Source organism: uncultured Roseibium sp. (genome assembly GCF_963675095.2).
Taxonomy (GTDB): Bacteria; Pseudomonadota; Alphaproteobacteria; order Rhizobiales; family Stappiaceae; genus Roseibium.
Genome location: NZ_CAXXSJ010000011.1, coordinates 1 through 44240 on the forward strand (window position 1 = coordinate 1; position 44240 = coordinate 44240).

Below are 44240 nucleotides of genomic sequence, written 5' to 3' on the forward strand. Positions count from 1 at the left end.
ATGGGTATCGGCGCCTTCAGGCTCAACTTGAGGCCCACCCGGTTCGGGTCGATATCCTTCGGCGCGTCATATCCGATCACCCCCGGATAGGTGGGCAGCTTGTCGATCTGCCATCCGGAGACCACCTTCACATCACGCAGAGCCTCTTGGTCCTCACCCGCAGCCATCCGGTCCTGCGATTTCCGCGCTTCTTCCGCGGCCACAGCCTCCGGTGCCCTCTCGTAGCGCGGTCCCACCACCATCGGGATCACCAGCTCATAGGCCCCGTCGATCTTGGGCACCGCCTGCACATAATCGATGGTGATATTCACCGTCTTGCCGGGCATCAGGTTGGCGATGTCTTGCGTGAACATGTTTGGCCGGTGCTGAGTCAGGAGTGAAGCCGCTTTGCCCTCCGCCTTGGCCTGTTCGAACTTGGCTTCGGCCTCCTCCTTGCGACGGATCTGCGCCACGATGGTCTCACCATCCAGCTCCATACGCATGCCGTGCACCGCCGCCTTCTGGTTCAGCGGAAACAGATAAGTGGCGTTGAGCGCGAACCTGGTCGGATTGATGAAACTCTGGGTCAGCGACACGTGAACCAGGTCCCCCTCGATGGAGACATCGTAGTCCGACTTTAAAAGCGGCAGGTTGATCTCCTTGCCTCCGGCCTCGGCTATCACCGTCCCGCCCAGATCGTCCTCCGTGGCTGCCCGGGCCAATGCCACACCGGCGAGGGCCAAGCCGAGAGCAAGTGCCGCAATCCCGGCTCCGTGGCCGATCCGCATCCACGAAATCGGCCATCTGCGATAGGGCCTTTCGGCAAAACGTCTTTCAACAAAGGTCATGTTGTTTCCTTTCAAGGCTTTGGAATTTCAGGATTTCGGCAGGTCGAGCGCGGCAGCGACGGAGGCTTCCAGGGCATTCCGCTCGTCGTCCGGCATCTGCCACGGGGTGATGCGCTGAATGCTGCTCCAGGCGGTCTTCGGCTCACGCAGCCACAGCCAGATCGCCTCGGCGATGTTGTTGGTGATGTGGCCTCTGTCGGAGATGAAGGAGACGGCTACGCGCCACTGGCGCCCTTCGGCGGAACTTGCCCGGTAAAGGGCGGTCGGCACCGGCGCCATCTGCGTGCCGAGGAACTCGACCCGGTAGCCGAGCCCGCGCAGACAGTCGTCCGGTGCATGCAGATGACGTAACGGCGAGCTGGTCTGCACCAGTGTCAACGCCAGCGGACCATAGCGGCGCTTTTCCGCATGTCCGCCATATTGGGTCAGATAGGCCTGCTCCACCGGCAAGAGCGGTTCTGCAACCCCGACCTCGCCGTCGATCACGGCCGGCAGCGTGCGGGTGGTCACTCGTGCAGAGACATCGAGTGCTTGTCGAGGCAGGTTGACGATAACCAGCGCCAGTCCCAGGAAGCCCAGCGCAGCAACCCCGCGCAGCCATCCGGACACCTGGAGATCGGATGCTCGGCAGTGGGGGCTTTGGGCCTTCCCCGCCAAGGTCTCTCCCGCCATCTCGGAAGCCGGCACGGCGGTCGGCCCGTAGAACAGGAACACCGGCACCAGCGACAGGCCAAGGGTCAGGTAGCCGATCAGGCTGTGGACCGGTTCCGCCATGACATTCAGGCCGAACATGCTGTCCGGATAACCGAGCCCCACCGCCAGCAGGGAAATGCGCAGGGCATTGGCCGCAATCGCGGAAGCGAGGGCAGCCAGGGTCCAGAGAACGGCCGTCGTCAGCCGGGGCCGGTAAAGCGCATGCAGGATCGTGACGAAGGCGAGCGACAGCGTCAGCCCGGTGGTTCCCGAACATGGCAGGTCCACCAGCACGTCCTGCCCGGCAAGCTGCAGCCGCACACCGGAACAGGAAAGGTTGTCGAAGAAAGTTCCGAGCAGCCCGCAGGAAAGATCGGCGGAAAGCGACTGCAACGGATAACCGGCGATCCTCTGGAAAATCCGCTCCACCGGCAGGGTGAATAGGAACAGCACCGCCAGCCACAGAGCCGACACCGGACGGGCGCTCTCACCGGTGCGCAGCAGCACTGCCAGGGCGAACACGTCGAGCCCCAGTGCCACCCCACCGACCACATTGACCGCCAGCACCTGCCCCGCCAGCCGGATCATGGCGGAAACCACCAGCAGTCCCACCGCCCCCCGCCGATGCCGATCCCCCGCCCCGGTCGCAACGACCGGGCTGATCAGCGACCACAGCAGCAGCCCGGACAGGGCAATCAGATAGACGGCACCGGACGTCGGATAGGACGGATCGAGCCACGTCCCGACAAGCCAGTGCAGCGGCTCGTAGGCCAGCACCCCCGATGCCACAGCGAACCCCATGGCAGCGGGCGAAAAGGCGGCCGGTAAACGGACCGCAAGAGATGAGAAGCACAAACGGGTCATGCCCCCGTTGTGCCGGACCCGTTTGCAGGGGCTTGCGAGCGTTTGTGCAGATTTTCAGGATTTCAGAAAAGGCAGTGCGCAACGACGTCTGGATTGCCTTCGTTCAGCACTTCCGGAACCATAACAACGGTCCCGACATGCTCTTCTACCCTTGCGCCAGACCACACGGCACGTATTCTCCCGCGTACAGAATACCCACCCCACCGGCCATTCTTCCCCGCACGCCGCCCGCTTCGAGGTTTCCATGCCCCACCTGCCCTGCCAAAGGCATCTGTTCGACATTCCCGACGATGTCGCCTACTTCAACTGCGCCTATAACGGCCCGCTTCTGAAGTCGGCCGCCGAAGCGCTGGTGGCCGGGTCGCAGGCAAAATGCAGGCCGTGGCAGCGCAAACCCGCCGATTTCTTCGAGGATCCGGAGCGGTTCCGGACACTCGCGGCGCAATGCTTCGGCGGCGCTGCGGACAATTACGCCGTGATCCCTTCCACGAGCTACGGCATCTCAACGGCCGCGCGCATACTGGAAGCCGAAGTCGGTGCGGGCGACGAGATCCTCGTGCTTGAGGAGATTTTTCCCAGCAACTACCTGCCCTGGCATCGTCTGACGCAGGTCACCGGTGCGACGCTCGCCACCGTGCCCACGCCCGTAGACCAAGACTGGACCGAGGCTGTCCTGTCCTCCTTTGGGGCCCGCACCCGGATCGTCGCCGTCCCGAACTGCCACTGGACCAACGGCGCCATGCTGGACCTGGGTCGGATCTCCGACGCCGCTCGTTCCGCAGGTGCCGTGCTCGTGCTCGACGTGACCCAGTCACTGGGGGCCTCTCCGCTCGACCTGGATCAGATCCGTCCGGATTTTCTCGTCGCCTCGGGCTATAAATGGCTGCTCATGCCTTACGGGCTAAGCCTTTTCTACGCCGATCCGAAATGGCACGACGCCCGCCCGCTTGAGGAAACCTGGCTCAACCGGGCCGGTGCGGAGGTGTTCGAAAACCTGGTGGACTACGCCCACGATTATCAGCCAGGCGCACGCCGGTTCGACATGGGCGAAAAAAGCATCCCCACCCTGCTGCCCGGTGGCCTCGTCGCATTGGAGCATCTGCGCGACTGGGGGGTGGCCGGTATCGCCTCCACGCTTGAATCCGTCAACGACCGGATCGCCGAGGTTCTGGTCCGGATCGGGCTGGAACCGGTCGAAAAGCCTTTCCGCGCGCCGCATATTCTCGGCGCCAGCGCGAAGGACGGACTCCCGGAGGGTCTGCTGCCCCGGCTCGCCGAACGGAATATCTTCATCAGCCGCCGCGGCAACTCCCTGCGCTTCGCCCCCCATCTGCATGTAAACGAAAACGATCTCGACAAGCTGTTCGACACGCTTGAAGCCGGTCTATGAGAGCATAAGACGGACACCGTCCAGCCCCGAAAACCACCACTGTGGTCAAGAAACCCAGGCGAAATGGATCTCAGGCGTCATGTTCCCTTCCCAAGGAGAAGCAGGAACTGAGGACTTCCTGAAAAATCCTGTTACAGCGGCCGTGGCTTCGGTAGTTCCCGTGCGATCTCGCGCAGCAGACTGCGGAACCAGATATGGGCCGGTGAGCGATGGGTTCGCCCGGTCCATCCCATATGGATCGAAAAACTGCAGTCAAAGGGCGCTCGAACGCAGACGATGCGTTTAGAATAGATCCGGCTGAATCCTTCCGTCGCGGTCAGAACCAGGTCGGTGCCTTCGATCACCTTGTCGATATCCCCGAAGGAACAGACTTCGACCTGCGGTGAGATCGAAACACCCAGCCGGTCCAGCGCCGTATGGAAATAGGGCCGCCAGTTGATCGACGGGCGCACGTGGATGTGCCTGGCATTCACATAGCTGTCGAGGTCCATCCGAGTGTGGCACCACGGACTGTCGTGCGACACGAAACAGGCGTACCGCTCCGCCACAATCCGTTCCGAGTAGGATCCCGAGCCATAGTCGCTGATCGGCGAAATCACCACATCGCACAGGTCCTGCTCGAGCTGCCTCGAGCCGTCGCCATCGGCGGAAATCGCCGTCAGCCGCACGTTGGGCGCAAACTGGCGTAGCCGCTGCACCAGCGGCGCCAGCAGGATGCCGCGTTCGTAGTAATTGCAGGACAGCACAAAGGTGTCGGTCGATAGTGCCGGTTCGAATTCGGCCGGAACGACCATCCTCTCATAGAGCTGCAGAAGCTCGCGCGCACCAACGGCCACGTCGTCGCAGCGGCGGGTTGGCCTTATCCGTCGCCCCTGCTTGACGAACAGCGGATCGGCAAAGACCCCGCGCAGCCGCTCGATCGTATAGCTGATAGTGGACTGGCTCATGTCCAGATGCTCGGCCGCGTCGCTGATGGAACCGTGCTCATACACCGCCGCAAGAATGCGCAGGGCATGAAAGTCGGTTTTCAGATGCTGCTCGCGGGACATGGACACCCTCCCTGATTTTCAATGGATTATGCACAACCCATCGAAAAGTTCGATACCAGATATCGGCGCCCTGCCGTTGTTGGAGCGCACGGACAGGCGCATGCTGAAGGAATGATCGTCCGGTTTGAGGAGGCCGTGGGCGGATCAGGAAAAGCCGCAGACAAGGATCCGGCGGTTCAAGGGAGGAAAGACATGACAGACGAAAAATCCAACTACGATCTGGGGCTCGAGCTGCGCCGCAAGATGTTCGGCCCGCAGGGCGCAGACGATCAGATCGACAATGCGACCGACTACATGGCGCCACTGCAGGACATCGTCACCCGCATCTGTTTCGGCGAAGGCTGGCAGCGCCCGGTCTTCGACAAGAAGACCCGTAGCCTGTTGACCCTGGCGATGCTGACCGCCATGGGCCGCACCCACGAGATCAAGATCCACACCCGCGGCGCGATCGCCAACGGCGCCACCCGTGAGGAACTGCGCGAGCTGTTCCTGCACTCCTACCTCTATTGCGGTATCCCGATGATGGTCGACGCCATGCGCGCCAGCGATGAGGTCCTGACCGAGCTGGAGGCTGGATGATGACGGAGCGTATCGGCTTTATCGGACTTGGAAACATGGGCGAGCCCATGACCCGCAACATCGCGCAGGCGGGCTTTGATCTGATGGTCTACGACGTGGATGGCGAGCGCACCGCCCGCATTGCCAGGGAAATCGGCGCGAAAGCAGCCGCAAGCCCGAAGGATCTGGGCAAGGCGTCCGACATCGTGGTCACGATGCTGCCGACGGGCGCGATCGTGCGCGAGGTGGTTCTGGAACAGGGTCTGGCAGAGGGCCTTGCGCACGGCAGCTTGATCGTGGACATGAGCTCTTCCTCGCCGACGACCACCGTGGAACTCGGCCGAAAGCTGGCCGAACGCGGTATCGGCCTGATCGACGCGCCCGTATCAGGCGCCGTGCCGCGGGCAAAGACCGGAACGCTGACCATCATGGCCGGCACCGACGATCCGGCTCAGCTGGAACGCGCGCGGCCGGTTCTCCAGGCAATGGGCGAAAAGATCTTCCCGACTGGGCCCCTCGGCACGGGCCATGCGATGAAGGCGCTGAACAACTTCTCCGCCGCCGCTGGCTTTGCCGCGGCCAGCGAGGCACTGATCCTCGGTGAACGCTTCGGCCTTGATCCAAAGACAGCGGTGGAGATCATGAACGTTTCCACCGGGCGTAATTTCTCCACCGAGATGACAATCCCCGGCGAGGTGCTGAGCGGACGGTTCGCCTCGGGCTTCGCGCTGGCGCTGCTTGCCAAGGACGTCGGCATTGCCGCGCAGCTGTCGCGCGATCTCGGCGCCGACCTGCCCCTGGTCGCCCAGACCGACAGCTGGTGGGATGCCGCCCTCAAGGCAGCGGACGGCCCGGCCGACCACACCACCGCCTACCGCCACTGGAAGGCCCAAGCTGATTCAGACTAGGGATCAGCTGCGGCGCGGGAGGCGCCCCCCACTCCCTCTCATGGAAAAGAAGAGGCCGGCACCCGCCGGCCTCCCCCTTTTTTTGGTCTTGCAGCGATTATTGCTTCATCGGCTGCATCAGTTCCGGCTTGGGCGTGGTGCTGGTGCTGATCGGAAGGATCGGGTACTCCACATCCGGCCGTTCTCCGGTCAAAGTGTGCAGGAAGGCCGTGATCGCTTCGACCTGGTCGTTGGACAGCTCCGCACCAAGCTGCGACGCAGCCATGATGCCGACGGCCTGCTTCAGCTCCCAAACCTTGCCCGAGTGGAAATAGGGAGCGGTCAGCGCGATGTTACGCAGCGGTGCTGCGCGGAAGACATACTCCTCATCCGCGGTTTTGGTCACAGCGAAGCGGCCCTTGTCCTCTGCCGGCAGGATTTCCGCACCGGGCTTTTCGACGACGCCGAAGGGATAATAGCCTTCGCCGCCCAGGTTCACACCGCCGTGGCAGCTTGAGCAGCCCGTATCCATGAACAGTGCCAGACCTTCCTTTTCCTGGTCGTTCAGGGCGGCTTCGTTGCCTTCCAGGAACAGGTCAAACTTGGAGGCCGGGGTGATCAGGGTCGCCTCGTAAGCCTCGATCGCTCTCGCCATCTTGTCGAAACTGACCGCTTCGCCATTGTCCGGAAAGGCCCGTTCGAAGCGGCCCACGTATTCCGGCATGCTTTTCAGTGTCTCTTCGACACGCGCAGGCGTATTCGCCATTTCCACGCCTGCCTGCACCGGCCCCTTGGCCTGTGCCTTCAGGTCCGCCGCGCGGCCATCCCAGAACTGGGCCGTATTGAAGATGGCGTTGAGCACGGTCGGTGCGTTACGCGGCCCCTTCTGCCAACCGTGGCCGATGGAAGTCTCAAGGTTATCGTCGCCCCCCATGCCCAGATTGTGACAGGTGTTGCATGACAACAGTCCCGAGCGCGATATGCGCGGATCGAAGAACAGCATACGGCCCAGTTCGATCTTTTCCTGTGTCACCGGATTATCGGGCAGGGAAGGCACCGCATGGGGGATCGGTTTGAAGGTGTCACGCGCTTCGCTCAGCAGGTCGGATTCGGCGTAGGCGGCCGAATGAGTGAGGGCGAAAACGGAAAGCGAGGCGAGGAGAATTCCAGCTTTCTTCATTTCAAAATCTCCTGTGTCTAGTGGCCCCGCCGGACCCGTCCCCTCCGGCGGACGGAACCCCGAGAGGCAGAAGCGGTCAGGCTCAGCCCCGTCGGAGTGCGGTTAGTTTAGAGGAGTTCTAAAAAGAAGGCCTTGAGAGACCTGATTGACAAATAGTTTTTGCAGTGCAGAAAACAGCCCCGGAAGAACCAACTAGAACAAGGCTATCGGATTCCTGAAAAAGGATGAACGCCAAAAAGTAAAAGCATTAAAATACGGATACTTGGCAGTCCTCGCTGCAGCTGCGAAGTGCAACCACCCACCGCCTATTGCAATATTTAACTATAGCCCGCGGGCCTGCTAAAGAATCAGCGTCGGCAGTGCAAAACCCTTCTCCTTTCCGCAGGGGTTCCGTCCTGCCCCGTTCGCTCCACGAAAATGAATGGGTGGAATAGACCCTCCCGCCGATGCGGCGGATCGTCCCGACAACCCGGCCGCGGCTGCGTTCTAGTGGCGCAGGCGTTTGGCGAGTCGGTTTTCCAATCCGATTGTCACGCTCAAGACATGAGAACGAGGGGCATTGCTTGCCCACATCCTTTGCCGGGAAGCATGTCGTCGCGTAGGTACGCCCCCTTGCGCCGCCGCAGCCGCCGGTTCAAAACTGGGATCATCTGTCCTCACGACTCTGCGGGAGCCCCATGTCCGAACCTCAAGATGCTGCCGCCCGCCGGGCGGTTCCGCCGGTCATCGCCTACCCGCCGGAAACGCTGCCGCAACCGGACCTGACCCTCTACGCTGCCGCACGCGAAACCGCGGTAAAGACCGGCGAAGTCATCGTACCCCCACGCGAGGCAGCCTCGATCGAGGTGCCGGCCGGCCATTTCCTGCGCATCGTCAGCGTGGAAGGCCCTCAGGTGGGGGATCTGAACCTGTTCAACAGCGCCGATCTGTCCGAGCGCTTTTATTCCGGCAAGACCCGCGCGCTCCATGGCACCCATGTCTCCACCGGAGACCGGCTCTGGTCCTGCTTTCCCTATCTGCGCCCCATGGCGACCGTGGTCACCGACACGCTCGACTGGTACGGCATCGACCAGTTCGGCGGCTCGGTCCATGACGTGATCGGCACGCGCTGCGACCCTTACACGGGGAAACTCCTCGCCGGCACCGACTATCACCACTGCTGCCATTCCAACCTGACCCGGGCGCTCGCAGACGCCCGCCACCTGCCGCTTGCCGAGGCCGAGCCCCATGTGCACGACGTACTCAACGTCTTCATGTGCACCGGCTTCACTCGCGACACGGGACAGTATTTCATGAAGGCCAGCCCGGTCCGCCCCGGTGATCACCTGGAATTCTTCGCCGAGATCGATCTGCTCGCCGTCATGAGCGCCTGTCCGGGCGGAGACTGCAGTTCCGAGCATTCCAGCGACACCGCCGCCTGCCATCCCATGGTGATGGAAGTCCACCGCCCGGCGGAAGGGACCCTCGCCGGCTGGACCTCGCCTGAACGCAACGCCTATGACCGCAGCCACGGGCGCACTCCGTGAAGTCGGCACCCCTTGGCGAGATCGCGGCGATGGAAGGACATGGCGGATAGGATCCCATTTGGATGGGCAATTCTCGCTCACCCCTCCTGGCCCAACGAGGAACTAAAATCCGAAAGAAAACCCTGCGGGCTCTCAGTGACACACAATTCCGGGTTCTGGCGAAGAACCCTGGGCGGACAGCCGAACCACTGGCGGACCGCACGCGAAAAAGTACTCACTTCCGAATAGCCGAGCAGGTAGCTGACTTCCTTTATCGGCAAAGTGGTTTCCCGCAGGTAACGCCGCGCCGCGGCCCGACGGACGTGGGCCGTCAGTTCCCGGAAAGACACGCCTTCATTTTCCATCGTTCTTTGCAAGGACCGTTCGGACATGCCGAGTGTAGCCGCAACGGTGGGTAGAGTGCAGGTGCCCGCCTTCATGGTCTCGGCGATAACCTCCGCGATGGCCGACAGCGGAGAGGTGTTCCTGGCACGCAGGTTCAGCTCACCGAGCGAGGCCCGTTCGATGATGGCATAAAGATTGTTGTCGTTGCGCACCGGTTGGGCATCCAGGTAACGCGCTTCGATGGAGATGATGTTTCGCGTCCCGTCGAACCTGATCCGGCTGCCGTAGCGCCTCAGGAAATCCGAAGTGCAAACTGGTGCACCCGTGGCAAGTTCGATTTCGATAGGCGCGGGTCGGGTGCCGAGCGCCGCCTCGAATCCTCGGGCTGCCCAGGCCATGCGGGCGAACATGTTCTGCCGCCAGGTGCCGTGCCTGTCCTGAAGTTTCCATTCCAGCACGCCCCGCCCTTCTTCCTCGGCGAAAGTGACCGTATAGGCGTTGGAGCGGATCTGCATAAAGCGCTGCCAGGCGTGGCATCCCTCCCGCAATGTCGGAGCACAAGTGAATAGATAGTCGAACAGGGAAAACTCTCCGACATCCGAGGCATTGAAGACATCGAAGATCCTGGCGTCATCGCCGGAGGCCTCGGCCGCCTCTTCGAAGACCGCATAGAGCGCGCTAATGGGAACAATGCCCTCCGGATCGTCCAGTTCGTCGAGATCGAAGCCGTGACGGCCGGCAAGGTCTTCCCAGTCCAACACATCCGCAGGCGTGCCGTCACGCAGCACGCGCAGGGCATCGGCCCGAGCCCAATCCTTTACCCCCGCCATTCAGACCCTCCCCGTCAGAATTAACTGGAAGGAACAGAATAGGGCAAAATTCCGAACACGTGGCGGAAAAAAACAAATTTCTGCTAGAAATTGTCAATTTTCCCTATAGCAACTGCGGTTGTCATCCGCCTCGCGGCGTCGAACGTTATGTTTTTTCCCAAATCGCCTTCATGAAGGGGCTTTACTGTTCCCGGCCTGAATCGGGCGAGCAACTCACTCCTCCTTCCTCAGCGCTTCGTCCCACGTGCCGGTGATCTCAAGCCCAGGCCAGGTTTCCAACAGGCGCCCACCGGCCGGAAAGATGTTCCGTGCGAGCAAGATCTCCTCCAGCGTCACATCGACAATCCGCCGGGCTCCCGCGAAGGTTCCGGAACGCTCCGGCGACCAGTCGATAATCGCACGCCCGGTAGCGAACACAGCCCCGCCGGTTTCGAAATCCGGCACGAACAACCCGACCCGGCCGTCCGCTTCGATATTGCCGAGCGTGTTGAAGAAGCGGTTTCCCTTGAAATCCGGGAAGGACAGGATGCTGTCGCCAGTCACCCCCAGGAACCCTGGTCGCCCGCCCCGGTGGGAGACATCCAGTCCGTTCCGCGGGTCTTCGGTCAGCTCCGGCGCACGTGAGGCAATGAAGAAGGTATCGGCCCGTTCCACCAGCGCCTGCGCCTCGCCGGTAAGGCTGCTCAGCCGCCCGACTTCAAAAGCATCCGCGATCCCGCTACGCCGGTCGAACACCCGTGCCTGAATGTATTGCGGACAATTGCCGAAGCTCTGGCCGACGGCGATGTCGAAGCCGTTGGCCCCGGTTCTGACAACCTCGCCGTTCAACCGGTTGCGCCGCCGGCTGTGCAGCTCCAGCCCGAGGACGCCGACCTTGCCCCCCGCAGCGATGTCGAACGCCAGTTCGTCGCTCAGCACCGGAACGGCACCTATGCTGAGGGTCCGCGCATCCGGACTTTGGACAAAACCCGGCTCGCCGAATACCGGCGAGGCCCAGACACGGCCCTTCTTATCGAGCAATCCCAGGAACAGGACCGACTGGCTTTCGAAAAATGCCCGGTGTTGATCCGGCATGGTGTCGCGAAAAACCCGAGACACCGCCCTCCTCCAGTCTGGTCCACTGCCGTGGGCACGTTCCTGAACGGCGATTTCACCGGCGTGAAAGGCTGTCCGTTTCTGATCCATTGAACTGCTCACGCTGCTTCCGGTATTGGCGAGGAAACCATGGAAACGAAATTCGGCTGGTCTTCGATCCGCTCCAGCCAGGCGCGGATTGCCGGATAGGGCTCCAGGCTGACGCCGCCTTCAGGGGCATGAGCAATATAACTGTAGCCTGCCACATCTGCGAGGGTGATGGCATTGCCGGCCAGATAGGCACTGTGTTCCAGGATCGACTCCATTACCTTGAACAGCGCATGAGCCCGTGCCACAGCGGCGGCATGATCCAGTTTCGCACCGAACACATGCACCAGCCGTGCAGCCGCGGGACCGGGGGCGATTTCACCGGCGGCAACCGACATCCAACGTTGGACTTCCGAAGCCTTGACCGGATCTTCCGGCAGCCAGCCGGTATCCGCGCCGTAGCGCTTGACCAGATAAACCAGGATCGCGTTGGAATCCCACAGGATGGTGCCGTTGTCATCGATCGCCGGAACCTTGCCGAAGGGATGAAGCTTCAGATAGCCGGGCGCCTTGTGCGCGCCATTGGCCATGTCGAGATCGATCGTCTCATAAGGCAGGCCCAGGAACGCCATCATCAGTTCGACACGGTGGCAATGGCCGGACTTCGGGTTGCGGTAAAGCTTGATCGGGGTGGCGCCTGCCGGAAAATGCGTGTTCATGAGCCTCGTCCGTTTTCTCTTGGATTGGGGATGAACGACATCTAATTGGCATCACGGAACAAATGAATTAGTGTATTTCAAAAGTCTTTATTTTGAGATTTGAACATAATAGGAGGTCATCCTGGACCGGCTCCAAAGCCTTGAGGTCTTCATCGCCGTTGCCGAGGAAGGCGGCTTCGCAGGCGCCGCGCGCCGACTGAACCTCAGCGCCCCCTCCGCCACTCGCGGCATCAACGCGCTGGAGGCCCGCCTCGGCGCACGCCTGTTCACCCGCACCACCCGCCAGGTTCGCTTGACCGACGTGGGAGAAGCGTACTTGGAGGAGGCCCGCCACATTCTAGGCCTGCTGCAATCCGCTGACGACGCAGCTGCAGGGGCTGCCACGCGGCCGCGCGGCCGGCTCCGCATTACCTGTCCCAACGAATTCGGCCGCATCCATGTGATGCCGGTCCTCACCGGCTATCTGGATACCTACCGGGACGTGAGCGCGGAAATCGTCATGATCGACCGGATCGTGAACATCGTCGAGGAAGGCTTCGACATTGCGGTGCGGATCGGCCCGCTCCAGTCGTCGGGGTTGACCGCCGTGCGGATCGGCCAGGTCCGCCGGGTGGTCTGCGCTACGCCCGCCTATCTGGCGGAAAACGGCGCACCCCAAACACCGCAGGACCTGCAGGGCCACCGGGTGATTTCCGCCGGCCCGGTCGGCCCATTGCCCGACTGGCGCTTCGGCGGCGACCGACCCGTGACCGTTCGCATTGCTTCCCGCCTCGCCGTCAGCAATATCGCCGCCGGTATTGAAGTCGCCTGCCAGGGCTGGGGCCTGTGCCGCGCCCTCTCCTACCAGGTCGCCCCGCAACTCGAAACGGGAATCCTGCGGAGGGTCCTGGAGGAATTCGAACCGGATCCCTTGCCCGTCCACCTCGTTCACGTCGAAGGCCGCCGCGCCGCCGCCAAGGTCCGCAGCTTTCTCGACTACGCGGCACCGCGCTTGAAGTCGCTTCCGGTTCTCGGTTGACGGGTACGGACCGTATGGGAACCGGTCATGCCGGGAACGCGCCTTTGCCGAATAGTCGCTTTCAAGCTTGTCTGCCGCTTGCTATCACCGGGTAAGGTCAAATTCTGGCGGACACTTCGGGGCTTCCATGTCGCATCAATATGTCCATGTCATCGGTCCCAAGGACACGGTCGATGACATTATCGAATTCGCGGATCGCGACGGCGTCACCCTGGCCGGCATTTCCGCGGCGAAGGGACCGGTGCGCACGGTGTCGTTTCTGACCACTGCCAAGGCCCAACAGCCCCTTCTCGACGATCTGCAAAGCGCGCTTCAAAAGACCGAGGGTTGGCAAATAGCCATAACCCCGGTTGACGCCGTCGTCACCAAGGAGCAGGACGAGGACCCAGACGAAGACGAGATCACCGAGAGCCGGGAAGCCCTGCTGGCCGAGATCTCCAAAAATGCGGGCATTACACCAACCTCCCTGACCTTGGTCGCGATTTCCACAGTCGTTGCCGCGCTCGGTATGATCGAGAACAACGTTGCCGCCATTATCGGAGCGATGGTCATCGCGCCGCTGCTTGGTCCGCTCCTGGGCTCTATTCTCGGGGTCTCGCTCGGCGAACGCGGCCTGATCATCCAGTCCGCGAAAGCCAGTGCCGTCGGCATCCTCCTGGCGGTTGCCATCGGCGGCGTGCTTGGCATCGCGCTACCATTCGATGTTTCGTCGAAAGAACTGGCCTCCCGCGCCGCCGTCGGGTTCGACGACATTGCCCTTGCCCTTGCCGCCGGGGCCGCAGCCGCGCTGTCCCTGACCGCAGGCGCAGCCTCGATCCTGGTCGGCGTCATGGTCGCCGTCGCCCTCATGCCGCCAGCGGCTGCTATTGGCCTGTTCCTTGGAAAAACGGCCTGGCTGATGGCCGGTGACGCAGCCTTGTTGCTGGCGGTAAACCTTGCCGCGCTGCATCTCTCCGGCCAGATCGTCTTTCTTGTCCGCGGCATCAAGCCACGGACCCGTTACAGGCAAGCGAAAGTCAAACAAGCCATCCGCTTTTCCCTGGCAGTGTCCGGGCTTCTGCTTCTCGCCCTGGCACTTGTGATCGGGTACAAGGTCATTCCCGACGCCTTTCCCTTGTTGGATTGACGCGACTGCGGAAAAAATTCCTGGGCCGGCCGAAGCCCTTTCCGCCCGCATCATCCGCTCCAAGGCCTCTCCTCGGGATTTGAATTGCGGCAAGCCCCCCAACCCGTCGCCGACATCAATCCGTCATGCATCAGAGCTAACCGGTCCGCCATGTCGAACTACCGCTCCTATGTCATCTGCACCTCTCCGCGCAGCGGCAGCACCTTGTTGTGCAGAATGCTCGCGGATACCGGTATCGCCGGAAAGCCCGCGTCCCTGTTCTACGACCCCTCACTGGAGGACTGGCTGACCCGGATGAAAATCACACCTGAGGAAACTGCCTCGGAGCGCGATACTCTGGAAGCGGTCTTCCAAGCTGCCATCGAAAAGGGAACTGGAGGCACCGGCCTGTTCGGTCTGCGCCAGCAAAGGCCAAGTTTTCCGTTTCTGTGCGAAAAGCTCGCCGTCCTCTACCCGGACGAACCGACGGATCGAGCGCGCCTTCACCGGGTCTTCGGGCCAACCCTGTTCATCCACCTGACCCGCCGCGACAAGATCGAGCAGGCCGTATCCTACCTGAAGGCCGAACAGTCCGGCTTGTGGCATGCCGCCCCCGACGGCACGGAACTGGAACGCCTTTCTCCGCATCGCGACCCGTCCTACGACAGGCAACAGATCCGGGCCTGCGTCGAGACGATGACAGGCTATGACAATGGCTGGCTGGCCTGGTTTAAACAGGAAGGCATCACACCTCACCGTATTTCCTACACAGACCTCTCCGCCGATCCGGCCGCAACCCTGCAAACCGTTCTGGAGCGCCTGGACCTCGACCCGGCAGCGGCCGCCGGCATCACCCCCTCCGTCAAGAAACTGGCCGATGAGACCAGCCGGGAGTGGGTCGAACGGTTCCGCGCCGAGGAACGGTTGGACCGAGCCCCGCTCAATACGCCGTGAACCGGCCCCGCATGGCCTCGTCCTCCTGACGGATACGCTGGCGGAGGATGACGAGGTAGACCGGCAGACCCACGATCAGTGTGCCGTAGGCCTGCAGCGCCAGCGCAAAGCCGATCAGTTCGGGGATCATGTTCAGATAGTAATTCGGGTGCCGGATCATCCGGAAGAAACGGTTGGTCACCAGTTCGTGGTCCCGGGCGATGATGATCTTGACGGTCCAGAACCGACCGAGGGTCATCAGGACCCACGCCAGCGCGATCATGGAAAGCGTATAGATGACGAGCCCGACCACCGTGACCGCCGAAACCGGGGCCGCGCGCCACAGGCCCTCTGCGATTGCCGCCAGATAATAAGCGATATGGACCAGCGCCAGTATCGTGGAGGTGGTGGCGCCATATTCCACCGCGCCAGCCTGCTTCAGCCGTTTCTCGTTGCGGATGGACACCGCCAGGGCGGCAAAGCGGAGAATAGCGGCAATGCCGATAAAGCCGATCATGAAAACAGGCATGAAAAAATCCCGCAACTTTGAAAACGGGCCCGGTTATACATCCATGCACCCGCCTAAAAAGGTCTTTCCGCCCGGATCGTGATGCGATGCCCACAATCTCAACAGAATATCGCGGGTACGGCCGAAGACCGGCACCATTCAAGCCACGCAGGTTGGGCTTATCGCAACAGCCCCTCAGCCGGGCAGAATGCTTGTGACGGCGTTGATCACAGTCGTAGTGACTGCGCCGGCGAGAAACAGCCAATCGAAAAACAGGCATGATGCGACAATCAGCGTGGTCTGATAAGCAGGTGCCGCCCATTCGTTCATGAGGATGGCAAGCGCCCAGTTCTGGCCGAACACGTAGGCATAGGCAGCCCAGGCGATATAGCCGGTGAGCGCCACTGAAAAGGCGGTGAACCGCCAATTGAGAGGCTTGCGGAACAGGGCAAGCCCGACCATCAGCGACAACGCCATGACATTCACCAGACCGAAGCGACGCAGATCGGTCAGCAGACCGTTCACCGTGCTCTGATAGCGTTCGACGACATAGTCCCGAAGGGTCGCTCGACCCAACTGCAGCCGGCCGATCCGTTGCACCAGCGCGCTGTTGGCGACCACCGCCGCAACGGCCCAGAAATCGCAGTTTTCCTTGCAGCGACCGGACATCACGGGCGCAAGCAGCGCAGGTACGATCTGCCTGCGCCGCTCATCGACCCTGTCCTCGTCCCGTCCGAACCTTTCAGCAAGGGCGCCGAACCGTTCCGCCCGTCCGCCTTCCGCAGAGGGACCTTTGACCTTCTCCCAAGCCTCGTGGGCAGCCGCTTCGACTTTCGCAACGGCAAAATCCTGCAACCTCTCTTCCACTTGCTGCGGGTTGGTATAGGTCACGATCACCAGAAACGCTGAAAGGATCAGCCCTGCCAACTGAACTCCTGCCAGTGCCAGCCTGCCTGCAAGTTCCATGCGATCTCTTCGCCCCGGACAATGCCACCTTCCTTTCAACCATCCAGTGAAGCGACATGAAAAGCAACCATCCACCCGGTACGCTTTTCGCTCCTTTCACTCTCTTTTTGCCCTCCCCTGCGCGCCGCAGATCGCTGGCACGAGACGGCCACCAAATCAGCACCCCTTGAAATAGACCCTAATTAGATATATCTAAATGCCATCTAAAACAGAACGAAAGTGAAATGAGACTGTTATGAGAAACGATATGTTTGACGGTGACCACCATGGCCGGGGACGGCGCGGCCGAGGCTTTGGCCGACACGGCGAAGGCCGAGGCGGTCCCGGTCGCAATGGCGAAGGCAGAGGTTTCCGCGGCGGGCGGCGCGGCCAGCGCTCCGGACGGCTGTTCGACCACGGCGAACTCCGGATCGTGATCCTTGCCCTGATCGCGGAGGCTCCGCGTCATGGCTACGACCTCATCAAGGAGATCGAGGAACGCACCGGCGGGGCCTACAGCCCGAGCCCCGGCGTCATCTACCCGACCCTGGCCATGCTTGAGGAAATGGGCCACGCCACGGTGACCGAAAGCGAGGGCAAGAAGCTCTATACGGCAACGGAAGCCGGCATCACGGCGATCGCCGAACAACAGGCCGAAGCCGACGCGGCTTTTGCCCGGATGGATCGCGCAGCCGCTGAAACGCCCGCAGGCCCGCCGCCACAGCTCGTCCGCGCCATGGAGAACCTGAAGCTCTCCCTCAGGCTGCGGCTGGAAGGCGGACCGCTGAGCGAAGACCAGATCCGCACGATCGCCGCCGCACTCGATACTGCCGCTGTCGCGATCGAACAGGCGTAGGTCCGAACGGCCATCACCCCGCCATGGCCGAAACGCTATACCGTCTATTCGATCCCGCGAATTGCCTCCTGCCCCCCTCCTTCCTACGAAATGACATAGGTCGAAATCAGGAAGGAGAGGACCACATGCAAGCTTGCGATGTTCCCCTGCTGCGCCGCTTCTGGTACTGCGTGGCACCGAGCGAAAAAATTACCGACAAGCCCTACGGTTTCACCCTGCTGAACGAGCCGATTGCCCTGTGGCGGGACGACACGGGGGCGGTTCGGGCAGTGAAGGATCGCTGCCTGCATCGCACAGCGAAACTGTCGCTTGGCTATGTCGAGAACGGCAACATCGTCTGCCCCTATCACGGCTGGGCCTTCAGCGGTTCCGGCCAGTGCGTCAAGGTTCCCCAGGATGTCGAAGACAAGCCCAATCCGTTCGGCGTGCCCGGCTATCACTGCACGGAAAAATACAATCACGTCTGGGTCGCCCTGGAAGATCCGATCTTCGGCATTCCGGAAATCGAGGAATTCGGCCAGCCCGGCTACCGCCAGGTGATCGAATTCTGCGAGACCTGGTCCGCCAATCCCCTGCGCATCATCGAGAATTCCTTCGACGCCGCCCATATCACCTTCGTCCACAAGGAAAGCTTCGGCGATCCGGACCCGACCATCCATCCCTTTTCCGTGGATGAAACGGAAAACGGCTTCATCGTCCAGAACGACATCAAGGTGAAGAACGCCGAGCACATGAAATCGGCGCTCGGAATGGAGGACGACGAAACCCGGCGGCGGACGCGCAACCGCTTCTACCTGCCGTTCTCCCGTGTCGGGCGGATCTGCTACCCGAACGGACTGGAAAACATCCTGTGCACCTTCCTGGCCCCCATGGACAATCAACGTACACAGTTCATCCAGTGGGTGATGCGCAACGACAGCGAAGAAGACACGCCTGCGGAAAAAGTAATCGCCTTTGACCGGCAGGTCACGATCGAGGACCGCGATATTCTGGCGAGCACCGACCTCAACGTGCCCCTGGACAGGTCCGAGGGCGTGGAGCTTCACATGTCGTCTGACCGGCCGGGCGTTCTGATGCGCAAACAGTTGCGTCGCCTGATCGAGACGGCGGACGCAGAAACCGCCGCCTGACCCCTCCTCCCGCGGCGGTGTCCCTCACGCCGACGCGGCTTTTAAACCGGTGATGTGTGAGGCGTCCGATACAGGTTGGAGCTCATATTCTCTACCTCACGGGCCACACCGCGGATAATGCCGCGCAACCACTGGTGCCACGGGGAGCGGTGATTGCGTTCGTGCCAGAGCGCGTAGAAACGGATGGCACCGAACTCCTTGGGCAGTTCCACCACGCTCAGCGGCACATGGACGGCCAGATCCTCGGCGAAATGCCGGCTGGTGGTGAAGACCATGTCGGTCTGCGCAAGAACGAAGGGCACCGATCCGTAGTCGGGTACCGAAGCCGAAATCTGACGGCTGACCGACAGGTCGCACAGGCGCCCGTCGATGGGGCTAAGCCCGGCATTGTCAGAAGGCGTCAGGGACAGGTGTTTCGCCGATAGGTACTGGTTGAGTGTCAGCCGCTTCAATTTGGAGAACGGATGCCTGCCATGCACCAGACAGACCATATTTGAGGCAAACAGTGGCGCGGTTCGCAGCTTTTCCGGCGGATGCGGCCAGTTGCCCAGGACGATATCGGCCACGCCGTCGGCCAGAACCGAAACGAGCTGGTCGTGGGCAGGCATGGGCGAGACATCGACGATCGCGCCCGGCGCCTCCTCGTTGATGCGGCTGATGATGAGCGGCAGAAACGTCGGACCGAAGCAATTGGCAAGCAGCAGCCGGAAATGATGCCCCCCGCTCGACGGATCGAAGCTCTCGTCGGGACAAAGCTCCCGGTCGAGATCCTCCAGAACCCGACGCATGGAAATCTCCAATTCCCGGCCCCGGTCAGTCGGAACCAGCCGGTTTCCGGTACGCACCAGCAGTGGATCATTGAAAATCGCGCGCAGGCGCCTGAGACAGAGGCTGATGGCCGGCTGCGGCTGACCGATCAGTTCAGCCGTGCGCGTCACGCTGCATTCGGTAAGCAGGGTCACCAGAATACGCAGGGAGCGAACGTCCAGCCCATTGCCCATACTGCTGCTTTTCATGCGGATACTCCTGTTCGACCAGCGCTCGCGGTCACCAGAAACCGCAAGCCGGCAAACCGGACCAGGCCCGGCGTCGCCATCGGTTTTGAAAAAGCAAGAACCGTTCCAGTCACGGCACAGACGTCGCAGGGGCTCGCCGGTTCTGGATAAAGCCTGAGGGCTTTTCCGGGATGACCTTGAGTACGGGGCACAGCCGTGCCTTATCCCCAGGCTGTCATCCCGGCCGCAGCGAAGCGGAGAGCCGGGACCCATATGTGGACGGCCCCGTGGTTGCAAGGTTGAAGTTGGCAGGTGTTCCGGATCGCTTGCGGTCATATGTACGGCCTGCTTTGCGGCCGTTTTGCCGCTGGCCAAGATGGGTTCCGCAGCGGATGGGATCCAAACAGTACAGCGATATCGGCCTTGAAGCCGCCACTGGATCCCACGGTATTTCCCATCCGCCTCGGTTCGACCGAACACACCTTCTCATCTTCCCTCGCAAGTTCCTCTGTCGCGCCAGCCTGTCTTTGGCCGGGGCAAGTGTTTTGTCGATCGTCAGGCGAGTCCCGGTTGCTCCTTCGGTGACCGCGGGTGATAGGTTTCGCCGCTGACCATCAGCTTCCAGGCGATGCGCGCCAGCTTGTTGGCGAGCGCGACGGCAACCAGCTTGTGCGGCTTGTGACGACACAGTTTCTCCAACCAGGGCCAGGGCGTTTTGATCCTCCCCTGCCGGCACTGCAGCAGAACGGCGCTTGCGCCGGCAACCAGGGTGGCGCGCAGCATCTCGTCCCCGGCGCGGGTGATCACACCGAGCCGGTTCTTGCCTGCCGTGGAATGGTTTTTCGGCGTCAGGCCGAGCCAGGCAGAAAAATCGCGCCCCGATTTGAAGGCATGCGCGTTGCTCACCTTGATCGCCAGCAGGGTCGCACCAACCGGACCAATGCCCGGGATGCCGGCCAGCCGCTGGCTGAGTTCATCGGCACGGTGAAGCTCTCGCAGTTTTGCGTTGAGATCGGCTATCTCCTTGTCCACTCGCGCGTAGTCACGGACCAGCGTTTCGAACATATCCCGTGCCATCTCCGGCAGCGTCTCGTCCGCGCGGATCCGCTCGACAAGCCGGTCAAGCTGGAACAGGCCCTTCGGGGCAACCAGACCGAACTCTGCCGCAAAGCCGCGGATCGAATTGGAAAGCTGCGTACGCCGGCCAAGGAATTGCCCTCGCAGCTTCGCCAGCATCTGCGCAGCTTGCTGCTCTGGACTTTTCACCGGCACGAAGGTCCGGGCCAGCTTCGGACGGCTCATCGCCTCGCAGATCGCTTCCGCGTCCGCCGCGTCCGATTTGCTCCGCTGCACATAGGGCTTGACGTATTGCGGCGGGATCAGCGCGACCTCATGCCCCAACTTCCGTAACTCCCGAGCCCAATAATGCGAGGCTCCACAGGCCTCAAGGCCCACCTGCGCCGGAGGCAGGCCGGCAAAAAAGTCGAGAACCTGACGACGGCGAAGCTTCTTGCTCAACACCGGATGGTCCCCAGCATCCACACCATGCAATTGAAAAACAGACTTGGACGTATCCATTCCAACGCGGCTAATATTCTTCATGGACGGCTCCATCGTTTGAGATCTTTAACAACCTCATTCTGGCACATCGATGCCGTAGGGGCCGTCCACCCCAACAGTACTCCGTGCCTTTTCGGATTGCGCACGGACTTCTCCGTTCAAACAACAGCCCTCACGGAGTACTGGGTTCCCGCTTTCGCGGGAATGACAACAGAAGGTATGGCACGTCCGTGCCTCCCTCACAGCGCCGTCACACGGCAAGGCTCGAGTGATCCAATCCCCCTCGCCGCGCATCCCGGAAGCGAAAGGGAAAGCCTCTTCTCTACTGACCCACGTTGAATTCCGTCTTGACCATCGCAGGGATATCGAGATCCCCCTCCAGCCCGCCATAGGTCTTGAGGATCTCATAGGAGTCGGCGACTTTCGCGGTCTCCACGCTGCACAGGCCGTTCTTGGCCGTGTCCGCCGACTTGACGAAATCCTCTTCGAGCGCCAGTTGGCGTTTCTGCTGTTCCGGGTTCAGCTCCGGATTGCGCGCCAGAACTGCGGCCACGGCTTCTTCCTGATGGCTGAATGCATAGTCCCAGCCTTTGGCCGTGGCGGTCATGAAGCCCTTGATGAGATCCGCATTGGCGGCCGCGAAGTCGGCCGTGGTGAAGATCGTCTCCGCATAGGCGTTGATGCCGTAGTCGGCCGGCACCAGCGTCGCCGTCTCGTAGCCCTGGACCTGAAGGGCGACCGGCTCGTTGACGACGAAGGAAGTCTTCGCATCGACCTGGCCGGTCATCAGCACCTCGTTGCCGGCCATGACCACCTTGTTGACCTTGTCCATGTCCACGCCTGCAGCATTCAGCATGGCCTGGGTGTAGGTCCACGGTCCGCCTTCGGTATAGGCCAGGGTCTTGCCTTCAAGATCCTTGGGTTCCTTGATACCGGTCTTGGCGAGCGACAGCACGCCGGCGGGGTTCTTCTGGAAACAGGCACCGACAATCACCAGGTCCATGCCCTGCGCATTGCCGAACAGGATGGAGCTCACATCATTGGTGCCGAAGGTGTTCTGGCCGGAGGCCACCATGGCGGTCGAGTTGATGTTGGGTCCACCGGGGAAAATCCCCAGGTTGATCCCGGCTTCCTCGTAGAAGCCCTTTTCCAGGGCCATGACATATCCGGCATTCTGCACATTCATTAGCCAGGAAATGCGCAGACTGACGTCTTCTGCGGCATGGGCCGGCAGGACGGCGGACAGGGAAAGGGCCGAAACGACGGCGGCATGGCGGCAATAGCTGGTGACTGACTGCATGGGATGGTTCTCCTCTGGGATGCGGTTTTGGTTTTTGGTTATTCAGTTTTCGATGTTGGCCCCCGGCCAGAACAGCGCGAGCTTTTCCAAAAGGACGACGGCGTAGAAGAAGATGACCGTGGCGGCCGAGGTGACGAAGATCGCCGAAAACAGCATGACCGCGTCCTGACGGTAGCCGGCGTTGACGATGATGGTGCCGATGCCCTGGTTGGCGCCGGTGAACTCGGCGACGATCGCGCCGATGACCGACATGCCGACGGTGATCTTCATGGCCGAGAACAGGTAGGGCAGCGCCGCGAACAACCGCGCGTGGCGCAACAGATCGGCCGGGTCGGCATGAATGACCCCCATGAAATCGAGCACCGACTTGTCGAGGCTGCGCAACCCGCGTGTCATATTGACGAGGGTTGGAAAGACGCAGGCGATCGCGGCGATGGCGATTTTCGGGGCAATCCCGAAGCCGAGCCAGATGGTCAGCAGCGGCGCGATCGCCAGGATCGGAATGGTCTTCAACACGATCGCCCAGGGAAACACCGCCCGTTCGAAACTGCGCGAATAGATGAAGCTGATCGACAGCAGGATCGCGATCGATGTTCCGATCAGAAACCCGAGCGAGGCGGCCAGCAGCGTGACCCCGGCATTGGTCACCAGGCTGTGCCAATCGGTGACCATGCGCGCGATGATGACCGAGGGCGCCGGCAGCAGAAACTTAGGGATGTCCCGGAAAACCACCACCGCCTCCCAGGCGATGCCGAGGGTCAGAAAAAGGAGTAGCGGCGGCCCCTTGCTCATGAGCTGCCCCTTGAAGACATCCGCGAATTTGCCGGTCTTGCCGCTCATGACCCTTCTCCGAAAATCAGGGCCTCGAGTTCGGCCACATAGGCGCGGAATTTCGAACTGGAGCGCACCGCGCTGCCCCGGGGTCGCTCCAGCTCGATCGGAATGATCTTTTCCACCCGGCCCGGACGGGGCAGCAGCACAACCACAAAATCCGACAGAAGTACCGCCTCGCTCAGCGAATGGGTGACGAACAGCACCGTCGCCTGGCGCTGGGCATAGATGCGCAGGAGCTCGTCGCCCATTTCCCGGCGGGTGAAGTCGTCAAGCGCGCCGAAGGGCTCATCCATCAGCAGGACGTCCGGCCGGTAGCACAGAGACCGGGCAATGGAGGCGCGTTGGCGCATGCCGCCGGACAGATGGGCCGGATACCGGTCCTCGAACCCGTTCAGATGTACAAGCTCGAGCATCTCCCGCGCGCGCCGGTCGCGGATCGCCGGCGTCTCGATATTGAGGATGTCGAGCGGTAGGCGCACATTCTCCAGCGTGGTCTTCCAAGGCAGCAGGGCAGCGTCCTGAAAGACGAAGCCGAAAGGCCGGTCCTTGCTGAACTCGGTCGGGCTCATGCCGTCGATCTCGATCAGACCGAACGACGCCGTTTCCAGGCCACTCACAATCCGCAGAAGCGTCGACTTCCCACAGCCGCTGTGGCCGACGATGGAGATGAAGCTGTTGCGCGGAAAGGAAAACGAGATGGACCTCAGCGCCTCGACGGCACCGTCACTACCTTTGCTGCTATCGGGAAAGGTCTTGGAAATTCCGCTTAAGGTGATGAAAGGGCGTGGCGAACCGGTGTGGGCGGATGGCGATGGAAGGTGCGCGTCCATGGGCTTCATAAAACAACTCTCGCTCGACCGGTCGTAAAACCGGAGGTTCCCGCCTCTCCCTTGTTGTTTTCGATGCGTCCGGTGCCGCGAAACACCGATCATGACCGCTTTATTTTCGGCAATTGTTATGGACCCACCCGGAGGTGGGCAATTTGCATTTCGTAATAATACGTATAGCGAAATTCGAATGGACACCTGCGGGGCCCGGCGCGCCCGTCCAAACCGCTGCGTCTGCTCAGAGCACGCGACTACAGTCCCGCACGGCTGCGCCGCCCGGGAGGTCAACTAATAATGTGGAAGAATGAGGTGACGCCGGTGCCGAAACGCCAGCTGCCCCTGCCCCGTACCGCCTTCAGACGGTCGGGGCCGGGATCAGGCAGGATCTGAAAATCAGGCCGTCGCGGCCAGGGTGCCGTCGATATAGGCGCGCCAGCTCTTCAGGCCGGTGATATCTTCCGCCCCCGCAATTCCGGCAGCTTCGCAGACAAACCCCTGAACGGTACGGCCGTCGGAGAGAACAAGGGTTCCAAGACCGAGCGGTGCCGGGATGGTGGCCAGGAACGAGCCGACCTCCTTCAGCGGGACCGCCCAGATTTCCAGGTCGATCTCGCTGCCCGAGCCGGGCTCGCCGCGGACCAGGCCCGGACGGCTCGGCGGACCGCCGGCAAGGGCGTAGAGCCGATAGGCATCGCTGGTCTTTGCCGTTTCCAGGAAGCGGGCGCCGCGCGAGGTCAGTTCGGGATTGAGCGACATGCCGGACATATGCGCGCCGCAGACGGCAAGCGCCAGTTCGTCCGGCTGCGCGACCGGGGCCGTTTCCGGCGCGTCGGGCAGTTCCCAACCGGTGGCGCCCAGTTCATGGGCACAGGCCTGTTCCAGCTGGATCCCGATGGAGGCCAGCAGGCCATCCTCGCCGGCCGCTGCCAGCAGAGTGACACTGCCCGGACGCCCGTCGGCACGCGGCGAGACCGGTACGGCGAGCCCGCACATGTCGAGCAGGTTGACGAAATTGGTGTAGGTGCCGTAGCGCGAATTCGGGCCGATCGGATCGTCGATCAGGTCCTGGACGGAATAGAAGGTCGGCGCCGTCGGCACGCACAGCAGATCGAGGCCGGCCAGCACGGATTCGGTCTTCCGCCCCAGTTCCTTCAGCCGGTAGATGCCGCGGAAGGCATCGGTCGCCGTCAGGCCGATCGCCTTGCCGACGACTTCGCGGGTGACCGGATGAACGTCTTCCGGCTGGGTCTCCATCAGCTCCTGCAGAACCGTATGGCGCTCGGCGACCCAGGCGCCCTCGTAGAGCATCTTCGCCACGTCGTAGAACGGCGTGAAGTCGATCTTTTCCACCGTGGCGCCCAGCGCCTTCAGGGTCTCTATCGTTTCGTAGAACGAGGCCGCCTGAACCGTGTCGCCGAAAAACTCGATGCTGGCGTCGTCCGGAATGCCGACGCGCAAGGAAGGCGGCATGTCGCCCAGGGGGGCAACGCGGATGTGACGCGAATAGGCGTCTTCCGGGTCGTAGCCGGCAGCAGCGGCGAACGCCTCATAGGCATCGGCAACAGTCAGGGCGAAGATCGAAATCGTGTCCAGCGTCCGGCAGGCCGGAACCACGCCGCTGGCCGACAAGGCGCCAAGCGTGGGTTTAAGCCCCGCGATGTTGTTCATCATCCCCGGAACCCGGCCGGAGCCCGCCGTGTCCGTCCCGAGCGAGAAACTGACGATGCCGTGACCAACCGCGACCGCGGAGCCGGAAGACGATCCGCCCGGCACGATCTTGGGATCGACCGCGTTCAGCGGCGGCTGATAGGGCGAGCGGACGCCGACAAGGCCGGTGGCGAACTGGTCCAGGTTGGTCTTGCCGATGGCCAGCGCCCCGGCGGCCTTCAGCCGGGCAACGGCGAAGGCGTCCGCTTCGGCCGTATATTCGAACACCGGACAGGCGGCCGTCGTCGGCTTGCCGCCGTCGTCGATGTTGTCCTTGATGGCAAAGGGAATGCCCCACAGCGGCTTGTCCGGATCGTAGGAACCGAGCGCCTTTGCGGCTGCCAGCACATCGGCCTTGTCGTAGAGATGAATGAAGATCCCCGGATCGTCGACCTCGGCGATGCGCCGGTAGACTTCCTCGATCACCGCTTCGGGGCTGGTTCCCGAGGCATAGGCGGCTTTGAGGGCGGAAAGCGTGAAAGGAAGGTCGTTCATGGGATCTTCGTACCTGAGCTTATGCGATGTTTTCTTGGAATTCAGGCGCGGCAAGGCCGGCCGCTGCGGGCGGATGGGGGGCGGCTGAAAGCAGCTCGCGCGTATAGTCCGACGACGGGTTCTGCATCACCTGTTCCGACGGTCCCTCCTCGACGATCTCGCCGTCCTTCATCACGATCACATGGTCGCACAACAGGCGCACGACATGGAGGTCATGACTGACGAACAGATAACTGATACCGAGTTTGGCCCGCAGATCCACCAGAAGATTGAGCACCACCGCCTGGATCGACACGTCGAGGGCCGCCGTCGGCTCGTCAAGAATGAGGAATTTCGGGTTGAGCGCGATGGCCCGCGCAATGCCGACACGGGCCTTCTGGCCGCCGGAAAGCTGATGCGGGAAGCGGGTCAGGAGCGGCCGGGGCAGACCGACCAGATCGGCCAGTTCCTCCACCCGCGCCTTCTTCTCTGACCTATTGAGATCCGACAGGCGGTCCAGCGGCTCCTGGATCAGCTGCTGCGCGGTGTGGCGCGGATTGAAGCTGTCGGTCGCGTCCTGGAACACCATCTGGATGCTGGAACGGCGCGGATCCTTCGCGAAGGCCCGCGCCGGCGACTTCGCAAGGTCCTCGCCGTCGAACAGGATTTCGCCGCTGGTCGGATCGTCGAGACGCACCAGCATGGACGACGTGGTCGACTTGCCGCAGCCGGATTCCCCGACAAGCCCGACGCACTCCCCTTCCCTGATCTGGAACGAGATCCCCTTGACCGCATGCACCGGGCCGGACTTGCCCTGATAGGTCTTCTTCAGGTCGCGCACGTCCAGAAGCACCGTGTCGGAGCGTTTCGGCGGCGCCAGCGGCGTGCGCATTTCTTCCGGCAACAGCTCGCGCACCGAGGCCCCTGCCCGCGGCGTCGCGTCGACGAGCTTGCGGGTATAGGCATGCTGCGGCGAGAAGAACAGCGCTTCCGGCTTGCCGGTCTCGACGATCGCGCCGTCCTTCATCACGACGATCCGGTCGCAATATTGCGCGGCCATGCCCAGGTCGTGGGTGATCAGGATCGAACTCATGCCCCGGTCGCGGATCAGGTCGCTGACCAGATCCATCACCGCCTTCTGGGTGGTGATGTCGAGACCGGTGGTCGGCTCGTCGGAAATCAGGATGTGCGGATCGCAGGCGAGCGCGATGGCAATGACGATGCGCTGGCACATCCCGCCGGAGAGTTCGAACGGATAGGCGTGATAGCGCTCTTCCGGATTGCGGATCTTGACCGCCTCCAGCGCCCGGATTGCCTCCGCCTTCGCCGTCGAACGGGTCGCCCTTGCGTGGCGGCGCAGCACATCCTCCAGCTGATGGCCGACCTTGCGGATCGGGTTGAGCGCCGCGCGCGGGTTCTGGAAGATCATGGAAATCTCCCGGCCGCGAATGTCGCGCATGGCGGCTTCCGTCGCCGCCTTCAGGTCGACCCCCTCGTAATCGAGCGCGCCGCCGGTGATCGTCCCGCCCCTGTCCAGGATGCGCATCAGCGCGTAGGAGGTCACGGACTTGCCGGAGCCGGATTCCCCGACGATGCCGAGGGTTTCGCCCTTGTCCAGCTCGAAGGATACCCCGCGCACGGCATCGACCTGCCCCCCGCGGGTCTGGAAGGAAACCTTGAGATCCTTGACGTTCAGCATCCTCAGGTCCTCTGCCGCGGGTCGACGATATCGCGCAGGCCGTCGCCCAGAAGGTTGAAGGTGAACACCGCGAACATCAGCATCGCCCCCGGAAAGAGCGCCAGCCACCATTCGCCGGAGACGATGAAATTCGCCCCTTCGGCAACCATGATGCCCCATTCGGCGGTGGGCGGGCGCACACCGAGGCCGATGAAGCTCAGGCCGGCTGCGTTCAGGATCGCCCAGCCGAGGTTCAGCGACACCTGCACCATCATCGGCGGCAGGGCGTTGGGGTAGATGTGGCAGGCAAGCACGCGCAGGTCCGAATTGCCGGCAAGCTTCGCCGCCTGCGCAAAGCCCGACGTTCGGCGAATGTTGACCTCCGCCCGCACCAGCCGCGCATAGAACGGGATGTTGATGACCGCCGTGGCATAGACGATGTTTTCCACCGTGTTGCCAAGGGCCGCGACGATGCCCATGGCAAGCACGAACAGCGGGAACGCCATGATCGTGTCGAAGACCCGGTTCAGCACCCCGTCGATGAGGCCACCCCAGTACCCGGCGACAGCGCCCAGGAATGAGCCGAACACGAAGGAGAGCGCCACGGCGGCGACCGAAATTATCAGGTCGAGCCGCGCGGCGATAATCGTCCGGCTGAAGACGTCACGGCCGAGGTTGTCCGTGCCGAACCAATGAGCCAGCGACGGCGGCTGCAGGGCGGCGGCCGCATCCGACTGCAGCGGATCGTACGGCGCGATGACCGGGCCGAAGACGGCGACGAAAATCAGAACGCCAAACATGGCGAAGGCAATCAGCGTGACCGGGTTTTCCTTCAGCACGTAGATCAGATGATCCAGCGCGCCGTTGGATTTCCCGATCCCCGGGTCTGTTGCGAGGTCGCTCATTGACTGTTGAACCCTATGCGCGGATCGATCGCCGTATAGGCAAGGTCGATCAGGAGATTGAGAACGACGAACAGAAGCGCCATGGCGAGCACGAAGCCCTGCACCGCCGCGTAGTCGGAGACGACCAGCGCCTCCACCGCGTACGAACCGATGCCGGGCCAGGCATAGACCTTCTCCACCAGAACGTTGGCGCCGAGCGTGAAGGAAAACACCATGCCGAGGGTGGTGATCACCGGCAGTAGCGCATTCCGAAACGCATAGGTGAAAAGCACCGTCTCGTCCGTCAGCCCGGCGGCCCTGGCCGTGCGGACGAAATCGGAGGAGAGCGTGCTCAGCATGGCCGCCCGGGTCATGCGCGCAAGCGGCGCCAGCGTGAACAGGGCAAGCGTGATCGCCGGCAGCGCGAGCTGTTTCAGCGCCCCGAGCCAGGTTTCCCAGTCGCCGGCGAGCGCCGCGTCGATCAGGTAGAAACCGGTGACATGGTCCGGCTCGATATAGGTGAAATCGAGCCGGCCGAGCGGCGACGGCGCGATGCCGAGCAAATAGTAGAACACGTAGATCAGCACGATGCCGGTAAAGAACGTCGGCAGGGAGACGCCCGCCGTCACCAGCACCCGGCAGACATGATCGATCATGGAACCGGGGTTGGTGGCCGCGAGCACACCGAGGGGGATCGCGATCGCGCAGGACAGGATCAGCGCGGTCAGCGTGAGTTCGAGCGAGGCCGGCAACCGGCTCGCCAGGTCCTGGGCCACCGGCTGGCCGGTGGAAAGCGACGTGCCCATGTTGCCGGAGGCCAGATCGCTCACATAGACCAGGAACTGCTCGGGCAGGGACTTGTCCAGCCCGAGGTTTTCGCGCACCTGCGCGATGGAGTCCTCGTCGGCGGCCATGCCGGCGAAATAGACGGCCGGGTCGCCCGGCAATGCCCGCGTCAGCACGAAGCTGATGATCACGACACCGATCACAACAGGAATGGCCTGCGCAATTCGGATCAGCACTGTTTTCAGGCGGCCCGGCATGGCGGTCAGACCTTCTTCAGGGTGCGGCCGTCGAGCTGGCGGTGGAACCAGTACTCGTAGCCATCCACCTGGCGCAGGCCGACATTGACCGCCGGCTGCCACAGGGCGATGCGCGGAACCTCGTCCCAGGCGATCTCGATCATGCGCTTGATCTTCGGCGCGTAGTCCGGATCGTCGACCGACATGTAGAGCGTCTCGCCGGTCAGCTTTTCGATCTCTTCGTTGCGGTAGTTGGAGGCGTTGAAGAGATGGCCGTCCAGATAGGCCCAGAAGAAGTAGTAGCAGGGATAGTTCAGCCAGCCGCCGAAGGTTTCCAGCGGCAGCGCCAGGCGCTTCTCGACCAGCGAAGCGGTCCGCCAGTTGGCGCCGGGGATCTTGTCGATCGGCGCCTTGATGCCGATCTTCGCCAGGTTTTCCTGGATCAGCAGGGCCGCCGGTTCCATCCAGTCGGACTGGTCAAGCGCGATGGAAAGCGGTACCTCGAAACCGTCCTTGTAGCCGGCCTCCTCAAGCAGGGCCTTCGCCTTGTCGAGATCGGTCGAATAGGGGAACTTCTGCGGCCAGGCGATATCCGCCGGGCTCGTGCTCTCCCCGCCCCACATGGGGTTGCCCCGGCCATAGGCCGCCGTCTGGAACACTTCCTCGTAAGGCACCGACCATGCGATGGCCTGGCGGACGCGCTTGTCCTTGAACGGTTCGAAGATCAGGTTCGGACACAGGCAGTAGAAGGCGTTTTCCACCGGCGTGGTGTTCACGGTCAGGCCCTCGGCCCCGGCCAGTTCCTTGGCGTCCTTGTTGGGCATGTCGAAGGAGATCTGGATGTCGCCGCGTTCCAGAAGGGCGCGGCGGGTCGCCGGGCTCGGCACCTCGCGCATGACCACCCGCTTCACCGCCGGCACCGGACCGGAGGTGTAATTGTCGTTGCGCTCGTAGACGAGCTGCTCGCCCGGCTTCCAGGACAGCACCTTGAACGCGCCCGAGCCGGCCGGGTTCTTGTGCAGGTATTCCATCGCCCAGGGATCGTCGGCGGTGGCGTGGGCCTTGGCGACCTTGGAGTTGATGATCATCGGCACCGGTACCGCGAGATCCGGCAGGCTGAGCTTGGAAGCATGGGGCAGCGTGACCACGAAGGTCATGTCGTCGATGGCCTCGAACTGCTCCGGCTTTTCCAGCGAGCCGGCCTTCATCTGCACGGTCGGGAAGCCGCCGACGGAAACGGCCCGGTCGAAGGACCATTTCACGTCATGGGCGGTGATCGGCGAGCCGTCCTGGAACTTGCCGCCGGGGCGCATCTTGAAGGTGATCTTCTTGCCGTCCTCGGAGATTTCCCAGCTTTCGGCGGCTTCCGGCTCGATCACGGAATAGTCGTAGGACAGGCTGCCGTCGGCGAGCGTCTTGGTGCCGAAGCTGACCAGCCGGTCATAGGCGTTGACCGCGACCTGGTAGCTGGCGCGGTTCGTGCCCGTGCGGTGCAGGTCGAGGCTGTTCACGGTCTGGCCGGTCACGGCGACGATCACGTCATTGCCGGCGGCTTCGGCCGGCAGGCTTTTCAGGAACGGCAGCATGGATGCGCTGAGCACCGTGGCGCCGCCCGCTTTCAGGAAGTTTCTCCGGGAAGTTTCAACTGTCATTTCGGGTCCCCTCTTGGCTGAACGAAGCCACCTGGAAGGCGATGGCCGCGCCCTTGGGGGAAAGCTTGATTGGAAAAAGCGCTTCTTTCTAATGCTATTTTTGCAGTAAACTGCTTCCGAAAATGCAGCAGTCGACAAATTGGCGCGCGATATGAAGCACTTGACGACCCTGTCCCTGATCGAAGCCGTGGCAAAGGCCCGTTCGATCCGCAAGGCGGCGGAAGACATGAACATCACTTCGTCCGCGCTCAACCGGCGCATCCAGCGCTTCGAGGAGGAATTCGGCGCGCCGATCTTCGAACGCCTGCCCCGCGGCGTGCGCCTCAACCCGGCCGGCGAACTGCTGATCCAGCACATCCGCGCCCAGATGGCCGATCTGGAGCGCGTCCGCAGCCAGGTGGCGGATCTCTCGGGTCTGCGGCGCGGCCATGTCTCCATCGCCTGTTCCCAGGCGATCCAGCCCTATTTCATGCCCCGCCACATCGCCGCCTACCGCACCGAGCATCCGGGCGTCACCTTTTCCGTCCACGTCCGCGACCGCGACAGCGCGGAAGACGACCTGCGCAGCTTTCAAAGCGACCTGGCGCTGGTGTTCGAGCCGCGCCACCTGGAGGAATTCGACGTGATCGTGTCGGTGGAACAGCCGGTCTATGCGGTGATGGCGGTGGATCATCCGCTGGCGAAAAAGGAGACGCTCCGCCTGCGCGACTGCCTGGAGTTCCCCCACGTGGTCCCGTCACGCCACATCGGCATCCGCTATCTGCTCGACCTCGCCACCGGGCGCATGACCAAGAAGCTCTCCCACACCATCGAGGCGGACTCCTTCGAGTTCATGCGCCACTACGTCCAGAACGAAAAGGCGGTCGGCTTCCAGTTTCCCATCGGCCTGAACATCGCCAACGACACCCGCCTCGCCTTCCGCCCGCTGCCGCGCCGCGACATCGCCTTCGGCCACCTGGCGCTCTTGCAGGCCAAGGGCCGGACGCTGTCTGTGGCCTCGGCACGGTTTGCCAACCAGCTGGCGCTGGCGTTGAGTGAGGAGGGGTTGGGGGTGGGTTAGGTTCGGAGGCGTCTGGGAAATGGCCGCTCTTCGAATGTCTTTCATGGACGGGACGCGGACGTTCGCTGCGGGAGCGATATAGCCGCATTCTGAATGCACGAGTGGACATTCGAATGTCGAACTCGCCCAAGACCATCCATTTATGTGGGGCGGGGGAATTCAGCAGAGCGGCACCGAAAAGTGTTTAGAAGTTTATCAGGGTCTTTTGCGCTTTGTGGGCGCTTTTACTCATTTGTCCAGGAGATGGCTCCGAGTTAGAGCAGGTCGCGGAAAGTCTCGACCTTCATTCTGAACCGGTGGTTTGCGGCCCAGTCATCCTTGATGGTATCCGCTTTGGCGACGCTCAAGAGGCCTTCTCGGATCATCTGAACCGTTAGCTCCGCTGTCCCGAGAACTACCAGGCGTTCATCGATACGACGCGCTTCGTTTGCGGCGCGCCTATCGTCGAGGGCAAGACCAGCACCAATCGAAAGAGCATGTGCGATCGTGGCACTTTCGCCGATGCCGAGGCGCTGTGTCCCAGTCAGTCGGCCGAACATCTCAAGGGCTGCGTCGCCTTCAACGCGGCAGACCTCGCAGCATCCAGCGGCGACCGCTGCCTCGAACCGCGCCTGTTGCTCTTCATAGACTTCACAAATCTCACCAGCAGCATGGTCTGTCACAAGGAACTGCGTTGACAAATCCCCGATCAAATCCATCCTGTCGATCCGGAGAAAATTCACCAGAACGGACGTGTCGGTCACGAGCACTATCGGTGGAGGCATAGACATTGTCGACGTCATTCGGCTCGCGCCGCCTCAGCAAGATCGAGCAGCTTGCGTCCGTCGACACCGATGGTCTTGCCGACGTCCAGTAGGCGGCCGCGGGAGATTTCCCCCAGCCGGTATGCCTCCAGCCCAAGATGTGCGACGCGGCTGCGAAGTTCGCGAGTCCCCTTACCCGCACTGACGGGCGTTTCGAGATCATCGAACAAGTCCAGCGCCCGTAGGTAATCTCCACCGGCTGCCTCATGTTCCGACGACAACAGCAAAGCGCTTTCAGGCTGGTTGACGTATCGAAGGCTCTTCAGCCGATAGACTGCCGCTTGATAGCTCACACCGAACCTATATGCGATGAAAGCGACATCCTGGAAGCCGATGGTTTGGGAACGCGGTGCCGGCCGCAACTGTCCCTGTATGCTTCCTCCCGTCGCCACGTCAAAAACAATCTGATCGGTCCGTGCCGGTTGCCCCTTTCCAAGCTGACGGAGTTCCTCTTCGAGGCCAGCTTCGGGAAGTAAGAAGGCCGCCGCGAAAGCGTTTGCCCGCTGCTCGATCCGCTCACTGCTGTTGGTGGCACTGCTGACGCCGACGACCCGATCCCGATCCAGAAGCGCATGCGCGTATTCGTGCGCCAGCGAGAAGCGTTGACGAGCGCGTACATGTCTGGCGTTCACGAGAACCGCCATTCCGATGCTCCGATGATGGAGGAATAGACCGGACATGGTCGGAGGGAGTTCCGCGACGGATGCCCAGATCCCCTGATCTCCGAGGAGCTCCGTCATGTCGGCAACCGGAGCGCTCCCGAGTTCAAGCCGCTTGCGCTCTTGTTCTGCAATCCTCTCACCTTGCATAACCGCCTCGCCGGTTGATCTTGGAACCGGTTCTCGGTAGGCAGGGGGGCCATCCCGCTCTTCCCGACCAAGCAACCCCTCGAGACTTACCCCCTCGCGGCAAATCCGGACGCAACGATCGACCTCGCTGCGGATATTCGGTGCATCGTCAAGCCCAGGAGCAATCCGATGCAGCGCGATGACGACGTCTTCCTCAGCATCCGGCGCCTCCGCAAAAAACCAGCTCACAGGGCGGCGATAGAGCTCAGCAAGGCTCACTAGCTCCATAGTCGAGACGGCACGATTGCCGCCCTCGATTTGGGTCACAGCGGTGCGGGGCAGATCAAGGGCGTCCGCCGCTTCATTCTGGCTGATCGATGCGAGTTCACGGGCCGCCCTCAGGCGCTGAGCGATTTCAAGACGATTCATGTTGGTTCCTTGGGGTTCGTGCGATGGCCTCCTCCCTGCCACCACCTTACTCACAACATAGGTTTATCGAACTATAACGTCAAATTCTTACTTGAAAGTTCGATTTCCGATCGCCAGATAACGGATATGCCAACGAAAGGGGGTGATACTCATGGCAGGCAAGAACCAGCACGTGGTCAGACGCCAAGATGGTTGGGCCGTCCGCGGCGAAGGCAATGACAAGGACACCGCGCATCTCCCGACGCAGGCGAAGGCAATCGAGCGGGCTACCGAAATTGCACGTAACCAGCAAAGCGAAGTATTGATCCACGGAGAGAACGGCCGCATCCGCGAGCGAAACAGCTACGGAAACGATCCTTTCCCGCCCCGCGGATAAAGCAAGCGAGGAGGACCAGCCTGGCCCTCCTCGACTTCGCCGATCGAAATGCGTCTTTTGCAATTCAGAGGCTTTCCCCAAATTATTGCGCCACGATATTCTCGTTCAATTTTGCTGCCATTGGCGCGAATGACCGAGTTGGTTACGCCACAATTCTGCTTGAAACGATTACCGGCTGTCAGCAATGGGCCGGTGTTGCCACCGGCCCCTTCGTCATATCTCTACGCCTTTAGAGATCGTTAGCGCGTCTTCGAGTTCCACGCCGAGGTATCGGACGGTGCTGTCCATCTTCGTATGGCCGAGAAGAAGCTGAACCGCTCGCAGGTTGCCGGTCTTTTTATAGATTTGGGCGACCTTCGTCCGTCTCATGGAATGCGTGCCATAAGCGCTAGGTTCCAAGCCGATCGAGCGCACCCAATCCTTCAAGAGACGAGCGTATTGCCGCGTCGAAATATGCGGGCGATCGTGGAAACGACCGGGCCAGAGGTGCTCGTGGCCGGCCATCACCGGATTGGTGATCCACTCTATAAGTGACTTTCGGGTGCCGTCGGTGATCTCGAACCGCACCGGCGATTTTGTCTTGCTCTGCAAGATCGAGGTTCGTTCCTTGACAGCGCCAGCCGAGAAGACGTCTGCGACTTTCAGCCGGACCAGATCGCAGCCGCGCAGTTTGCTATCGACTGCCATATTGAAAAGTGCCAGATCACGGACGGCGCCAGCCAATTCGAGACGAACACGGATCGCCCAGACATGCTTTGGGAGCAGTGGCCTCTTCTGACCGATAATGCGAGCGTGGTTCCATGCCTTCTTGGCGGGCACCACCATCGGCAGGTTGATAGCAGACATAGCGATTCCTCCGAACCACTCCTACCCACCGCAACGCTCGCGACATTCGAGCAAGCAATGATATGTCGATTCCTGGTGAAGCAGGCAACTGAAGCTCCGAGCCTAAAGAAATCATTATAGAGCACTACTTATGGACACAACTATTCTTGATTGCTACTCTATAATTAATGAGCATGGAGTTGTGAGTAATGGCGAATTGGAAGAAAAGTTTTAAGGCTTTGTCACCAAAAATGAGAGCAGAATTGGCCGGTATCGACTCTCCGAATGTCAAGGTTTTAGCAGGGAAACTCGTCACAGCCGAGGAGGTACAAGAAGGTCTATACGCTCATGTTGACTTAAATATCGAAAAATTAGTGGTCGGAAATTCTTGGGAAATCATCCCATCCCCCACTATAGGAATCCGTTCAAAACGTAACGTCGAAGGCTGGGAAGTCGTTAGAAAAGATTTGCCGAAGTTTCGAAAGTACTTCTACCATGACATTGCGATTTACGGCGACGCCGCTCGCAACGGAACCACAACAGCCGCAATCCCGCGAGAAGTTTATGAGAGGGATGAATTTCCACCGTATCTTTTTCATATTCAGGTACTCATTCAAGAACAGAAGCGAGACGGGGCGTTTGGAGTGGTGTTTTCGATAGATGAGGTGTTTCTAAAAGGTACACCCGATTTCGATAATGACCTACTGTTTGCGGTTAATCTGCTTCAAGAAAACACCGGCGTTTCTGGTGTCGTTGCAGCAGAGAATCCAGAATACGTCTTTTCAAGCGACTTGGATTGGGACGTTTTCCCTCCTGGTGACTTGGAGGAACTTCGAACTGCGTTGTGCGAAGGGCGACGAGCCGTTCCTGAGGATACCGTTTCAGAGCGTCTCAGGCTTTTCGAGCAATTTGAACCGATTGAGTATTTACGCGGGCTTGGAGGAAATGATCACTATATCGGAGCAAAATATGCTGATGACCTGGTGGTATTTGAAAATTTAAAATACGGCAACGCACTATATGTTCTTTACGGAAATTGGATGGAGTTATCTAGAAGACCTAGAAGCGAGCTTCTTAAGCTGAAAACAAGCCAATATGACCGCATCATCCATACTTTAGGCTGGGAAACTCGATTTGCAGTTCTCATGCAAACCCAACTGGCTGAACGAGGGATTCGAATTCGTATCGGCCGTAACATGCGTCGTCGTCGTCACCGTTGATGTAATTGTTACCGTTTTGATCTTAAGCGCCTCAAACAAAGGTCCGAAAAGTCCCGTAGTGTCGGCGTTTGGTTGCTAGCTGTCATCGCAGATGCAACGAATGGTCGCTTCGGCGAGTTGCATCGCAGCACCCTATCTGCAAGGTGAACGACCGGTTAGGGCCGAAAGCGGTCGCTCAGCAGACCCAACCTCCCATACTTGCCCTCTAAAACCGCTCCACCCACGGCCAGTTCCTCCGACCACGGCCTGCGCTCCTGATTGATCAGACTGGGACAGGCTAGGGCGACGGCGTCTAACTCAAACCTACGTCCTCATCTAACCGGCCGCAAAGGCGGCAGGCGGGTTTCGAAGATCGAGGATTTCACGATCGAGGTATGGGTTTCGGCGCGCTCGTGGAACGGGAGCAGGATGTCGTCCAGTTCCGCCACGTCCGCCAGCGCGAGGCGCGTGACGTAACAGTCGTCTCCGGTGACACGGTCGCAGGACAGGAACCGGGGCTGTTCCTCGATCATCTTTTCGACGACATGAAGCTGCCCGCTGCGGGGCTTGATCCGCACCAGCGCCTGGATCGTGTAGCCGAGCGCGCGCAAGTTTACCTTCGCGCCGAAGCCTGAGACGACTCCGTGGTCGCGCAAAGAGCGGAGACGCTCGCCGACGGCGGGGCCGGACAAGCCGACCTCCTTGCCGATATCCGCGAGGCTCAACCGGCCATCGGTTTCGAGGATCTCGATGATCCGGCAGTCGGTCTGATCCAGTGCTTTCGACATGAAGGAAATCGTCTCCCGGAAGCTTTGACATGAAGGCGAATGGGCCGAAACGCCTTCGCCATCGCCGGGACGGAAGCCTATTGAGACCCTAATATCCTGTCAAACGAACACAGGAGATTGTCATGGATATTCAACGCATCGCAGCCTTCAGCCAGGGATCGGCCGGGGGCAACCCGGCCGGGGTGGTTCTGCTAAAAGAGGCTGCAAGCGAAGCCGACATGGCCCGCGTCGCGGCCGAGGTCGGCTATTCGGAGACGGCCTTCGCGGTCGCACAGGACGACACCGGCAAGAGCTGGCGCGTGCACTATTTCTCGCCGGAGTCCGAGGTTCCCTTCTGCGGCCATGCGACCATCGCCCTGGGTGCAGCGCTTGGACAGCACAGCGGCCCGGGCACATTTGCCCTGACGCTCAACGAGGCTGCAATCAAGGTCGAGGCTCAGGAGACCGAGGGCGGACTGCTGGCAACCCTCCAGTCCCCGCCGACACGCAGCCAGGCGATTTCGGAGGAAGAACGCCGGGACGTGTTGTCCCTGTTCGCTCTCGGCCAGGAGGATCTCGACCCGCGGCTGGCCCCGGCGCGCATCCACGGCGGCGCGGATCACATCGTGCTGGCCTTAAAGGACCGCGCCAGGCTCGCCGCCATGACCTATGACCTCGATCAGGGGCGGACGATCATGCGCAGGCACGGGCTTGTCACGGTGATGCTGGTCTTCATCGAGGGGGATCAATCCTTTGTCGCCCGCAACGCCTTTGCCTCCGGCGGCGTCCTCGAAGACCCGGCGACCGGCGCGGCCGCCGCCGCCTTTGCCGGCTACCTGCGCGACAGCGGCTGGCCCCACGGCGGCGCCTTCACCATCCGCCAGGGCGAAGACATGGGCAGCCCCTCCCTGATCCGGGTGACCCTGGACGACACCAGGGGCGCGCCCGTGCGGGTTTCCGGGGGGACCCGGGCGATCGGGTGACGGCGGACAGTCCAGTCCCCAACGGCTCCCAGGGAGGAACCGACACGACCTCCCCTCCCCCTCGGTCCGTCATCACACGGCGCAGTCCACAGCTGTCCGGATTGATGGCCTATGCCTTGAAACCCGAACGTCTCGGCTTGTTTTCCTCTCCCCCCTTGAGGGGGAGATGTCTCCGTCAGGAGACAGAGGGGGGTATAAGCCTCTCGGAAAATTCGGCTTTTTCAGAAAATGCGGCACCGTTTCACCCCCCTCTGTCGGCTTGCCGACATGTCCCCCTCAAGGGGGGAGACGGGAGTGGGCGGGACCGGTTTTCGTGTTCCTTCTGCCCCCGGGAAGGCCAAGCCTCCTCCCTCTCAGGCCGAGTTCACCCATCGCCCGGGCAATGGCGGACGATCACGAAACCTTCGGCCTCGGACGGCACGACAAAGTGCCTGGCGAGTTGGTCGAACTGCTCGTCCGTCACGGAAAACGGATGTTCGCCGCGGGCGTTCCGCGCCCGCAGCCGCGCTTTGCAGATATCGTCCGGCAGATCCAGGAAATGGAGCCGATGCGCCGCCTGCGCGCCTTCGGCAAGGTCCCGCATCCAGGCCCGGGTTGCGACCGTGTTTGCCGGGAAATCCAGCACCACCGACAGGCCGGCCCTGAGCAGGGAGACCACATGCGGCCCCATGACAGCGCGCAATTTGGCGGAACAGCGCACGTAGTCGGAAATCGACACCATCTCATCGGCAAAAAGCGCGGCCAGCCAGTCGTCTTCGGCAATGACGACCGTTCCCGCGGCCTCACCGAGGCTGACGGTCAGGGTCGATTTTCCGGAAGCGGCCTTGCCGCAAACGAGGTGAAGTGTCGGAGAAGCTTGTGTCATGAAAACCCCTGTCCGGCGCGTGGTGCACCAATGCAATTTCGGAAAAAGACGGCCCGGCCCGGCTGATCAGGCCGGGAGACTAATTCGACCGGTACGGTCGCCGAAAAAGGTCCGAACAAAGGATTTCATAGGCGGGAGATGTGACACGGGCCCGGTCCGATGTCCAGATCGGCATCGGGCCGGGCCTTGTGTTTCCGGATGTCTGTTGAGGACAGGACCCCGGGCTCAGTAAGCCCGATCGCCCAGGACCGAACCGACCGGCAAACCGGGGGCAACGACGCTTCCGTCATCATAAACGCCGATCGTGATTTTCGTCGGGACCTTCCTGTAAAGAAGCAGGCTGCGCGAATCCGACCGTGCGGACCACTGGACGACGCCACCGCCATTCGGAATTGGCCCGACCCAGGTGTTGTTGCCGGTTTTTCTGTAGAGCCCCACTTGCTGCCCGTTCGGCTTTCGAATGGCAAAAGCCGTCAGACCGCCCGGCTTCTTTTGCTGCGCGGCCGGCCGCACGCAATCCGTCCCGTCGCTGTTGGCCACCAGCGGCGGCGTGCATCGGAGGATGATCTGCTGCGCCTGTGCGGGGCCGGACAGAAGGCCGGAAAACCCGGCAACCAAAGCAACGGCGGCCACGGCCGGCATCTGAACGAAAATGCGTGGGCGGATCATTTCAAAAAACATATGTATTGCCTTCTGTTTCAGGAAAAATTGGCGTGAAAAACACGGCATCGAAGCCTGGCAAATTTTTAAAAAGCCGAAGATGAACCGGCGATGAACAGGAGGTCGCGGGCAGATAAGAGGTGAAGAAGAGCTCCCTCTCCCCCTATTTCAGTTTTTCTGGGGGATAGGGTTGGGGTGAGGGGAACAAAACTCTCAAGGATATGGAAAGGCTACATCCCCTCACCCGGAGCTTCGCTCCGACCTCTCCCCCAAGAAGTTAAAATGGGGAGAGGTAAATTGGGGCCAGCCCACTCGCCTCTTTAAAACCGCTCCACCCAAGGCCGCACGGCCAGTTCCTCCGTCCAGGCCGAGCGGTCCTGGTTGATCAGGCTCAGATAGGTCTCTGCGATGGCGTCGGGATCGAGCATGGAATCCGGCTTGTCGGCGGGCTCGACGCGGCCGGGATTGCGGATGCTGCCGTCGATGTTGATCCAGGCGACGTGGATGCCCTGCGGGTGCAGTTCGCGCGCCATGGACTGGGCCAGGCCCCGCTGGGCGAACTTGCCCATGGCGAAGGGCGCCGATTGCGGAAAGCCCTTCACCCCGGCCGAGGCGCCGGTGAAGAGGATCGTGCCCCGGACACCGTTGTCCGGCTCTGAGGCGAGCATGACGCGCGCCGCCGCCTGGCCGATGAGGAACGCGCCGAAGGCCGTGACATGCAACGCGTGGCGCACGCCCTCCCGGTCGAGATCAATGAGCGGGCCGCGCTCGCGGGCGGACGGGTTATAGACGGCGACGCGCAACGGCCCGTCCAGGCCGGCAAACAGGGCGTCGACCTCTTCCGGTTTGGAGGCGTCGCAGGTGATGCAGCGGGCGTTCGTCTCCGTGGCAAGATCGGCGATCTTGCCAATGTCCCTCGCCGCCAGGACGACCCGGTAGCCTTCCCGGTGCAGCCTGCGGGCAAGCGAGGCGGACAGGCCGGAGCCGACTCCGACGATAAGGGCCACGGGAAGGACCTGGGGGGCTGTCACGGGAAAGTCTCCTGCTTGACTGTCGATCGAGAGCCGAAGGGATCGGCCTTAGCGATCAAGTCTGCGCCGGATGACCCGCGATCACAAGGGGACGGTCCCCGGGGTTCCCGGGAACCGGCTGTTTCAGGTCACTCAGAACGACATCACGCGGGTATCGTCCGCCATGATCGCGCCGGCGATTTCCGGCGGCTTGGCGACACCGATACCGTCGAGCAGCGCATCCGGGGCAGCGCCCTTGTTCGGCAGGTAGATCGCGCAGACCTCCACCTTGGCGCCCGCTTCCATGATCTTCTTCATCAGGCCTTGCGGGCTCATGCCCTTCGGCGCCTGAGGCGCGGTGGCGCTTTCCGGCGCGTCCTTCAGGGCGAGATCGCCGGCCGGGCCGCAGAGCAGGATCCGGGCGGAGGCCTTCTGCTGCACGGACTGCATGGTCAGCACCATGGCCATCAGCTGGGTCTGCGGCTCCGGCGCGGTCACGATGGTGACCAGCTTGTCCGGCCCCTCCGCCTTGACCGGCGCCAAAGACATCATGACGCCCGTCATCAGGGCTGCGGTAAAGAGCTTCAGTTTCATGGTCCGATCTCCTTCTTGAGGTTATTCAGGTTGGCAGATTTCCCGGCGGCTGATCGCCAGTCCGGTCCGGGCAAGCAGGGTGGCGATGATCGCGGCAAGCAGCGCCAGCGCCAGCGTGCCGATGATCCGGTAGGTGTCGGAGCCCGTGTGATGGGCGTGCAGGAAACTGCTGATCGCCAGCGCCGCCACTGGAAACGACAACGCCCACCAGGACAGCGCGAACGGAAGCGTCCGGATGCGCCCGGCCTGGGTCAGCACGATCAGAAAGAACACGTAGGCGAGGTTCAACAGGATCTGGCCGAACGGCCCCGGATCGCCGACCATATGGCTCCACGACACATAGGCGACCGCCGGCGGGGCGATCAGGATGGTCAGGGTCGGCATCAGTTTTCCCGGCAGCGGATCGTGGAACACCAGCCGGTTGAAAACCAGCGTCAGAAGCACGATCCAGAACAGGAGACCTGCCGAAAAGAACAGCCAGCTGAGGTCCGTATAACCGAGTTCCATGCCCGCAATGGGCACCAGCACATTGCCGACGGCCGGGATGAACCAGGCCGGCGACAGATGCGGCGTCTGGAACGGCCGGTGACCGATCCACACCCCGATCACGGCAAGCGCGAGCACGCCCTGGGCGACCGTCCCGATCAGCCAGAACGCATGGGCGGCGGCCGGAGCGATCGGCAGCAGCACAATGGCCAGCAGGATGGTCGAGATCGAGATCGTCGGAAAGAAGGCGACCTTGACCGGATGACGCCATTCCTCGGCGACGGCGCCCGGCGCCCTGAGGACCTTGGCCACATAGCCGATGGTCACCAGGACGAGCACGCCGCACGACAGCACGAGCGACCAGGTCGACAGCATCGCCGGCAGCGACCAGGCCCTTTCCGCCGCGCGCAGCGCCAGCGTCAGTCCCATCAGGCCCATGACGATGGCAAAGAAGGTCACGGGATAATGTTCCAGCCGGCTCGCGGCCCCGTTTGCCGGTGCCGTCTCATGGGCGGTGGTCATGTCATCTCTCCTCGTTGAAGGCCGGGCCCCGGCGCACCAGGGACTGGAGCGTGTAGACCAGGACCGCCATACCGACGGCGCCGAGCGCGCCGATGCCCAGATAGGCAATCAGGTCGATCGGCCCGCCAAGGTCCTTGTAGCTGGAGTGGGTGACCTCCTGGACGAACCAGATCGCCGCCACCGCGCCGACGGGCATGGACAGCTGCGCCAGGAAAAACTTGCGCATGGAGAGCGACCGGTCGCGGATCAGCACATAGAGATAGGCGAGCGTGATCACGACCGCCGTGGCCACCATGGCCCAGAACAGGACCGGACCGAACATCTCCTCGAAAACGGCAATCAGCATGCCGGGTGTGAGTTCTTGCATGGACGTTTCTCCCGTTATCAGGCGCGGCCGCGCAGCATGGCGTTATAGGTCGCCTTAAGGGCGACTTCCTTCATCAGCCACGACACCCACAGTTCCTCCAGCGGCGCGATGATGCCGGGGAAGGACGGGGTCAGATTGTTGTTGTAGTCGAACTCCACCAGCATCGCCCGGCCGACCCGGGTGATCAGCGGACAGGAGGTGTAACCGTTGTAGGTCTTGGTCCCTTCCTTGCCTTCGATGGCCGCAACCAGCTGGTCCTCGACCACCGGCACCTGCCACTTCACGCTGGCCGCCGTCTTGCCTTTCGGCACCCCGGCCACGTCGCCGACGGCAAACACGTTGTCGAACCGCGTATGGCGCAGGGTGTGCTTGTCGACCTCGACCCAGCCCTGGTCCACCCATTTGCCGGTCTTCCACGACAATGGACTGTCCTTGACCACGTCATGGGCGCGCATGGGCGGAATGACGTTGGTGAAATCGAAGCCGATTTCCTGCGGTCCGTCCGGCGTGGCGAAGGTCGCGACCTTCCGGCCCGGATCGATGGCGGTCATGACGTGGTTGTAGGCCGTCTTGAAGCCGCGATCCTCGTAAAGCATGCGCACCTTCTCGTTCACGATCGGCACGGAGAAGAAGGCGTTGTTATGGGCGGCGTAGAGGATCTCCACCTTGCCGCGCGTGCCCTTCCGCCGGGCGTGATCGTCGGTCAGGAAGGTGTATTTGAGCGGCGCGCCGGCGCATTTCATTTCCGTGGCCGGCCGGGTGAACAGGCCGACGCCACCGGTATCGGTGAAACTTTCCATCGCCGCCCAGGTCTTGGCCGCATACTCCGGCCCGGCATAGACGGAGCCGATGCCGTTGGTGCCGATCAGGTCGAGCGACATGCCTTCGATCGCCGTAAAGTCCAGCTTCAGGCCGGTGGCGACGACGAGATAGTCGTAGTCCAGGCTCTTGCCTGACGTGGTGGTGACCGTCTTTGCCTCCGGGTCGATTTCCGCAGCGCCTTCGGCGACCCACTCCACCGACCGGGGCAGCCAGTCGGAGGTCTTGCTCACCGAATAGCCGGACGGCTTCAGGCCGGCGGCGATCAGGGTGAAGCCGGGCTGGTAATA

At 61.9% G+C, this 44240-nt stretch carries 43 protein-coding genes and 1 pseudogene; 14 read left to right on the forward strand and 30 right to left on the reverse strand.

Going from position 1 to position 44240, the window contains the following annotated elements; translation table 11 throughout:
* Together ABIN98_RS04510 and xrtT are read right to left on the reverse strand one after the other, a co-directional pair.
* A partial coding sequence (locus ABIN98_RS04510; protein ID WP_346907779.1) for a VIT domain-containing protein occupies positions 1–827 on the reverse strand: 827 nt, incomplete at its 3' end.
* A 27-nt stretch (positions 828–854) separates the two neighbouring features.
* On the reverse strand, positions 855–2384 hold the full coding sequence (gene xrtT / locus ABIN98_RS04515; RefSeq protein ID WP_346907781.1) for an exosortase T: 1530 nt from the start codon (positions 2382–2384) through the stop codon (positions 855–857).
* Between the two features lie 244 nt (positions 2385–2628).
* On the opposite strand from xrtT, the gene ABIN98_RS04520 reads away from it, so the two are divergent.
* On the forward strand, positions 2629–3774 hold the full coding sequence (locus ABIN98_RS04520; RefSeq protein WP_346907782.1) for an aminotransferase class V-fold PLP-dependent enzyme: 1146 nt from the start codon (positions 2629–2631) through the stop codon (positions 3772–3774).
* Positions 3775–3905: 131 nt separating this feature from the next.
* Here the strand turns inward: ABIN98_RS04520 and ABIN98_RS04525 are convergent, their stop codons facing one another.
* Positions 3906–4823, reverse strand: coding sequence for a LysR family transcriptional regulator (locus tag ABIN98_RS04525; protein ID WP_346907784.1), 918 nt, complete (start codon positions 4821–4823; stop codon positions 3906–3908).
* Between the two features lie 192 nt (positions 4824–5015).
* Here ABIN98_RS04525 and ABIN98_RS04530 point away from each other — a divergent pair, with 192 nt between their 5' ends.
* Together ABIN98_RS04530 and ABIN98_RS04535 are read left to right on the forward strand one after the other, a co-directional pair.
* A complete protein-coding gene (locus ABIN98_RS04530; protein WP_346907786.1) occupies positions 5016–5402 on the forward strand; it encodes a carboxymuconolactone decarboxylase family protein in 387 nt (128 codons plus the stop codon).
* A complete protein-coding gene (locus ABIN98_RS04535) occupies positions 5399–6289 on the forward strand; it encodes an NAD(P)-dependent oxidoreductase (RefSeq protein WP_346907788.1) in 891 nt (296 codons plus the stop codon). The genes ABIN98_RS04530 and ABIN98_RS04535 overlap by 4 nt, the downstream gene beginning before the upstream one ends.
* A gap of 97 nt (positions 6290–6386) precedes the next feature.
* Here ABIN98_RS04535 and ABIN98_RS04540 read toward each other — a convergent pair whose 3' ends face one another.
* Positions 6387–7448 (reverse strand): cytochrome-c peroxidase, encoded by a 1062-nt coding sequence (locus ABIN98_RS04540; protein ID WP_346907790.1) that lies wholly within the window; start codon positions 7446–7448, stop codon positions 6387–6389.
* A gap of 677 nt (positions 7449–8125) precedes the next feature.
* On the opposite strand from ABIN98_RS04540, the gene ABIN98_RS04545 reads away from it, so the two are divergent.
* A complete protein-coding gene (locus ABIN98_RS04545; RefSeq protein ID WP_346907792.1) occupies positions 8126–8974 on the forward strand; it encodes a DUF1989 domain-containing protein in 849 nt (282 codons plus the stop codon).
* A gap of 77 nt (positions 8975–9051) precedes the next feature.
* On the opposite strand, the gene ABIN98_RS04550 is transcribed toward ABIN98_RS04545, so the two are convergent.
* The 3 genes from ABIN98_RS04550 to ABIN98_RS04560 all read right to left on the reverse strand — a co-directional run bounded on the left by ABIN98_RS04550 (position 9052) and on the right by ABIN98_RS04560 (position 11936).
* Positions 9052–10128 carry an AraC family transcriptional regulator ligand-binding domain-containing protein gene (locus ABIN98_RS04550; protein WP_346907794.1) on the reverse strand — a complete coding sequence of 359 codons (1077 nt, stop codon included), beginning with the start codon at positions 10126–10128 and terminating at the stop codon, positions 9052–9054.
* Positions 10129–10341: 213 nt separating this feature from the next.
* Positions 10342–11226, reverse strand: coding sequence for a pyridoxamine 5'-phosphate oxidase family protein (locus ABIN98_RS04555; protein ID WP_346907796.1), 885 nt, complete (start codon positions 11224–11226; stop codon positions 10342–10344).
* A 95-nt stretch (positions 11227–11321) separates the two neighbouring features.
* On the reverse strand, positions 11322–11936 hold the full coding sequence (locus tag ABIN98_RS04560; RefSeq protein ID WP_346907856.1) for a glutathione S-transferase: 615 nt from the start codon (positions 11934–11936) through the stop codon (positions 11322–11324).
* A gap of 154 nt (positions 11937–12090) precedes the next feature.
* Here ABIN98_RS04560 and ABIN98_RS04565 point away from each other — a divergent pair.
* From ABIN98_RS04565 to ABIN98_RS04580, 4 genes and pseudogenes are all read left to right on the forward strand, one after another.
* Positions 12091–12267 (forward strand): annotated as a pseudogene (locus ABIN98_RS04565) (LysR family transcriptional regulator); the annotation flags it as partial.
* Between the two features lie 18 nt (positions 12268–12285).
* A complete protein-coding gene (locus tag ABIN98_RS04570; protein WP_346907798.1) occupies positions 12286–12987 on the forward strand; it encodes a LysR substrate-binding domain-containing protein in 702 nt (233 codons plus the stop codon).
* A 127-nt stretch (positions 12988–13114) separates the two neighbouring features.
* Positions 13115–14113, forward strand: coding sequence for a TIGR00341 family protein (locus ABIN98_RS04575; RefSeq protein ID WP_346907800.1), 999 nt, complete (start codon positions 13115–13117; stop codon positions 14111–14113).
* A gap of 150 nt (positions 14114–14263) precedes the next feature.
* On the forward strand, positions 14264–15046 hold the full coding sequence (locus ABIN98_RS04580; RefSeq protein ID WP_346907802.1) for a Stf0 family sulfotransferase: 783 nt from the start codon (positions 14264–14266) through the stop codon (positions 15044–15046).
* Here ABIN98_RS04580 and ABIN98_RS04585 read toward each other — a convergent pair.
* Both ABIN98_RS04585 and ABIN98_RS04590 read right to left on the reverse strand, forming a co-directional pair.
* Complete coding sequence (locus tag ABIN98_RS04585; protein ID WP_346907804.1) at positions 15033–15554, reverse strand: isoprenylcysteine carboxylmethyltransferase family protein; 522 nt, start codon at positions 15552–15554, stop codon at positions 15033–15035. The genes ABIN98_RS04580 and ABIN98_RS04585 overlap by 14 nt on opposite strands.
* A 174-nt stretch (positions 15555–15728) precedes the next feature.
* On the reverse strand, positions 15729–16499 hold the full coding sequence (locus tag ABIN98_RS04590) for a hypothetical protein (protein WP_346907806.1): 771 nt from the start codon (positions 16497–16499) through the stop codon (positions 15729–15731).
* 247 nt (positions 16500–16746) lie between these two features.
* On the opposite strand from ABIN98_RS04590, the gene ABIN98_RS04595 reads away from it, so the two are divergent.
* Complete coding sequence (locus ABIN98_RS04595) at positions 16747–17334, forward strand: PadR family transcriptional regulator (RefSeq protein ID WP_346907808.1); 588 nt, start codon at positions 16747–16749, stop codon at positions 17332–17334.
* A gap of 125 nt (positions 17335–17459) precedes the next feature.
* Positions 17460–18464: an aromatic ring-hydroxylating dioxygenase subunit alpha gene (locus ABIN98_RS04600; protein WP_346907810.1), complete on the forward strand. Its 1005-nt coding sequence runs from the start codon at positions 17460–17462 to the stop codon at positions 18462–18464.
* A 41-nt stretch (positions 18465–18505) separates the two neighbouring features.
* On the opposite strand, the gene ABIN98_RS04605 is transcribed toward ABIN98_RS04600, so the two are convergent.
* The 10 genes from ABIN98_RS04605 to ABIN98_RS04650 all read right to left on the reverse strand — a co-directional run bounded on the left by ABIN98_RS04605 (position 18506) and on the right by ABIN98_RS04650 (position 31397).
* Complete coding sequence (locus ABIN98_RS04605) at positions 18506–19480, reverse strand: LysR family transcriptional regulator (protein WP_346907812.1); 975 nt, start codon at positions 19478–19480, stop codon at positions 18506–18508.
* 534 nt (positions 19481–20014) lie between these two features.
* Positions 20015–21061, reverse strand: coding sequence for an IS110 family transposase (locus ABIN98_RS04610; protein ID WP_346907814.1), 1047 nt, complete (start codon positions 21059–21061; stop codon positions 20015–20017).
* 280 nt (positions 21062–21341) lie between these two features.
* Positions 21342–22319 (reverse strand): ABC transporter substrate-binding protein, encoded by a 978-nt coding sequence (locus ABIN98_RS04615; protein ID WP_346907816.1) that lies wholly within the window; start codon positions 22317–22319, stop codon positions 21342–21344.
* A 42-nt stretch (positions 22320–22361) separates the two neighbouring features.
* Complete coding sequence (locus ABIN98_RS04620) at positions 22362–23159, reverse strand: ABC transporter permease (RefSeq protein WP_346907817.1); 798 nt, start codon at positions 23157–23159, stop codon at positions 22362–22364.
* On the reverse strand, positions 23156–23992 hold the full coding sequence (locus ABIN98_RS04625) for an ABC transporter ATP-binding protein (protein ID WP_346907819.1): 837 nt from the start codon (positions 23990–23992) through the stop codon (positions 23156–23158). Before ABIN98_RS04625 ends, ABIN98_RS04620 begins: the two co-directional genes overlap by 4 nt.
* A gap of 381 nt (positions 23993–24373) precedes the next feature.
* Positions 24374–26182, reverse strand: a complete 1809-nt coding sequence (gene atzF / locus ABIN98_RS04630; protein ID WP_346907821.1) for an allophanate hydrolase — start codon at positions 26180–26182, stop codon at positions 24374–24376.
* A 19-nt stretch (positions 26183–26201) separates the two neighbouring features.
* Positions 26202–27860: an ABC transporter ATP-binding protein gene (locus ABIN98_RS04635; RefSeq protein WP_346907823.1), complete on the reverse strand. Its 1659-nt coding sequence runs from the start codon at positions 27858–27860 to the stop codon at positions 26202–26204.
* A gap of 2 nt (positions 27861–27862) precedes the next feature.
* Positions 27863–28744 carry an ABC transporter permease gene (locus ABIN98_RS04640; protein ID WP_346907825.1) on the reverse strand — a complete coding sequence of 294 codons (882 nt, stop codon included), beginning with the start codon at positions 28742–28744 and terminating at the stop codon, positions 27863–27865.
* Positions 28741–29766, reverse strand: a complete 1026-nt coding sequence (locus ABIN98_RS04645) for an ABC transporter permease (RefSeq protein ID WP_346907826.1) — start codon at positions 29764–29766, stop codon at positions 28741–28743. Before ABIN98_RS04645 ends, ABIN98_RS04640 begins: the two co-directional genes overlap by 4 nt.
* A 5-nt stretch (positions 29767–29771) precedes the next feature.
* On the reverse strand, positions 29772–31397 hold the full coding sequence (locus ABIN98_RS04650) for an ABC transporter substrate-binding protein (RefSeq protein WP_346907828.1): 1626 nt from the start codon (positions 31395–31397) through the stop codon (positions 29772–29774).
* Positions 31398–31548: 151 nt separating this feature from the next.
* Between ABIN98_RS04650 and ABIN98_RS04655 the strand changes: the two genes are divergently transcribed.
* A complete protein-coding gene (locus ABIN98_RS04655; protein ID WP_346907830.1) occupies positions 31549–32457 on the forward strand; it encodes a LysR family transcriptional regulator in 909 nt (302 codons plus the stop codon).
* Between the two features lie 254 nt (positions 32458–32711).
* Here ABIN98_RS04655 and ABIN98_RS04660 read toward each other — a convergent pair whose 3' ends face one another.
* Positions 32712–33200, reverse strand: coding sequence for a hypothetical protein (locus tag ABIN98_RS04660; RefSeq protein ID WP_346907832.1), 489 nt, complete (start codon positions 33198–33200; stop codon positions 32712–32714).
* Between the two features lie 35 nt (positions 33201–33235).
* A complete protein-coding gene (locus ABIN98_RS04665) occupies positions 33236–34477 on the reverse strand; it encodes an XRE family transcriptional regulator (RefSeq protein ID WP_346907833.1) in 1242 nt (413 codons plus the stop codon).
* Between the two features lie 151 nt (positions 34478–34628).
* On the opposite strand from ABIN98_RS04665, the gene ABIN98_RS04670 reads away from it, so the two are divergent.
* Positions 34629–34853, forward strand: coding sequence for a DUF2188 domain-containing protein (locus ABIN98_RS04670; RefSeq protein WP_346907835.1), 225 nt, complete (start codon positions 34629–34631; stop codon positions 34851–34853).
* A 213-nt stretch (positions 34854–35066) separates the two neighbouring features.
* Here the strand turns inward: ABIN98_RS04670 and ABIN98_RS04675 are convergent, their stop codons facing one another.
* Complete coding sequence (locus ABIN98_RS04675) at positions 35067–35699, reverse strand: tyrosine-type recombinase/integrase (RefSeq protein ID WP_346907837.1); 633 nt, start codon at positions 35697–35699, stop codon at positions 35067–35069.
* 188 nt (positions 35700–35887) lie between these two features.
* Here ABIN98_RS04675 and ABIN98_RS04680 point away from each other — a divergent pair, with 188 nt between their 5' ends.
* Entirely contained in the window at positions 35888–36898 is a 1011-nt protein-coding gene (locus tag ABIN98_RS04680; protein WP_346907839.1) for a hypothetical protein, read from the forward strand.
* Between the two features lie 311 nt (positions 36899–37209).
* Here ABIN98_RS04680 and ABIN98_RS04685 read toward each other — a convergent pair whose 3' ends face one another.
* Entirely contained in the window at positions 37210–37665 is a 456-nt protein-coding gene (locus ABIN98_RS04685) for an Lrp/AsnC family transcriptional regulator (protein ID WP_346907840.1), read from the reverse strand.
* Between the two features lie 122 nt (positions 37666–37787).
* On the opposite strand from ABIN98_RS04685, the gene ABIN98_RS04690 reads away from it, so the two are divergent.
* The gene (locus tag ABIN98_RS04690; RefSeq protein ID WP_346907842.1) at positions 37788–38627 is read left to right on the forward strand and encodes a PhzF family phenazine biosynthesis protein; all 840 of its coding nucleotides are present in this window, start codon (positions 37788–37790) and stop codon (positions 38625–38627) included.
* Positions 38628–38991: 364 nt separating this feature from the next.
* Here ABIN98_RS04690 and ABIN98_RS04695 read toward each other — a convergent pair whose 3' ends face one another.
* The 7 genes from ABIN98_RS04695 to ABIN98_RS04725 form a co-directional block, all read right to left on the reverse strand.
* On the reverse strand, positions 38992–39492 hold the full coding sequence (locus tag ABIN98_RS04695) for an ATP-binding protein (protein ID WP_346907843.1): 501 nt from the start codon (positions 39490–39492) through the stop codon (positions 38992–38994).
* 225 nt (positions 39493–39717) lie between these two features.
* Positions 39718–40173, reverse strand: a complete 456-nt coding sequence (locus ABIN98_RS04700) for a hypothetical protein (RefSeq protein WP_346907845.1) — start codon at positions 40171–40173, stop codon at positions 39718–39720.
* Between the two features lie 299 nt (positions 40174–40472).
* Complete coding sequence (locus ABIN98_RS04705) at positions 40473–41183, reverse strand: SDR family NAD(P)-dependent oxidoreductase (RefSeq protein ID WP_346907847.1); 711 nt, start codon at positions 41181–41183, stop codon at positions 40473–40475.
* A 132-nt stretch (positions 41184–41315) separates the two neighbouring features.
* Positions 41316–41756: a hypothetical protein gene (locus tag ABIN98_RS04710; protein ID WP_346907849.1), complete on the reverse strand. Its 441-nt coding sequence runs from the start codon at positions 41754–41756 to the stop codon at positions 41316–41318.
* Between the two features lie 21 nt (positions 41757–41777).
* Entirely contained in the window at positions 41778–42764 is a 987-nt protein-coding gene (locus tag ABIN98_RS04715) for an SLAC1 anion channel family protein (protein WP_346907850.1), read from the reverse strand.
* Position 42765: 1 nt separating this feature from the next.
* Positions 42766–43131, reverse strand: coding sequence for a DUF5368 domain-containing protein (locus ABIN98_RS04720; RefSeq protein WP_346907852.1), 366 nt, complete (start codon positions 43129–43131; stop codon positions 42766–42768).
* A gap of 17 nt (positions 43132–43148) precedes the next feature.
* The coding region (locus ABIN98_RS04725; RefSeq protein WP_346907854.1) for an FAD/NAD(P)-binding oxidoreductase at positions 43149–44240 on the reverse strand (1092 nt) is incomplete at its 5' end.

Bases quoted from the DNA above. Each gene is read 5' to 3' on its own strand.
- xrtT (WP_346907781.1), bottom strand. From the start codon at position 2,384: ATGACCCGTTTGTGCTTCTCATCTCTTGCGGTCCGTTTACCGGCCGCC.
- ABIN98_RS04520 (WP_346907782.1), top strand. From the start codon at position 2,629: ATGCCCCACCTGCCCTGCCAAAGGCATCTGTTCGACATTCCCGACGAT.
- ABIN98_RS04525 (WP_346907784.1), bottom strand. From the start codon at position 4,823: ATGTCCCGCGAGCAGCATCTGAAAACCGACTTTCATGCCCTGCGCATT.
- ABIN98_RS04530 (WP_346907786.1), top strand. From the start codon at position 5,016: ATGACAGACGAAAAATCCAACTACGATCTGGGGCTCGAGCTGCGCCGC.
- ABIN98_RS04535 (WP_346907788.1), top strand. From the start codon at position 5,399: ATGATGACGGAGCGTATCGGCTTTATCGGACTTGGAAACATGGGCGAG.
- ABIN98_RS04540 (WP_346907790.1), bottom strand. From the start codon at position 7,448: ATGAAGAAAGCTGGAATTCTCCTCGCCTCGCTTTCCGTTTTCGCCCTC.
- ABIN98_RS04545 (WP_346907792.1), top strand. From the start codon at position 8,126: ATGTCCGAACCTCAAGATGCTGCCGCCCGCCGGGCGGTTCCGCCGGTC.
- ABIN98_RS04550 (WP_346907794.1), bottom strand. From the start codon at position 10,128: ATGGCGGGGGTAAAGGATTGGGCTCGGGCCGATGCCCTGCGCGTGCTG.
- ABIN98_RS04575 (WP_346907800.1), top strand. From the start codon at position 13,115: ATGTCGCATCAATATGTCCATGTCATCGGTCCCAAGGACACGGTCGAT.
- ABIN98_RS04580 (WP_346907802.1), top strand. From the start codon at position 14,264: ATGTCGAACTACCGCTCCTATGTCATCTGCACCTCTCCGCGCAGCGGC.
- ABIN98_RS04585 (WP_346907804.1), bottom strand. From the start codon at position 15,554: ATGCCTGTTTTCATGATCGGCTTTATCGGCATTGCCGCTATTCTCCGC.
- ABIN98_RS04590 (WP_346907806.1), bottom strand. From the start codon at position 16,499: ATGGAACTTGCAGGCAGGCTGGCACTGGCAGGAGTTCAGTTGGCAGGG.
- ABIN98_RS04595 (WP_346907808.1), top strand. From the start codon at position 16,747: ATGTTTGACGGTGACCACCATGGCCGGGGACGGCGCGGCCGAGGCTTT.
- ABIN98_RS04600 (WP_346907810.1), top strand. From the start codon at position 17,460: ATGCAAGCTTGCGATGTTCCCCTGCTGCGCCGCTTCTGGTACTGCGTG.
- ABIN98_RS04605 (WP_346907812.1), bottom strand. From the start codon at position 19,480: ATGAAAAGCAGCAGTATGGGCAATGGGCTGGACGTTCGCTCCCTGCGT.
- ABIN98_RS04610 (WP_346907814.1), bottom strand. From the start codon at position 21,061: ATGAAGAATATTAGCCGCGTTGGAATGGATACGTCCAAGTCTGTTTTT.
- ABIN98_RS04615 (WP_346907816.1), bottom strand. From the start codon at position 22,319: ATGCAGTCAGTCACCAGCTATTGCCGCCATGCCGCCGTCGTTTCGGCC.
- ABIN98_RS04620 (WP_346907817.1), bottom strand. From the start codon at position 23,159: ATGAGCGGCAAGACCGGCAAATTCGCGGATGTCTTCAAGGGGCAGCTC.
- ABIN98_RS04625 (WP_346907819.1), bottom strand. From the start codon at position 23,992: ATGAAGCCCATGGACGCGCACCTTCCATCGCCATCCGCCCACACCGGT.
- atzF (WP_346907821.1), bottom strand. From the start codon at position 26,182: ATGAACGACCTTCCTTTCACGCTTTCCGCCCTCAAAGCCGCCTATGCC.
- ABIN98_RS04635 (WP_346907823.1), bottom strand. From the start codon at position 27,860: ATGCTGAACGTCAAGGATCTCAAGGTTTCCTTCCAGACCCGCGGGGGG.
- ABIN98_RS04640 (WP_346907825.1), bottom strand. From the start codon at position 28,744: ATGAGCGACCTCGCAACAGACCCGGGGATCGGGAAATCCAACGGCGCG.
- ABIN98_RS04645 (WP_346907826.1), bottom strand. From the start codon at position 29,766: ATGCCGGGCCGCCTGAAAACAGTGCTGATCCGAATTGCGCAGGCCATT.
- ABIN98_RS04650 (WP_346907828.1), bottom strand. From the start codon at position 31,397: ATGACAGTTGAAACTTCCCGGAGAAACTTCCTGAAAGCGGGCGGCGCC.
- ABIN98_RS04655 (WP_346907830.1), top strand. From the start codon at position 31,549: ATGAAGCACTTGACGACCCTGTCCCTGATCGAAGCCGTGGCAAAGGCC.
- ABIN98_RS04665 (WP_346907833.1), bottom strand. From the start codon at position 34,477: ATGAATCGTCTTGAAATCGCTCAGCGCCTGAGGGCGGCCCGTGAACTC.
- ABIN98_RS04670 (WP_346907835.1), top strand. From the start codon at position 34,629: ATGGCAGGCAAGAACCAGCACGTGGTCAGACGCCAAGATGGTTGGGCC.
- ABIN98_RS04675 (WP_346907837.1), bottom strand. From the start codon at position 35,699: ATGTCTGCTATCAACCTGCCGATGGTGGTGCCCGCCAAGAAGGCATGG.
- ABIN98_RS04680 (WP_346907839.1), top strand. From the start codon at position 35,888: ATGGCGAATTGGAAGAAAAGTTTTAAGGCTTTGTCACCAAAAATGAGA.
- ABIN98_RS04685 (WP_346907840.1), bottom strand. From the start codon at position 37,665: ATGTCGAAAGCACTGGATCAGACCGACTGCCGGATCATCGAGATCCTC.
- ABIN98_RS04690 (WP_346907842.1), top strand. From the start codon at position 37,788: ATGGATATTCAACGCATCGCAGCCTTCAGCCAGGGATCGGCCGGGGGC.
- ABIN98_RS04695 (WP_346907843.1), bottom strand. From the start codon at position 39,492: ATGACACAAGCTTCTCCGACACTTCACCTCGTTTGCGGCAAGGCCGCT.
- ABIN98_RS04700 (WP_346907845.1), bottom strand. From the start codon at position 40,173: ATGTTTTTTGAAATGATCCGCCCACGCATTTTCGTTCAGATGCCGGCC.
- ABIN98_RS04710 (WP_346907849.1), bottom strand. From the start codon at position 41,756: ATGAAACTGAAGCTCTTTACCGCAGCCCTGATGACGGGCGTCATGATG.
- ABIN98_RS04715 (WP_346907850.1), bottom strand. From the start codon at position 42,764: ATGACCACCGCCCATGAGACGGCACCGGCAAACGGGGCCGCGAGCCGG.
- ABIN98_RS04720 (WP_346907852.1), bottom strand. From the start codon at position 43,131: ATGCAAGAACTCACACCCGGCATGCTGATTGCCGTTTTCGAGGAGATG.